Source organism: Larkinella insperata (genome assembly GCF_026248825.1).
In the GTDB taxonomy this organism is placed as follows: Bacteria; Bacteroidota; Bacteroidia; order Cytophagales; family Spirosomataceae; genus Larkinella; species Larkinella insperata.
In genome coordinates, this window is the sequence record NZ_CP110973.1 from 2,353,358 (window position 1) to 2,411,028 (window position 57,671).

Genomic DNA, 57,671 nt, shown 5'->3' on the forward strand with positions numbered 1-57,671 from the left:
TTCAGGAAGCCCTGATGAAACGGCAGGCTGGCCCGCAGGATGGTGGCCAGGACGGGCGGATTCTTGATCAGGGGCGTAGGAGCCACACCCAGGGGTGTTTTTACCTGCACCATCTGAAACGACATCGACTTGGATATCTCGTACGCCATGAGTTCGCCCAGACGTTCCAGATTGCGCCGGAAGCGCATCGGATCTTTCTGAATGGTAACATCACGGAGTTCGGCAATAAACTGGTCGGCAATAGAGGGGCGATCGGCAAAAACAAACATAGAGGCTTTTTCAGCCTAATTTAAAGCGAATGTGTCGGATAATCCAAACGCTTTCCCTAATTTGTGCATGAATACAGAACAACGTTAGGCAGAAGCGCCGTCCCGGCGATGGTCAAAGTAAAGATTCCTATGGGGAATATGTTTACGAGTAGGGTCACTTTCGCTTTGGTTTTGCTGACGTCCGGACTGACGTGGGCCCAAAGTCAGAAGATACCTTTAAACAGCGATTATTATCACCTGATTGATCGACTGGAAATCAAGCAAGGCCGGTGGGCGACTGGTTTCCATAGTTCGGTAAAACCCTACAGCCGTCAGGGGGTAGTTCAGTTAACCGACAGCATCCTGAGCGATCCCTTCGTTCGTCTGTCACCCGTTGACCGCTTTACTGTTCGGTACCTGCGCGACGATAGCTGGGAATGGGTCCCTAAAGTTTACGCGGATACGGTACCGTTGCTGCAACTGCGCGCATCGGAACTGCACGCCGGTCAGAAACAGCCGGGCGATAGCCAACGGTCGTGGGGGCCATTCTACAAGAAAAAAAGCGATTTATACAGTTACGAAAACCCGGATTTTGATATTCACGTCAATCCAGCGGTCGATTTCAGGTATGGCGCCGAGTTCAATACGGGCGATCTGGGCAAATCCTTCAATCCATACGTCAACTCGCGGGGGATCGAAATCCGCGGAAGCATCCGCAAACGACTAAGCTTTTACACCTTTTTGTCGGATAATCAGGTTTTATACCCCCGGTATATCTGGGATTACGGTACGCAGTATTCCGGCGAGTCGGAAATGGGATTTGCGCCGTTCGAAGGGTTTGTCAAGCGAATTCCGACCGGAGACGCTCCGTTGGGTGGGGCTGATTTTCTGGCCGCGCGAGGTTACATCACCTTCAACGCGTTAAAAATTATCAACATCCAGTTCGGGCACGACCGCAATTTTTTCGGAAACGGCTACCGGTCCCTGTTGTTATCGGATAACAGCTCGCCGTATCTGTTCCTGAAAATCAGTACTCGGATGGGCCGTTTCCTGTATACCAATTTGCTGACGGAGCTTCAGAACAACCAGCGGGCTTTCAGCACAACGGTTCCTATCGCGCAGAAGTACACGGCCATTCACCACTTGAGCGTTAACATTGGCAAACACGTCAACGTAGGCTTGTTTGAAGCGGAGGTTTTTAGCCGCAGCCAACTGGAGCTGAACTATTTCAATCCCATCATCTTCTACCGCTTCGTTGAGTCGTACCGGGGCAGCGTCGACAATGCGCTGATCGGGCTGGATTTTAAGGCGAACTTCGCCGGTCATTTCATGGCGTATGGGCAACTGATGCTCGATGAATTTAAAATCAGTGAATTACGGGCTGGAAAAGGCTCCTGGGTTAACAAGTTTGCCTTTCAGGCCGGTCTGAAATACATCGACGCGTTTGGTGTTCCCAACCTGGACCTGCAGGCCGAAATGAACCAGGCGCGCCCCTACACGTATTCGCACCGTTCGGGGCAAACCAATTACGTGAACTACAACCAGCCGCTGGCGCACCCGCTCGGCGCCAACTTTAGAGAAGGGCTGGCCATTATCCGGTATCAGCCCCTCAACCGCTGGAACCTCACCGGAACCTTTGGACTGATGATGTACGGGGCCGATCCGCTGGGTGAAAATTACAACTACGGCGGCAACCTGCTGAAAAGTTACGAAAGCCGTTACAACTGGCCGGGAAAAGAACCAGATACGGGCCACTACATCGGTCAGGGCCGAAAAACCCTGGTTTCTTACGGAGATATCCGGTTGTCTTTTATGCTGAAACACAATCTGTTTGTTGATTTGCAGCAAATCGTTCGTAGCAGTGATAGCCAAGCCGAGCGGCTGAAATACAACACCTCCTCCACTTCTTTTGCCTTGCGCTGGAATCTGCCGTACCGTACCTTGGTTCTCTGATTCCAGTAAAATGTTCCGGCGGAACACCCGCTAACCCCAATCATGCTTAATCAACTTATTCATCAGGAATTGACCGAGGCTCGCTCGGTTCTCGATACATTTTTGAGTGATTCGAACCAGCTTTCCGCCATCGAACAAGCTGCTCGTTTAATGGCCGAAGCGTTGCAGAATGGCCGTAAAATCATCTCCTGCGGCAACGGGGGGTCACATTGCGATGCCATGCACTTTGCCGAAGAGCTGTCGGGCCGCTACCGCAATGACCGGCGGGCCATGGCGGCCATTGCCATTTCGGACCCCAGCCATCTTTCCTGCGTCGGCAACGACTACGGGTATGAGTTTGTCTTTTCGCGGTTTCTGGAAGGGTTGGGCAACGACGGCGATGTGCTGCTTGGCATCAGCACCAGCGGAAACTCCGGCAACATCATCCGGGCCGTTGAAGCCGCCCGTCAACGCGGCATGAAGGTCGTTTTGCTGACGGGCAAAGACGGTGGCCAGCTCGCCGGAACCGCCGATGTCGAAATCCGGGTGTCTCATTTCGGGTATGCCGACCGCATTCAGGAAGTGCACATCAAAGTTATCCACCTGTTTATTCTGCTTATCGAAAAGCTGGTGATCGAGTAGACTGGTAGCGAAGAGATTCAAACCTTTTCGGCTTTTGTTTGTCCTATATAAGTAGGTAACAAGCAATTAGCATGAAAAAAATCGGAATCATCGTTGCGTCGGTACTGGGCGTTTTGCTCCTGGCAGCCTGGCTCGTGCCGATGCTTTTTCGGAATAAACTAGTAACCCGACTGCAGCAGGAGATCAACAACCGGGTCAACGCGCGGGTCGTCTTTCGTCCCGAAAAAGTCGATATATCGCTGCTTCGTCACTTCCCGAATCTGACCCTACAGACAGATTCACTGAGTATTGTCGGACAAAAACCTTTTTCGGGCGACACGCTGCTGAGCACCCGTTCGTTTGAGGCATCCGTCAATTTACTAAGCGTCTTGTCGGGCGATAAAGTAAAATTAAAAGGCGTTCACCTCGATCAGCCGCGCGTCCTCGTGAAAATTCTGCGCGACGGGCGGACCAATTACGACATTTACAAAGCCGTCGAAAGCGATGAGCCCGAGGTTGCCGATACGAGCCAGACGGCTTTTACGCTCGACATTGACGAATGGTCCATCAAAAATGGGCTGATTCGCTACGAAGACCAGAGTTTGCCGATGACGGTCCGGCTGGAAGCGGTCAATCACACCGGCAGCGGGAGCCTGTCAGCCGACATAGCAGACTTGGTGCTCAATACCCGGGCCGAACGCCTGACGCTCGCGTATGATGGGGTAGAATATCTGACCGATAAGAAACTGGATGCCGACATGCGGCTCCGGGCCGAATTCGACAAAGCCGTTTACACGTTTGCCGAAAACCGGATGAGACTGAACGAACTGCCGATTGAACTGAATGGCTCGGTTGCTACCGGTTCGGACGCGTCGGCCGATACGTCCATGCGCTTCGATTTGACTTACCGCTCCCCGGAAAGTGATTTCAAAAACCTGCTGTCGCTGGTGCCGGGGATGTATTCCAAGCGGTTTGAAGAGATTGACGCGGACGGGACCGTTCGGTTCGACGGGAATGTAAAGGGGCTTTACAACGGGCGCCAGTTGCCGGCTTTTCTGCTGAATCTGGTGGTGAGCGATGGGCGGTTTCAATACGCAAACCTGCCCTCGGCGGTCGAGCGGATCGCTTTAGACCTGACGGTTAAAAATGCGACCGACCAGTTGAAAAACACGGTTATCAACCTCAAAAAGCTGAGCGCAGACCTGGGAAACAATCCAATCCGCGGGCGGGTACTGGTGCAGGGGCTGGAGCGTTCGGCAGTTGATGCCGCTATTTCGGCTAAACTGAATCTGGAGCAGTTGACGCAGTTGTTCCCGATCGACAGCCTGACACTCCGGGGACTGGCCGATCTGAGCATCAAAGCGAAAGGGGTTTACGATAAAGCGGGCAAGCAGTTTCCGGTGGTCAACGGGGCGCTGAACTTGCAGAATGGGTATGCGAAATCGCTCAAATTCCCGGAGCCGGTTGAAGGGATAAATGCCGTGGCTACGCTTTCCAATCAGACCGGCCAGCTGGCTGACACCCGCGTCGATGTTGGTAATGTGCAGTTGAAACTGGCGGGCGACCCGTTCCAGGTCAAAGGATGGGTGCAGAATTTTGATGACTATACTTACGAAATCGCGGCCAACGGGCGGCTGAACCTGACCAGCCTGACCCGCATCTTTCCGCTTGAAGGCACCCGGCTGGCCGGTTTGATCGATGCGAATATCCAAACAAAAGGGCGGGTTTCCGACGCGAAGGCAAAGCGGTATGATCGGCTTACGGCCCGTGGTACGCTGGCAATCCGGAATCTGGACTACAAAGGTGATGCCTTACCGCAGGGGCTGACGCTGAATACCGCCCAACTCAATCTGTCGCCCGGCAAACTGAACGTTCAGCAAGCACAGGGAACACTCGGCACAACGACTTTTTCCGCCGACGGTTTTCTAGGAAATTACATGCCGTTTTTCCTGGACGAAAATCAGCCTCTGGAAGGCACCCTGAACGTTCGCGCCAACCGCCTGAACGTCAATGAGTGGATGACTGACGAGCCGCAGTCTGCAGCCAAAACCGCCGAACCGTCGGTAGTTCAGATTCCGAAAAACATCCGTTTTACGCTGAATGCCAATGTGACACAGGCCGTTTACGACAAAATGCCGCTGAACAACATCCAGGGACAAGTGCTGGTTGCGGATGGTACCGTGCGGATGAAACAGCTAACTTTTACGTCGCTGGGCGGGCGTTTTGTTACTAACGGTACTTACGATCCGACGAATTTGTCTAAACCACGGTTTGGGTTTGACGTGGACATTGCCAACGCCGACGTTGCGCAGGCTTACCGCCATTTGACACTGGCGCGGGTAGTTTTTCCGCTGGCGCAGTACATGATCGGGCGGTTTTCAAGCAAGTTTGCGGTTGACGGGCAACTGGAGCCGGATATGATGCCCGACCTGAACAGCCTGACCGGGAATGCCCTGGTGAAAGTGGTGCAGGCGACGCTGAAAAATAACCCGATCGTGGAGCGCATTGTCGAAAAGACGAAGCTGGCCAGTTTCCGGAACGCGACGTTTAAGGACCTGATGATGAAAGCGGAAGTGAAGAACGGTTTTGTGTCGATAAAACCGTTTGACGTAAAGATTGGCGAAAATATCCTCACCGTAGCGGGTTCCAATTCGCTGGAGGGCGATCTGCGGTATACGCTGAAACTGGACGTACCAACCGGTGAAGCGGGCAGCCGGTTTGCGAGCGCGTTTACGTCGCTGACGGGCCAGTCGCTGGGCAATGTAGAACGGGCGAAAATCGACTTTGCCCTCGGCGGCAGTTATAACAAACCGCAGCTCCGTTTTCTGGCTAGTCAAACCACGGGGCAGGTGAAGGAGACCCTGGTCAAGCGCGCCAAAGAAGAAGCAAAGGAACAGGGCTGGAAATGGCTGCAAAAGTTTGCCAAACCGACGCGCGATTCCACCAAAGGAGGCATTTAAGGCCGAATTATTTCTGAGCGATGACCATTGCCCGGCCCGGAATGGAAAGATAGGTTTTTACTTTCAGCGGTTTCAGCCCGGCTTCGCGTTGCCATTGCTGAATTTCGCGAACGGTGTAATTGCCCGCCGTACTGGTCAGTCCGTAAAACAAGTCCATGCTGCTGCCGACCAGGTTGGTGCCGACGCCGTCGGACTTTCCGCCCACCTCGGGCCGGATGAACTCGTTGATAATGTAGACGCCCCCGGGTTTCAGGGCCTGGGCGACTTTTTGGGCTACAGCGCGGTTTTGCTCGTCCGAAAAATGGTGGGCCAGACTCGACATCAGCACAATATCGTACGTCGATTCGCCAAAATCATCCGTCAGGGCGTTGCCCGGCTGGTGCCGCACGCGGTCGCCCATTCCGGCCTGGGCCAGCAACGGAGCGGCCTTTTCGATTGCGGGAGGCAGGTCCAGAATAACCGCCTGCAGATTTGGCAACCGCCGACACAGCGCCACCGAATGTTGCCCGTGGGCTCCGCCAATGTCGAGCATGTGGGTGGCCTGTTTCGGAACCCGCGCTTTCCGGCCAAATTCCTTGGCTTCCGTACCGGTGGCTGCCAGCATCGCGTTCTGGTAATGCAGCCATTGTTCAGAGGTCAGGTGGTCGTGGTACTGAATTCCTTCACCGGTTTGCAGATAATTGCCCAGTTGTTCGAGCCATGGCCAGACTACCCGGTTGTTGAACCGCATCATGCCAAATACCGACTCCTGATCGTCCTGAAGCACCCACCGCCGACTCGTGCGCGTCAACGTATACGCATTTTCCTGATACCGTAAGTAGCCCAGAACCACCAGAAGGCTCAGCAGTTCCTGCAAGGCTTTGGGGTGCAACTGGCATTCGGCGGCAATGGCATCGACGGTTTGCCGCCCTCGGTGAATGGCTTCAAAAACACCTTTGTCGGCCGCTTCGAGTACGGCTTTTCCAATAATGGGAAAGAGTTGGGCGTGTAGGAGGGGAAGGGGAACCAGATTGATTTTAAGGGCAATCCATTCGAGGAGGTTTTCTGGCGTGACGGTCAGGCGCATCCGTATAAAAATTAATACGTACTGATTTTAGGTTATCTTCGTTCTTATTTATACAACCGGATTTGAACGTGTATAGCTGAAATACGCTGTATTTATTTTTATGAAATGAGTAAAGTGCAGGAGTTTATTGCCTCCAGAATACTGAACGAGTATTGCCTTGGTCTGCTGAAACCCGACGAAATTGCGGAAGTAGAGCGCATGGCCCGTTTGCATCCCGAAGTGGAGCAAGCCATTGATCACCTGCGCCGGGCGTTGTCACCGCTTGAACAGCAGCGAGCCGAACCGGATGAAAAACTGAGAAACCGTATTCTGGATGCTTTGGATGAATTGGGCGAACCACCCATTTTGGGTCTGAATAACCTGCCGCTCATTCATCCGTACTCCGATTCCGACCAGTGGCAGCGAACCGTTGCTTCCATCCAGCCCAGCCGGGAGTTCAACAACCTGTATGTCCACGCGCTAAAAGCGCAAGATGGCGTTGATCAATGCATTGTTTGGGTGAAACAGAACGTAAAACCCGAAGCCCACCACAACGAACGCGAAAGCTTTTTGATTCTGGAAGGTGAATGCGAATGCCGGATCGGGCCGGAAACCGTTCGGCTTTCGGCGGGCGATTACGTGGAAATTCCCTTGCATGTAGAACATACCGTAGAGGTGCTGTCGGCCAAACCGGTAAAGGCAATTCTCCAACGGGTCAAATTATAGGCCAGCACCGTTATTCCAGCGCAATTTTGGCCCGAATAACCGGGTGTTCACTCTGGCCGACGCGCGACAGCGGGGCGTTGCGTCGCCAGGTGCCGCCGTTGATGCGCTCCCAATACGTAACCGGTCGCAGCTCCCGATTGAATGCCAGATACTGCCCAAAACACTCCCGTTCGTTGTTCTGCCCATCCGGCATCTTGAACGAGGTGGCAAACTTGTAGCGGTCTTCGTCGGTCGGGAGCCATTCCATCGCAACGAACAGGCCCTCTTTCGGAAACCTGATCTGGAAGCGCGACAGATCAACTTCGCACCAGGTATTCCCCCGCCGGGCGGCCGTTACCACACTTTGGGGCAACAGGTCTGCACCGGGTTCCCCCTCGGCATTGGCGTAAATCCGGACGCGGAACGGAGCGGTTGGTACGCCCCCGCGCGCTATTAGGTACGAAACACGCTGCAGATAGCCCCGGATTCCTTCGGCGTTCCGTACGTAAAGTGCAAATTCGATGTTACGGCCCGAGCAGTTGCCCCAGACAATCGGTGCCCGTTTGCGGGTGGCCCCCACCGTCGCTAGACGCGGTTTTTGGCCTCGAACGATCACTTCCGTCAGAACGTTGGATTTTGGACGCAGCCGAAAAACCGTTGAGTCGGTCACGCTGGCCAGCGGTAGGAGCAAACTTTCAAAGCCAACGCAGCTAATGAGCAAACTGTCGACGGGAGACGGGATTCGCACGGTAAAGCGTCCCTGCGCATCAGCATACATGCCAAAACGGTGCTGGGGCTCGCTGATCAACGCATAAGGAACTGGCTGTTCCGTTTCCTGGGTCAGCACCCGTCCTTTGATAGTCGTTTGAGCAAACACGTATGAGGTGCCAAATAAACTGATAAAGAAAAAGAGAAACGGATTGCGCGCAAGAGTATACATGGAAAACCGTCAACAATTAGGTAGTTTTGTAAGTCGGGATTGTAAGCCGGGGCGCTGTTGGTGCGTCAGGCCGGAACCCGAACGCATATCAATTCTTCCCCAACTATGGATGTAAAGCACATACCGCTCGAAAAAATTCACGAACAACTCGGGGCAAAAATGGTACCTTTTGCCGGATTCCTGATGCCGGTGCGGTATTCGTCCGATATTGAAGAACATCAGACCGTTCGCAACGGCGTCGGTATCTTCGATGTGTCGCACATGGGCGAATTTATTCTAAAAGGCGAGAAAGCCATCGATTTAATTCAAAAAGTGTCGGCCAACGATGCTTCGTTGCTCTACGACGGCAAGGTGCAATACAGTTACTTACCCAACGACCAGGGCGGGGTGGTGGATGATCTGCTGATTTATCAGATCAGCCCGATTGAATTCATGCTGGTGGTCAATGCGTCAAACATCGAAAAAGACTGGAACTGGATTGAGAGCCAGAACGAGTTTGGCAGCGGGGTCGAAATGGTAAATATCTCCGACGGCACCTGTCTGTTCGCCGTGCAGGGACCGCTGGCGGTTCAGGCGCTGCAACCACTGACCAACGCCAAGCTGGATTCCATGTCGTATTACACCTTCGAAAAAACGGATTTTGCGGGCTTCCCGAACGTCATCGTTTCGGCGACGGGGTACACGGGCGCGGGCGGTTTTGAAATCTACGTCGCTAGCGAGCAGGCCGAAGCCGTATGGAATGCCATCGTGAAAGCCGGAGAACCGTACGGCATCAAACCCATCGGTTTGGGTGCCCGGGATACGCTGCGGCTGGAAATGGGTTACTGTCTATACGGTAATGACATCGACGACACGGTTTCGCCCCTGGAGGCCGGTCTGGGCTGGGTGACCAAGTTTACCAAGCCGTTTATCAATTCCGAAAATCTGCAAAATCAGAAAAACCAGGGCTTCAAGCGGAAACTGGTTGGTTTCGAACTCGTTGACCGGGGTATTCCCCGCAGCCATTATGAACTCTGCGATGCCGACGGAAACCGCATTGGTGAAGTAACCTCGGGTACGCAGTCGCCCACGCTGGGGAAAGGCATCGGTATGGGATACGTACCGACGGAATACAGCAAACCGGGTTCAACCATCTTTGTAAAAGTCCGCGATCGGCTTCTGAAAGCGGAAATAGTAAAATTACCGTTTGTAAAAAAATAAATTTGAAGGCATTACGGCTGTGCCGACACGCACTGACTTTTCCGCGTCCGCCCCAGCCGCGTTCCCGTCATTAATCCTAGCATGAAAACCATAGACGTCTGTCTGACCCCTGATTTACTTCACCTCCATGCCGATTCACTCGAAAATTCCATTGTCATTGTCGCCGACGTTTTCCGGGCGACTTCGTGCATGGTAACGGCTTTCGCCCACGGGGTCAACAGCATAATTCCGGTGGCTACGGTCGAGGAATGCAGCCAGTTGCAAAGCCGGGGGTATCTGGCCGCAGCCGAACGGAACGCCAAAATGATTGAGGGGTTCGACCTGGATAACTCGCCGTTCAGCTACATGGACGAGCGGCTGATTGGCGCCAACATTGCCATGACGACCACAAACGGAACCTACGCCATCACGCGCTCGCGGAATGCCGTAAAAGTGCTGGTCGGCTCTTTCCTGAATCTGGAAGCGATTGTGCGGTACTTGCAGGGCGAACGCTACGACGTGATGATTTTGTGTGCGGGCTGGAAAGGCCGGGTCAACCTGGAGGATACGCTCTTTGCGGGGGCCCTGATCGAGCGGCTTAAGGATGAATACATGGTTCCGGAAGACAGCGGTTTGATGGCCTGGCGGCTTTACGCACAGGGTAAGAACGATCTGCCGGGCTTTCTGGCCAATTCTTCCCACGTTCGGCGGCTTCACCGGCTCAGCATCCATAAAGACATTATTTACTGCCTGCAGCACGATCTGTACGATGTGATTCCGGTGCTGCGCGGGAGCACGCTGGTTAGTATGGAAGTGTAAACTCCACTTCTTTACTCCATCTGAACGGCGGTCGGTATAGTGGGAGATACGCGCTGGGGTAACGCATAATAAAAGGTAGTTCCCCGGCCCGGGCTGCTTTCTGCCCAGATCCGCCCGTTCAGTTTGGTGATAAAATCTCTACAGATGGTCAGAGCGACACCGGCGCTCCGATCAATGCCACTATGATCGGAAACCGTAAAGGCAAATAATTTATCAATTTGTTCCTGGGTCATCCCGATTCCTTTGTCTGCCACCGACACAATTACGTCCTGATTCGAATAATCGGCGTCAACGGTGATTGAACCGCCTGCCGGCGAAAATTTGATGGCGTTGTGAATCAGGTTTCTGTTGATAAACTGAATCACTTCCCGGTCTGTCGTGATCGCTACATCTTCATCAATCCGGTTTACGAGCGATATGTTTTTATCCTGCATCAGCGTGTGATGCAATGAAGCGGCTTCTTCGATGGCTGAATGAACGACTACGTTCTCGGGCGTCGCTACGAAGCCCGAGTACTGTTTTTTGACCCACTGCAGAATGTTGTCGAACGTTCGTAAAACCGTCTCAATTTCCATTTGCAGTGAACTATAAAACGTTTCGAGCTCTTCTTTCGTAAAAACGTATTCATCTTTTAGCAGGCTTATCATGCTCAATGTCGAGTTGAGCGGTGACCTGAAGTCGTGGGCCAACATGGAAACCAGCTTTGCTTTAAACTCATCCGACTGCGTCAGTAATTTGTTTTGCTCGGTTATTTTTTCGTTGAGCTGATGCTGCAAACGGGCCTGTTGCCGCAGCTTTTTGTAAAGAACAAAAATGAAAATAATGACCCCGATTGCAAGCAGGGAAAAGCCGACCAGCAGCCCAATGGTTCGGCGGTTATTCTTGGCCTGGAGTTCCAGTTGTTCTACTTGCTGTTGCGTGTTATGGTAAGCGATGTAATCACCAATAAAGCCGTTGTTACTATTTTTTTCTTCCTCCAGTGCCTGCACCAGCCTTTCGTTGGTAAGCGCCTGGTTTTTTTCGTCTCCTTTTAATTGATAACAGTTGCGCAGTGATTTTAAAACCTCGGCTTTAAACGTAATGAAGCCGCTTCGGTCCGCTAATTCGTAACTTTTATGGTAGCAGGCAATTGCGCTATCAATCTGATTCTGTTTCAGAAAATACTGCGCGTAATAATCCAGTCCCACAATTTCATGGTATTCCCATTGGTGTCGTCGGGCAATTTGCAGGGATCCTAGAATCAATTCCCGCGCCTGTGCGAGTTGGCCGGTTTGCGTCAGCTTCTCACTCTTTAGTTGTTTAATAAAAAGCAGGGCGCGTTCGTCTTTGAACTGAAGCGCTATTTTCTCCGCCTGGTTGAGGTAAAATGCGGACGAATCGGGTTCGGATTTGGGGCGCAGGAAGCTATAATTTGCGTATAGCATGCACTTAATGGAATCTGAGTAAAGCGCTGATGCCCGAATCAGAGCCCTCCGGGAAAATTTTACGGAATTGAGCGTGTCACCCAACACTTCATAAACGACAGCAGAGTTCATCAACATCTGGACGGTCCCGACGGTATCGGAAACGCTTTTGTATTCGAGCATGGCCTCCGTGTACAATTCCAGTGCCTGGCTGTAAACGCCTTTCAGAAAAAGTGCCGTTGCGATATTGCACACCGCATCGGCTTTCCCTTTCGCATAATGTTGCCGGTCGGCGATGGCTTTGGCGCGGATGCCGTATAAAAGACAGCTATCAGCGCTTTTCATATGCATCATGAAGCCAATCAGGTTGAACTTATCCAGATAGGTCGTACTATCTGTGGTTGTAGCAAGCTCTCTTTGTAACTTCCGGATTTCGGAAACCTGTCCCTTTGCCGGACAGACGAGCAGAAAAATGATACTTAAGAAAGAATAAACAAATAACCGTACAGCTTTAAAATCTGTCATTCTTTATAAAAAGTACGTGGCGTATAACTTAGGCAGATGATCAGTAAAGCAACATTTATAATCCAGCGAAAGTAACCTTTTTTATACTAATTAAATAGTCTCATAATTGTTTGCCGAATAAACTACACCGGATAAAAATAATAAAGCCGGAAGGCGCTCTAACAAGTCCTTTCCGGCTCAATATCGGTATTTATGCTGACTGCTTAGGCTTGCATCGCAACGTGCTGTTCCGTTTGCAAATAATCAACGACTTCCTGAAACGTAGTTAGTTTTGAATAATCCTCGTCGGGAATCCGAATGCCGAATTCCTGCTCCAGTTGCATAATCAGATCAACCGTGTCCAGGCTATCCAGACCCAGGTCGCGCGTAAAGTGAACGGTAGGGTGGATGGCCGATTCTTTAATGCCAAAGTTTTTGAGAATGTTGGTTACGCGATCTTTCATAGTCGTAGCTGTTTGCAGGTTGTCGAAATAACGCAGACGAGCATCTGCTGGTGTGTGAGAGCGGCTGTTTGTCATAACTAGCCCCGACTAGAGAACCGTCTGTCCACTTTTTTAGTTTTCCAGACCGTAAACTTTTCGTTTAAGGTTACAACAAATTTTCACCCAGTAATCTTTTATACTCTAACTGATTCAGTATTAGTTGATATTGGTAATTTAAACGGGCCAGTTCAGCTTCTTCAACGCCCGTTTCGGCACTCTGCAATTCAACGGGTGTAATGACCCCGGATTGCAGCCGGACCTGGGCAATCTCCAACGCCTTGCGGGCTTGCAAAACCTGCGTTTCCAGGTTCTGGAGTCGTTGCTGATTGCTCCGGATATCGGCATTCAGTTGCGCCAGATTTTGCCGCAACTGGGCATTGGCATTCTCAACGGCGTACCGGCTGGCATCCAGATTCAACCGGGCTGCCTGGTTTTGCAGGGTATACCGTCTGCCGGAATAAATCGGTACGGTGAGGTTGACTCCGGCGGCAACGTTAAACTTGAGCGCAGCGATATCTGGCAGGTAACCGTTGCGATAACCCGCCGAACCGCTAAAGCTCAGGTTGGGCCGGCCGCTGCGGCTGTAGGCCAACACGTCGGTTTGAGCCGCCCGGACCCGGTCTTGGGCTAACTGAATTTCTTTGTTACTTGACTGAGCCGTTTGCAGGCTTCCTTCGGTTGTGAATGGCTGCACGGGTGCATCGAATTGAGCGGCAGCGGGACTGATGGCCGGATTTGGATTACCGGTCAGGTACGTCAATAACGCCCGTTGACGCTCCAGATTGTTCTGCAAGTCAATTTTTCGATTCTGCGCGGCCTTCAGCCGTACTTGCTGGGTCAGCAAATCGTACTGGAGCGCTTCCCCATTCTGCAACCGGTTAGCGAAAATCTGGATATTTCGTTGAGCTACCTGAATGACAGAATCCTGCACAACAAGGCTTTTTTGCAGAAATCCGATGCCGTAATAGGCGGCTGCCACCTGATAGCCGAGATTCTGCTGCGTTAACTCCAGATTTCGCTTCAAGATCTGGGTATTGTCCAGCGCCTGCCGAATGCTGGCGTCGGTACGCCCAAAATCATAGAGCGTCTGCCCAACGCCGACGTTGGCGTTGAAATTATGGTTGGGTTGAAACTGGATGGTTGTTTCGTTTCCGTTGACGGGCAGCGTCGCTTTTGCCACCGGGGTAAGGTATTGGTAGCTTCCGTTGCCGGTGATGTTGGGCTGGTAAGCCGCCCGGGCAATATCAATCTGCACTTCCCCCGCCCGGAGTTGTTGGGTTTGCTCTTTTAGGCGCGGGAAATTGGTATTGGCTTCGTTAATCAAGCTTCGTAAATCTTCCGGAACCGACTGCGCCCTGGCAACGGTCGTTATTAAAGCAATACTTATGAATAAACTTAAATGTTTCATTTTCTAAAGTTATTGTGGATAAGCACTATCCTTCTTTTGCGGGGTTTGCGTTGGCGGGTTAATGGGCCGCATCCGCTGCAGCTTTGGCGGCTGCCGGGTCCATTTTCTTATTCTTCATAAAGAAGAGCAGCGGTAAGGTCACGATAAAAAAGAGCCCCGCCAGCCGGAACGTATCCAGGTACGAAATCATCAGCGCCTGTTTGGAAATGATGCCATCCAGGCTTTTGTACGCCCCCGTAACGGCATCCATCGCGTTCATGCCACGAGCAGCCAGTCCCTGGGCCAGCGCGTTCAGTCGGTCGGTGGTTAGCGGATCACCGGCCTGCAGGTTCGACACCAGATCGCTGCGGTGGACGGCGGTGCGCTGGGCAATGTACGTGTTTGTGATGGCGACCCCGAAAGCGCCCCCCAGCTGCCGCACCATGTTCGTAAACGCAATGCCGGTTGGCAATTCCTGGGGTTTAAGCGTTGAAATGGACTGGTTGATCAGCGGGGCGTTGATCATGGCCATACCCGCTCCGCGAACCAGCAGCGCCCAGGTAAAATCGCTCTCGCCCGCATCGGCGTTCAGGTTCGACATCATGAAACAGAACAGGATGAACGACAAATACCCAAGAATGGCAAAAATGCGTGGAGAAACCCCGTTCGCCAGCGATCGGCCGACAATCGGGAACATGAGCAGCGAGATGGCCCCGCCCGGAATCAGGAGATTGCCCGTCTTGGTGGCCGTGTAACCCACAATCCGTTGGGCAAACAGCGGAAACAGCAGAATAGACGTGAACAAACCGTACCCGATGATGAAGACGAGAATGGACCCTACGGCCAGATTTTGATTTTTCACCACCCGCAAATCCATAACCGGGCTGTCGGTTTTCAGCTCCCACCACAAAAACAGCGGAATGCTGATGGCGGCTACGATGGTCAAATACAGAATCGCGCGATCGTCGAACCAGTCGTCGGCTTCACCCCGTTCCAGGACGTACTGCAAACTCCCGATGCCCACCGCCAGCAACAGAATGCCAAGCTGGTCAATTTTGATCCGGCTGCGGTCGATGTTGAATTCGTAGGGTTGTTTTTCAACAAACGTCATGCACAGAAACATGGCCAGAATACCGATCGGGACGTTGATGAAAAACATCCAGCTCCAGTGGTAATTGTCGATGATATACCCGCCGAGTGTGGGGCCGATTGTCGGTCCTAGCACAATGCCCATCCCGAAAACCGCCGAGGCAATGGCCCGCTGGTTGGGCGGAAACGCATCGTACATGATGCCTTGCGAGGTCGATAGCAAGGCTCCTCCGCCGATGCCCTGCAAAAACCGGAAGGCTACCAGCGTCCATAAGTCATCAGCGATTCCGCAGAAATATGATGCGATGGTAAAGAGAATGATGGAACCGATGTAATACGTTTTCCGGCCGAAATATTGCTGCAAAAAGCCGGTCATCGGAATAATAATGACGTTAGCAATGGCATAAGCCGTCACAACCCACGAAATATCTTCGATGGTGACGCCCAGGTTGCCCGCCATCTGCGTCAGACCGACGTTTACAATCGAGGTATCAATCAATTCCAGGATGGCTGCCGAAACCGTCGTGATGACGACAATCCACCGTCTAAATCCCGTTGCTGCCATATATTACTGAACCTTCACGGCGATGTCTGTACTCAAGCCGGCCCGAAGCAGCCCTTTGTATTTGGCCGGATTTTCGATTTCAATTTTTACCGGTACGCGCTGCGTTACCTTGACGAAGTTGCCCGATGCGTTATCGGCGGGCAGGAGGGCAAATTTGGCACCCGTTGCTTCCGAAAGCGAAACTACCTTGCCTTTCACGTCCAGATCGGGGTAGGCGTCAATTTTTACATCCACCGGCTGCCCAACGCGCATGTGCTCCAGTTGCGTCTCCTTGAAATTGGCGACTACCCAGAACGTCGAGTCATTTACGATGGTGAACAGGTTCTGGCCGGGTTGCACATACTGACCAACGACCACGTTTTTCTTCCCGATTTTACCGGAAATGGGAGCGGTGATTTTGGCGTATCCCAGCCGGAGTTTGGCGTTGTCGATGGCTGCCTGCTTTACTTTCAGCAGCGCCTGCGCTTTCAGAATATTGGCCTGCGCCCGCGCAATGGCGGCCTGGGCCACGTTTTCCGACGTTTTGGCCAGACCAATTTGTTGAACGCTGGCTTCGTACTGCCGGGTTTGCACTTCGGCGTCGTTGCGTGAATCCTCCAGCTGTTTCTGCGTTAATGACTGGCCTTTATAAAGATTTTCGTCGCGCTTGAGGTCGTTGTTTGCCTTTGAAACCCGGACAGCCTGCACGTTGGCGTTCGACTGGGTTACTTTTAGGTTCTGCTGCACATTGCGCAGACTGGCCTGTGCATTTTGCAGATCGGCTTTGGCGGTTTGAATGTCGGCCAGCGTTTGCTGGTAATCCGCTTCGGCCTGTTGAAGTGCTACTTCGTATTCCTGCGGATCGATTGCAATCAAAGATTCCCCGCGTTTTACGGTCGTGTAATCTTCGATAGATACCTGTTGCACGTACCCGGCTACCCGCGCCAGAACCGGGGCCGTGTTGCCTTCAATCTGGGCGTTGTCCGTCGTTTCATAGTGTTGATTGTATCGGTACGACTGAAACCCGTAAAACGCAGCCGCCACAACGATGACCAGCACGATCAAACGCGGGAGGTACTTTTTAACGGATGTGGTTTGTTCTGTTGCCATTTTTATGCAGGTGATTCTTTCTTTGGTAAACTTGGTTGACTAATTTTGAGCAAAAATAAAGGCTCTAAATCGAATAGTCAACCTGGTTTACTAATCTTCTAAGGGCTTTAATTGAATTTTAATAGCAGGGACTCTGAGCAAGGAATCGCCGGTTCGAAACGTGAAATAGAACGGATTTGAGAAAAAATTGTAACTTAGATGTTTCGTAAATACTTGTATTTTCTATGAATACCGAGTCTGTAGCAGTCGAGAAACCATTTGATTTTCAGTTGTTTTATCAGGAGCGGGAGCGGGCGCTGGGCCGGGTGATGTCCAAAATGAAGCGATTTATGGGACGTTACGTGGAGCAACGGCTGGCTGAACTGGGATTTCTGGATTTCAAAGCAAGCTATATAGGCTTCCTGGCCAACCTGGAAGCGGACGGAATTACCAACAACGAGTTGGCCAGGCGGGCGGGGGTTACCAAGCAGGCCATGAGCAAAATCGTGAAGCTGCTGGAAGACGACGGGTATATCTATACCGTAAAAAGCGAGCGCGACTCCCGTTCGAGCCAGATTTTTATCAATGAACGCGGCAAGCAGTTGCTGGCGGCTGTTTTTACGTGCATGGAGGAGCTGAAAGCTAAATTTAGTACTATGGTCGGTCGCGAACGGGTTGAACAGATGCTGGACACCATGGTCCTGCTGGTGCGTGAAATCGAGAAAGATACCGGGGTGATTCCGTTGCAGGGGTTCCCCTGCGCGCCTAACTTTTCGCACTGAATTTGCGCCCCAATCGAATCGGTTGGGGCTTTTTTTTGGTTATCTGAAAAAACCACAGCACGATGAGCTTTACGTCCGTCAACCCCTATACTCAGAAAAAAATCAAGTCGTATACGGCTTTGAGCAATCAGGCGCTTGATCAGAAAATCAAACTGGCCGACCGGGCTTTCAACGATTGGTCGGAGTTATCGCTGGAGAAACGCATGGCGTACTTTCAAAAAGTTGCCGCCTACCTCCGCCGTGAGAAGCAGCGTTACGCCGAGCTGATGACCGCAGAAATGGGTAAAACGCTCAAAGAAGCGATGGCCGAAATCGAAAAGTGCGCGGTTGGCTGCGATTATTACCTGGAAAAAGCTCCGCAGTTTCTGGCGGATCTGACAATCGAGACCGAGGCCAAAAAGAGCTTTGTGGCGTACCAACCGCTCGGGATCGTTTTGGCCGTGATGCCCTGGAATTTTCCGTTCTGGCAGGTATTCCGGTTTGCCATACCGTCGCTGCTGGCCGGTAATGTGGGTTTGCTGAAACATGCCGCCAATGTCAGTGGTTGTTCGCTGGCCATTGAAGAGATTTTTCGGGCCTGTGATTTTCCGGCCGGGGCGTTCCAGTCGTTGCTCATTGAGTCGAAAACCGTGGAATCCGTACTGAAAGATTCGCGCGTAAAAGCCGTAACGCTGACCGGCAGCGAAAAAGCCGGGGCTTCGGTGGCGTCAATTGCCGGGAGTCAGATCAAAAAGTCGGTGCTGGAACTGGGCGGGAGCGATGCCCTGATTGTGCTGGCCGACGCTGATCTGGAAAAAGCCGCCGAGGTAGCGGCCCATTCACGGATGCAGAACGCGGGGCAAAGCTGCATTGCGGCTAAACGGTTTATCGTGGAAAAATCGGTCAAGAAAGAATTTACGGACCGGGTTCTGCACCACATTCAGGTGATTCAGCAGGGCGATCCGATGAGCGAGGCAACCACGATGGGTCCGGTGGCGCGGCTCGATCTGGCCGAAACTATTGATAAACAATGCACGGAAACCGTGCAGCAGGGTGCACGAATCCTGCACGGTGGTAGCCGGCAGGGCTGCAACGTTCAGCCGATTCTGCTCGACAAGGTTAAGCCCGGCATGACGGCTTTTGATGAAGAAACTTTTGGTCCGCTGGCCGTCATTGTTGAAGCCAAAGACGAACGCGATGCCGTAAAGCTCGCCAATCAGTCCAATTACGGGCTCGGCTCGGCGCTCTGGACGCAGGATCTGGAGCGGGCCGACCGGTTGGCGCGGCAAATTCAGGCCGGATCGGTGTTTGTCAATTCGCTGATGCGCTCCGATCCGCGCGTACCGTTCGGGGGCGTCAAGCTGTCGGGTTTCGGCCGGGAACTGTCGGACGTTGGCCTGAAAGAGTTCTTAAACATCAAGACCGTCTGGATGGAATAACAACCCGCAGGTTTCGGCTCGTGTCAGTTAGCTAAGCGCACCGGAGGCTGGCAAATACGGGCCGAAGCCTGCCCATTTGACCAGTCTGCCCTAAACGGCGACTTCCACGACTGTGCCGTGGTTGGAGTAAATCCGGAAGTGACCGCCCAGCTCTTCGGCCCGCTTTTTCATGTTTTGTAAACCGTAGTGGTTATCGAGCGAATCGCCCGGCGCCCAGGACAAACCGTTGCCGTTGTCGCTGACACTGAGCTGAAAGGAGCCGTCTTCTCTGGCATTGAGCAACACCGTTACTTCCGTGGCCTGAGCGTGCTTGACAACGTTGTGCAGGGCTTCCTGCATAATCCGGAACATGTTCAGGGCCTGAACGGACGTGAGCGGCTGATTGAGCTGCCCTTCTGTCTGGATGGTAATTTGCAGCGCTTCCATCTGCTGGAAATACCGGCTGATGTAGTGGTTTATCCGCTCTTCAAATTCCTCCAGGGTAAAGCTTTCCTGATGAATGGCCCAGATGGTGTCGCGCAGCATTTGAATGGCCTCCCGCGTGTAATCAACAACGGACCGGAGTTGCAACGACAGTTGACGGGCGTTGGTTGCGTTCTGTTTGTCGGCCTGCCGACCAATTTGCTGCAAACTGTTGACGATGAACGACAATTGCGCCCCTACGTTGTCGTGGAGGTCACGGGCGATGCGTTCTTTTTCCTGCAACGATTCGTTTTTGAGTTGCAAACTTTCCACGTGCGCTTCGTACGTCAGGCGCTGTTGCTGCGTGCGCTCATCGTTAAGCTGTTCATTGTGGTCGCGAATGAGTTTGTAGCGGTAAGCCAAGCCAAAGGTCAGAATCATGACTTCAAACAGGGCTGCCAACGCCAGGTTCTCGTAGCTCTCCAAAAAGGTGTAGGTCGGTAGAAGTCTGAAATTGCAGAGGATAACCAGAAAGTTGAGCAGGTAAAACGGACTAACCGCTACCAGATACAGCCAGGCTTCCTGAACGCGATACCGCCGAATTAAATTGACCACGATAAAAGTCCAGATGAGCGGCATAGGCAGCCAGTAGAAAATGATGAACAGCCGCATCAGAATCAACTCAACGGCGGGCGGAACGTACAACACCCATTCGGCCAGGAGCGAGGTCAGACAGAAAAGACCACCGACCAGCGCCACCGTTGCCACGCGGTGCCACAGCCGGCTGGGCGTATGTTGCAGCGATAGGAATGACCGGACAAACAGCAACTGAAAGAAAAAGAGCAGGAGCGGAAAGACGAAATAAACGTTTCGGTTTGGCATCCAGAACTGGCTGTCGAAAAAGAAATGATAGAGAAAACCGTCGTTGATGAAAAAGTAGCCACCCAGTCCCAGTATACAGAGGATGTATTTTGCGTAAATAAGGTCCAGGGTGGTCAGGTAAAAGAAGAAGCTAATGACGATCACAAAAACAAACACCGCAAACACCCCGCCCCAGAAAGCGTAGTCCTTCAGAATATACGTGTTGAGCGTGCTTTGCGGGCGAATGGTAACTGGAACGACCTGTACCCCCCGGCTTTTGAAGGCCCGAACGTAACAGGTTACCTCCTGACCCGCGTTCAGGCTAAACGGAAACCAGAAATTTCGGTGGTATACCCATTTCCGCGGAACGGGCGTCTTCCAGCCGTAAAGGGGGGAGGTGTAAAGAACTCGCTGTCCGTCGGTAATGAATAGCTGTAGTTCATCGAAGGCCCAAAAATCGGTTTCGTAAAAGAGCGCCTGAAGCTGTTTCGACGGGTTTCGCAGCCGGAAACGCAGCCAGACCGGATAGGCGTGCTGGTTGCCGCTCGTGTAGCCAAAGTTAGGAATGGGTGATGTGTTTGGCTGAAACTTTCCGTCCGACCTCAGCACGTCTCTGATCGTTAGGACATGGCTTGAGTCCTGAACAAACCAGATGTCATGGTCGATCACAACGGATTTGGCGTTCAGCGGAATGGGTATAGCCGGTTGATCGGCCCAGGCAAATGCCGGAGACAGCAGCCACAAAAAGACGATCAACCGGCAAAAAGAAGCCATACCACAGGAAGGTTCGGCTTCAAAGATAGCGAAAAAAAGAGGTTGGCTGCGAGGGACTTAGCCGTTTTTAATTACAAAACGACCTCGCCATAGAGGTCAAATTCGTGGGCTTCCGTAATCCGTACGTTGGCAAAGTCGCCCAGACGAACGTACTGGCTGGCCGGCACCAGAACTTCGTTGTCCACTTCGGGCGAATCGAACTCCGTGCGACCGATAAAAAAGCCGCCCTCTTTGCGGTCGAACAGCACTTTGTAAGTCTTACCGAGTTTTTCCTGATTCAGTTCTGAAGAGATTCCCTGCTGCAGTTCCATGATGGCATCGGCGCGTTCCTGCTTGATATCGGTCGGAATGTCGTCGGGCATGGTGTAAGAATGCGTGTTGTCCTCGTGCGAATAGGTGAAGGCTCCCAACCGGTCGAAGCGCATCCGTTCAACAAAGTCGTAGGTTTCGTCGAACATCGATTCCGTTTCGCCGGGGTGGCCGACGATCAGGGTAGTCCGAAGGGCAATATCGGGTACTTTCTCGCGGATGCTGTAAATCAGCGCTTCGGTTTTCTCGCGCGTAATGCCCCGGCGCATGAGTTTGAGCAGTTCGGTAGAGCCGGTTTGCAGCGGCATGTCGAGGTACTTACAGACGTTCGACCGCTCGCGCATCACATCCAGTACATCCATCGGAAAACCCGACGGGTAGGCATACTGCAACCGAATCCAGTCGATGCCTGCTACGTCGGCCAACCGGTTGATCAGATCGGCCAGGGTGCGTTTCCGTTCAAGATCCAGACCATAGTAGGTTAAGTCCTGGGCAATCAAAATCAGTTCTTTGGTGCCACGCCGGGCCAGTGAGTGAGCCTCTTTCACCAGTTCTTCGGCCGGGCGCGAGACGTGGTGACCGCGCATAAGCGGAATGGCGCAGAAGGAACAGGGCCGGTCGCATCCCTCGGCAATTTTCAGGTACGCGTAATGGGCGGGAGTAGTCAGAAGCCGTTCGCCCACCAGTTCGTGTTTGTAATCGGCTTTCAGCGTTTTGAGCAGCCGCGGCAGTTCGTTGGTGCCGAACCAGGCGTCAACGGTGGGAATTTCCACTTCCAGCTCGTCTTTATAGCGGTGCGACAGACAACCCGTCACATACACTTTATCGACCACACCCGCGTCTTTGGCGTCAACGTACCGCAGGATGGTGTTGATCGATTCCTCCTTTGCGTTATCAATGAAACCGCAGGTATTAATCACCACAATATTAGCATCGTCTTTCTTCGATTCGTGCGAAACGTTGTAGCCGTTGCCTTTCAACTGGGTGTAAAGTACTTCCGAGTCGACCAGGTTCTTGGAGCAACCCAGCGTGACGATATTAATTTTATTCGAGCGTAAGCCTTTTGTTTTCAAAACAGACTAAGATTAAAAACGGATCACCCTGATTTACAGGATTGCCTTTACAGCGGATGACGGACGGTATGCCCGACAAAATTAAATAATATAGCGTAAGCGGTAACCGTCTTAGCAGAACACCGCTACTTTTTACAAAGTTCGGAAAAGTACAATTCAGGAGAAAGTTATGGGGCAATTATCCACGGAATTTTATGCGGAACGCAACGGGTTGGAACGGTTTTGAAGTAATCGGTGATCGAATAATCCAGGTAGCTTTTGTTGTGGTTCAGATAAATCCGGCGACCGTCTTTCAAGATAAAACAAAAATAATGGTATCCACCGACCATTTTGCTGGATTCAGGACCCGGCGCGTGAATTTCGACTGCTTCCACGTCGGATGCCGTAATGCGAACAAGGCCGTCGGCAGCAGCGATCTCAAGACTTTTGTCCGCTGGATCCAACGTGATGGTTCTTGCCTTCGTAATGAGCCAGTACTGCCACTCCAGTTTGAAAAGCAGCGCAATAAACCACAACGAATAAAAGGCTACTGCCACGCCCGACCAAACGATGCCCCAATGCCAGTAAGCCGTTGCAAAGCGCTCAGCAATGAAGAACATGCAATAGAGCAGCAAGAGATTGAAGAAAATGAGAACGAGTAAGGAGAGAAAGGCAAAGCGGCTGAAGTACTCCCCTTTGCTGACCTGATAGGTAACCCGAACTACTAACGGCGACTCATTGCCCATCGATTTGGCCGTATACCGGATTAGCCGGTAGATTACCCAGCCGAAGGGAAACACAACGGCAGCCATGATCAGTAGGGCGTTCAGCACGTTCATAGACGGTCAATATACCGCCTGATACGTAATTTCAAACGTGATCGATGACTGGCGGTTTTTCTCGACCGTTACCGGAAAAATATGGTTCTGCGTGTCAAACAGGTTCGCGTATAAACCTTTTTGTTCCTGCACGAAAATGGAATACGTGCCCGGTGCCAGATCAACGCAGAACTTGCCATCTTTATCCGACTGGACTTTTTTAATGAGCCGGGTGTTGACTCTGGTGTAAAAACCGTCGTCGGTAGTTTGCGTCTGATCAATTTTGGTCAATTCATACACCAGCACTTCCCGCACAACCGGCTGGCCTTTCGGCTGCGACCGTCCGGGGCCGGGCATGTGGTTGCCGGATTTAAAGACAACCGTGCCGCAAATACCCTGCGCCTGCTTCTGCCCCTGGCTAGGCTTGCAGGCAACTGAAAGCGCCGTTACCAGCAGCCAGGTTGCCAGCGATAAAAGCCGTTGATGGATGTGTATGTTTTTCATGAGGCTCGTCAAGCGGATCAGCTTGGTGCGGAAACCGAATCAGGCTTTCTTAAAAAACGAATCCACAAACTCCATCTTGCTGAAAGTCTGTAAATCTTCGATTTTTTCACCGACGCCAATGTATTTCACCGGTATCTTGAACTGATCCGAAATACCGATCACCACCCCGCCTTTGGCCGTGCCGTCCAGCTTCGTGATGGCCAGCGCCGTTACATCCGTCGCTTTGGTAAATTCCGTCGCCTGAATAAAGGCGTTCTGCCCCGTCGACCCGTCGAGGACCAGCAATACTTCGTGGGGGGCTTCGGTCAGGAATTTCTGCACCACCCGCTTGATCTTCGATAATTCGTTCATCAGGTTGACTTTCGTGTGCAGACGGCCCGCCGTATCGATAATAACCACGTCGGCGTTCATATCGACGGCTTTTTTTACGGCATCGAAGGCCACCGCCGAGGGGTCGGTATTCATACCATGATCGATTACCGGCACGCCAACCCGTTCTCCCCAGAGTTTCAGTTGGGAAACCGCGGCCGCCCGGAAGGTATCGCCCGCCCCCAACACCACTTTATAACCCCGTTTGTGATACTGAGCCGCCAGTTTCCCGATCGTGGTTGTTTTCCCGACGCCGTTGACGCCCACGACCATGATAACGTACGGTTTTTTGCCAGCAGGCAACGAAAAATCATCGTTAACATCGACGGATCTGTTTTCGGCCAGCAGCGCAGCAATTTCTTCCCGTAAAATCCGATCCAGCTCGCTGGTACTGACGTATTTATCCCGGGCCACGCGCGCTTCGATGCGCCGGATAATTTTAACGGTGGTTTCAACGCCCACGTCGGACGTCACCAAAACTTCTTCCAGTTCGTCGAGTACCTGATCGTCGACGGTCGATTTACCAACAACGGCGCGGTTGAGTTTCGAGAAAAAACTATCTTTGGACTTTTCCAGCCCTTTATCAAGTGATTCTTTTTTTTCCTTCGAGAAAAAATCAAACAGGCCCATTTCGTAGACGTTCTAACGTTTGATGGTAGTGTATAAGAACCAATGGCTTAGTTAGTATTGGCTCCTTCGGATGTTTTTAGCAACAAAAATAAAAACAAAAAAGTCCCACCGACGATCGAAGGGACTTACAATGTGTCATAAAACCGGAAGACTAGCCTTTCAGAGCAGCCTGTACTTCTTCCAGTGGGACCATTTCTTCTCTAAAGGTGTAAGCACCGGTTTTCGGTGATTTTACGGCTTTGATAATCTTTGCGAAGTTCTTACCGCCACCTTCCTTCTTCAGGGTTGCAACAACTTTCTTTGCCATCTTTGATAGGCGGGAACAGTCCCGCGTTTACAATTATTTAATTTCTTTGTGTACGGTTACGCGTTTCAGGTTCGGATTGTACTTTTTCAGTTCGATCCGGCTCGGCGTATTCTTCCGATTTTTGGTGGTAATGTAGCGCGAAGTGCCCGGAACGTTCGTGTCCTTCTGCTCCGTACACTCCAAAATCACCTGAATTCTATTGCCTTTCTTAGCCATTGCTGTAAATATTTTCTCAAACAGGAACGCAAAGGTAAGAAAAAGTCGTAATAAGAAAAACGGTTCGTTGTGAATAATTTCGAAAAACTGCTTAATTCCTAGCGGTTTAAAGGCAATTTTGATTTTTGGGCATCCACTGCCGACCTTTGATGAGCAATGACTCCACAAACCATCCAATACGAATACCAGCCCGGACTGTTTCAGGCGTCCGAGCCGAATAAATATACAACCGACGACCTTGAGTCCGGTCAGATGATTCTGAACATGGGGCCGCAGCACCCCTCGACGCACGGTGTTCTCCGCATGGAAATCGTTACCGACGGGGAAATCATCGTGGATGTGGTGCCGCACCTGGGCTACCTGCACCGCTGCTTTGAGAAACACGCCGAGTCGCTGCCGTACAACCAGACGTTGCCGTTTGTTGATCGGCTGGATTACCTGGCCGCCATGAACAGCGAACACGTTTTCTGCATGGGCGTTGAGCGAATGCTGGGCATTGAAGGTGAACTGCTGAACCGTCCCGACGGGCGACGGATTGAATACATCCGGGTGCTGGTTTCCGAACTCAACCGGCTGGCGTCCCACTTTGTAGCGATTGGCACCTACGCGCTGGACATTGGCGCCTATACGCCGTTCCTGTGGATGATGCGCGACCGCGAACACCTGCAACGGCTGCTGGAATGGGTCAGCGGGGCGCGAATGCTCTATAATTATATCTGGATTGGCGGCCTGTTCTACGATCTGCCGGTGGGATTTGAAGAGCGGTGTCAGGAGTTTCTGAAATACCTGAAACCGAAGTTGCTGGAAATGCAGCAGCTAGTGGCCGAGAACAAGATTTTTGTTAAGCGAACGGCGGGCGTGGGCGTTTTGCCGCTGCCGGTAGCCATCAATTATGGCTGCTCCGGGCCGGTCTTGCGGGCGTCGGGTCTGCGGTATGACCTGCGCCGGGTTGATGGTTATTCCGTTTATCCCGAACTGGAGTTTGACATTCCAATCGGGGAAGGAGCCGTTGGCAAACTGGGCGATTGCTGGGACCGGAACTACGTGCGGGTGATGGAGTGCTGGGAATCGGTCAGAATTGCCGAGCAGTGTCTGACGCAACTGACGGGCGATCTGAAGCGCACCCGGGACTTTGATCCGCAGGCTCTGGTGCCGAAGAAAATCCGCCCGAAAGCGCAGGAGTTTTACATTCGGGGCGAAATTTCGAAGGGGGAATTAGGCTTCTTTTTCCGGGCCGACGGCCGGTCGGATGTGCCCTTCCGCTGCCGGGCGCGCTCGTGTTCGTACCACAATTTGTCCGTCATCAGCGAAATTTCCAAAGGTGCCATGATTGCGGACCTGGTGGCTATTATCGGGTCCATTGACGTGGTAATGGGAGAGGTCGACCGTTAAGCCAGGACGAGTATTTCCTTTGTGTTACGACCCAAACCGTCGTAGTCCAGGCCGTAGCCAACGACAAACTGGTTTTCGATTTCAAAACCGACGTATTTAATCGCTACCTCGACTTTCAAGGCCTCCGGTTTGAACAGCATGGTTGCAATTTCCAGTGAGCTGGGCTGTTGCTGCCTCAACTGCCGCGATACTTCCTGGATGGTCAAACCCGTGTCGATAATATCCTCGATCAGAATGATATCCTGACCGGTGAGCGACTCACTCAAGCCGAGTAATTCCCGGACAATGCCCGTCGAAGCCGTTTGCTGGTAGGAGCTGACCCGAATGAAGGTAACCCGGCACGGAATGGTCAGATGAGTCATCAGCTCGGCCGCAAAGATGAACGCGCCGTTCAGCACCACAACGAGCATGGGCTCTCTGTCCTGGTAGTCGTGGTTGATTTGGTCGGCAAGCTGAACAATGCGGTTTTTCAGCTTGTTTTGATCGATGAAGGGAACAAAGTTTTTGTCTTTGATGGTCAGCATACGGTGCCAGTTGACGCAAAACTCAAAGGTACGGCATCCGGCGGGTTCTAAAAACTTTTCGTTGCGTAAACTGGAAATTCAAAAACTTCGTTGATAGGAGACGATACTAGTATCCTGTAAAAATGAAAAAAAACATTCTTGTTTTAATAGGCTTTTTGTTGACTCTGACGGCGCGCGCCCAGGTTTATTCACTAGCCGAATTTGACAAAAAATACGATATGTTGCTGAAGCACCCCGGCGTTCAGATTGAGTCGGCGGAAGCGATCAATAACTTATATAATTACAAATTTTACGAAGCGGACAAAGAGTTTCGGTGGTTGAAGCTGCGGTATCCCGACCATCCGATGCCCTACTTCCTGATGGCGCTGGCGGAATGGTGGAAAATCGTGCCGAATACCGAAAACACTGATTTCGACGACAGGTGTCACGCGTATTTGGACACAACCATCACCAAGGCCGAAAAGCTGTACGATAGCAAAGACAACAAAGTCGAACCCTCGTTTTTTCTGGCGGCTGGCTACGGTTTTAAAGGTCGGCTTTACTCCGAACGGAAAAAATGGGCCAAAGCAACCTGGGCGGGCAAAAATGCCCTTAAATACTTTGAGAAGTGTAAAGGCAACGGTGATCTGACGCCGGAACTGCTGTTTGGCGATGGGTTGTACAATTATTATGCGCAGTGGATTCCGAAAAACTATCCGGCGCTCAAGCCCATTTTGATGTTTTTTCCGAAAGGCAACAAAGCGGAAGGAATCCGGCAACTGGAGTTGACGGCCAACAACGCGTTTTACACCCGCACGGAAGCCCGGTATTTCCTGCTTCAGATTTACAGCATGGAAAACCAGTACGACAAAGCGTATGATCTGGCGAAATACATGTGGCAGCAGTATCCGGACAACCCGTACTTTGAGCGTTATTACGCCCGGACGGCCTTTGTGCGGGGCTACAACAACGAAGCCATCGCGGCCGCTAACAGCATCCTGAGCAAGATTGAGCGCGGGATGGACGGTTACGAAGGCGTCGGTGGGCGAACTGCGGCTTACATAGTGGCCTATGCCAACCACCACTACACCCGCGATATGGCGAAAGCCAAGCAGTATTACCAGAAAACCATCGATTTTGCCAAGCAGACGAATTCCTTCGATGCGGCCTATTATTGGGCGTCAGTGTTGAACCTGGGAAAAATTGCAGCGGCTGAGAAGAACTACGATCAGGCGCAAACTTACTACAAGGAAGTGATTGACAAGGCCGACCGCAAATCCAGCCAGCACAAAGAAGCCAAAGATGGGCTGGATAACCTGAAGAAATTACGCCGGGAGGAACGGAGGAAAGCGCGAAGAGGGTAACTGACTAATGAGTCAGGGATGATGAACGATGAGTTGTATTATCCCATCATCGTTCATCATCCCTGACTCATTATTTTTTCAGGGAATGGGCAGTACTTTGCTTTCCTTGAAAGTTGAGAGAATCACCATCGTCTGGGTGCTGGCTACTTCTTCAATTTCGTTGATTTTTTCCAGCATCAGAACCTGATACGAAGCAATATCTTTGGCAATAACTTTCAACAGAAAATCGCCGGAACCGGTGATGTGATGGCACTCAATAATCTCCGGAATGTTTTTTACGGCGTTGACAAATGACTCCGTTACCTGCTTTTTGTGCCCAACCAGCGACACCTGTACGAACGTTGTAACACCCAGGCCAACCCGATCCCGGTTTAGTTGGGCGTGATAGCTTTGAATGATTCCCGAAGTCTCTAATTTTTTTACGCGCTCCAGTGTCGGAGCAGGCGATAAGCCAATTTCTTTCGATAATTGGGCGTTGGTGATTTTAGCGTTCGTCTGTAAAATTTCTAATACCTTCCGATCAATCTGATCGAGCTTGATTCCTGACATGATAGTGTTAACTTAAAAACTTCATCCAACCAATAGAAGATCGCGCAAAACTAAACATTATCCTTACATTTTTATAAAAAAATATGGATTTTTTACTAAAAAGTAAAATAATGATTGGTTCTGCAAGCCAATTCTGCGCTCAAAATTACTGTAAACAATAGTTATACCAAACACTGTTCAACATCAATATTTTCCGTTCCTAATTTTTTTCCAAATAAAATTTTGTAACCATGTCGTTTATATGGGCTGGATCTGCGTAGCAAAAGATCGTTCTCCTTCTTAAAATACAAAAAGATATATCTCGAGTCCGAACGGGGGTGATTGGAGAAATACAATAAACCTTGGATTGACGCAGTTGAAAGGTGACAAGGTTCTTGTGTATCTTTGACTATTCTTACTTGGTGATCAACAATTTGTGCATGCGCGGTCTGGATCGGCTTTCTGGTATCATCTTACTCTTTTTCGCAATGACGGGCATTGTCTGTGCCCAAACTCCCCCCAAACGCGAATTTCGGGCGGTCTGGATTGCGACGGTGGATAACATTGATTGGCCGAGCGTGCGGGGGTTATCGTCCGACAATCAGCGGGCGGAGTTTGTCAGTCTGCTCGACCAGCACCAGCGGGCGGGTATCAACGCCGTCATCGTACAGATACGGGCGGCTGCCGATGCGTTCTACGCCAAAGGGGCAGAACCCTGGTCGTTCTGGCTGACCGGGCAGCAGGGCCGCGCGCCGGAACCCTTCTACGATCCGCTGGAATTTATGATCAAGGAAGCCCACGACCGCGGCATGGAATTTCACGCCTGGTTTAACCTCGACCGCGCCACCTTCAGTAAACTGTCCAGCGTTACACCGGACCACATCAGCAACCGGCGACCGGAGTGGATGTTGCACTACGGCGGCCGCAAACTCTTTAATCTGGGGCTACCCGAAGTGCGCAGTTACGTGACCGGAATCGTGACCAATATCATCCGGAATTACGATGTCGACGGTATTCACTTTGACGATTACTTTTACCCGTACGGGATTGCCGGGCAAGTGGTCAGGGATGAGGTAACATTCAAGACCTACGGCAACGGCATGAACCGCGATAACTGGCGCCGGGAAAACGTCAATCAGCTCATCCGTCAGCTGCACGACTCGATACAGACCATTAAACCGTATGTGAAGTTTGGCGTCAGTCCGTTTGGCGTCTGGAAAAACCGTACTCAGGATCCGGAAGGATCGGAAACAACAGGCGGTCTGACTTCTTATTTTGATCTCTACGCCGACACGCGCAAGTGGATTCGTGAAGGCTGGATTGATTACATCGCCCCGCAGGTTTATTTCAGTACGGATTTTGTGAAAGTGCCGTATCGTCTGCTGGTCGACTGGTGGGTTAAAAACGGTTTTAGCCGTCATCTTTACATTGGGCAGGGTGCGTTTCGAGTCAACCGGTCCACCCCCCGCGACCGGGCCTGGGATGACCCGAACGAAATATCCACCCAACTGAAGTACAACCGTCAGTTCAGTCAGGTTCACGGCAGTATTTTTTTTAGCTCCAAATCACTTACCAACAACCTCAACGGTGTTCGGGATACGCTGTTGACGAACTTTTACCGGTATCCGGCCCTCATACCGCCCATGACCTGGAAAGACCCGGAACCACCACTTTCCCCGAAAGATTTAAAGGCCAACCCAACGCCGGAAGGTGTGGAGCTGTTCTGGCAGGAACCTGCCCCCGCGCCGGACGGCGATAAAGCCCATTATTATGTAATATATCGTTTCGACCGGAAAGACAAGATGGTGCTGGAAGACCCGACCCACATTGTCGCCATCTGTGTGGGGGAGCATACGACCCGATTCATCGACCGCACCGCCGAACCGGACAAGCGGTACGTGTATGCCATTACGTCATTTGACCGGCTGCACAACGAAAGTGCGCCGATTCAGGTCAACGTTCGGGTGCCGGAGCAGTGAAAAAGAGCTGAGAGGTTAGACTAAAGACAGTAGACTTGATCCTACAAGTCCCTGGTCTCTAATCGAACCTCTCAGCTGTTTTATTCTTTTATACGGTTTTCAGAAAAGCCAGTCCTTTTACGGCGATGTCTTCTCCCGAAGATTCGATGTCGCGCCAGATGGCAGCGGCTTTGGCAATGGCTTTTACATCCGGCGTAAAGGACTCGATTACCAACTGGCCTTTAAAGTCAATGTCTTTCAGTGCCTGACCGATGGAGTCCCAGTTAATGTGGTCATTGCCGGGAATACCGCGGTCGCAACCGCAGGTGTGCAGCAACTCCAGCCGTGATCCAGCCTTGCGAATGGCGTCGGCCTGGGATTTCTGCTCGATGTTCATGTGGAACGTGTCGAGGTGCAGCCGAACAGCATCGTTGCCTACCAGATCCGCCAGTTCAATGGCCTGATCAACGGTGTTGATGAAGTCGGTTTCGAAGCGGTTCAATGGCTCAAGGGCTATTTTTAAGCCTTTGCCCGCTGCGTAGTCGGCCAGTTCTTTCAAATTCTTGACAACGGCTTTCTGTTGTTCGGCGTAAACCTCTTTGGGGGTCGCTTCGGCGCGTCCAACGCTCGAATACAGCGGGCCAACCAGCATTTCGGCTCCAATTATCTCCATCACATCCAGCACACCTTTCAAATACGTCATGGCATTTTGCTGCTGCTCCTCGTCGCCCCGGAAATCGCGGTCGAGGCTCATGGCCGCGCAAACCGTCCTGCAGCCCAGCTTGGCATCGGCCAGCGCTTGTTTAACAACTTGCGGGTCAATGTTTGCGGGATCTTCCAGCCCGATTTCTACGGTGTCGAAACCCCATTCAGCAAATTTTGAAAACCACTTCACACTTTCGTTGGTGAAGGGTGACGTAAACAAAAACGTGTTAATCCCGATGGTGTACATGCGTGTAGATGTGTTAAGTCCGGTCTTTGCTGCGGCAGTTCAATGGCAATTTATCGCCCGCAGTCTATTCTTTTCGAGGAAACAAAGAAACGGAACGTTACTTTATACTGCCAACAAAAGACATTTATGACGTCTTCTTGCCAAATTTCAGGCACTAAACCGTTGGGTAACTTCGGCCATCACCTCGTCTATGGGCCGGGCCGTCGGGAAAAAAGAAACAGTTTTGAGGAGAATTCCTTCCACCACCGCATCAGGGCAGGAGGCTCCGCAGGTCAGCAAAACTGTCACCGGCTCGTGGTTGGGAAGAAAGTGTTCCGTGACAACTTCCTGCTTGGCATGAATATCAAAGTGCCGAACCAACTCCCTTGACAGAATCTTCTGCTCGGTTTCAATAAAATACGTCGGTAGCTGCTGCTGGCACAGCTCGACCAGGTGCAGCGTGTTGGAACTGTTGTAACCACCGGCTACGAGGGCAAAATCAGCGGGGTTTTTCAGCAGGGCGTAGGTCGAATCCTGGTTGTCGTTGGTTGCGTAGCAGAGGGTATCGCGGGTATTGGCAAAGCGCGTTTCTACCTCTTCCGGCATCAGGTGATGATGCCGGATCATGACGGTTTTCAGATAATCGGCAATCTGCTGCGTATCCGACGCAAGCATGGTCGTCTGGTTCACAACGCCAATGCGCTGCAAATCGCGCTCAGGATCGAACCCTTCCGAAAACTGACCTTTAAATTCGGTATAAAACGCTTCTTTCGCCGACTCGCCGGTTAGGTAGGTAGCCAGGCGTTGCGCCTGAGCCATATCTTTCACGACCACGGTCGGGGCCGACTCCTTGCTGTGTGAAAACGTAGCGCGGGTTTCTTCGTGCGACGGTTTTCCGTGCACCACCACGGTATAATCTTTCTGACCAATTTGGGTGGCTTTGTTCCAAACCTTTTCCACAAAAGGACAGGTCGTGTCGTATTGCTCAACGTTTAAGCCAATTTGAGCCAGCTTCTGCTGAATTTCAATGGTTGTTCCGAAAGCCGGAATAACTACAACGTCATCGGATTTTAAATTGTCCCACGGAACAATCTGCTTACCTGACGTTTCCATCAGAAAACGAACACCGCGTTCCTGCAAATCCCGGTTTACGTCCGGATTGTGAATCATTTCACTCAGAAGGAAGATGCGTTTGTCGGGATTCTCGGAGATGGCTTTGTAGGCAATTTCGATGGCGTTTTCTACCCCGTAACAAAACCCAAAGTGCCGGGCGACCAGAAACCGGACCGGGCCGAAATCAAGCAGGGTGGGCGTAAAATCCCGTTTGAGTTTATCACGCTTCCGGCGAAGTTCTTTCAACGGACTGATGATGTGGCTGCGGTAATAATCCGGAATGTTGAAGGATTTCATTGGGCAAAATTAAACGAACTCCTTAGTAGAACAATGGATGAAAGGGCTTCGTTCGGCAAAATGCCGCGGTGGTTTAGGAGAGGGTGGTCAGCCGGCCCAGAATATCATCCAGATACTCCCGGCTGTTGCTCAGGCGCGGCACTTTATGCTGTCCTCCGAGCTTGCCCCGGGTTTTCATCCATTCGTAAAAGGTGCCCCGCGGAACGGGGTGGACAATGGGTGCCTGCAACACCATGTCGTTATACCGCTTGGCGTCGTAGTCGGAATTGACCTGCCGGAGCGTTTGATCGAGCGTAGTGCAGAAGGTGGCGAAATTATCCGGTTCGCTGGAAAACTCGATAATCCATTCGTGGCAACCGTTGGTTCCGCTACCCATATAAACCGGTCCGGCGGTATAGTCGCTGACGGTGGCGCCGGTTGCTTCACAAGCCCGCGTAATGGCTGTTTCGGCGTTTTCGATGATTACTTCCTCGCCAAACGCATTGATAAAATGCTTGGTTCGCCCGCTGACTCTCAGCCGGAAGGGGTAGCGGGAAGTAAAGCGAACGGTATCGCCGATCCGGTACCGCCACAGGCCACCGTTGGTTGAAATAATGAGGGCGTAATTTTTATTTAGCTCTACTTCCTCGATGGTCAGCGCCTTGGGGAAGGGCTTGTCGGCATCTTCGATGGGCACAAATTCATAGAAAATGCCGTAATCCAGCATCAACAGCATTTCGCCAACCCGTTTCAGGTCGTCCTGAATGGCGAAGAACCCCTCGGATGCATTGTAGATTTCGAGGTAGTTGATGCCAGCCGACGGAAATACTTCGTTGGCAAACAATTCGCGGTACGGCTGAAACGCCACCGCGCCGTGAATGAAGACTTCGAAATTCGGCCAGACCTCCAGAATGCTCTGTTTCCCCGTTAACGCCAGGACTTTTTCCAGCAACACCAGCGCCCAGGTTGGCACGCCCAGGATGCTCGTCACATTTTCGCGGGACGTAACCTCGGCCATCCGGTCAATCTTGGCTTCCCACTTGTCCATGAGCGCTACATCGATGGGTGGAGTCCGGATGTATTGCGCCCAGGAAGGCAGGTTTTTCATGACGACGGCGGATACATCGCCCGCAAAACCGTGCGGGCTATACGGGTTTTCGTGCAGACTACCGCCGATCGACAATCCCTTTCCTTCGAACGCTTTGCTCTCCGGGCGGTTGGCGATGTAAAGCGCCATCATATCTTTTCCGCCTTTGAAATGGCTTTCGTCCAGTGACTCCTGCGAGATGGGGATAAACTTGCTGCGGGCGTTGGTGGTGCCCGATGATTTGGAAAACCAGTGAATCCGAGAGGGCCAGAGCAGTTTCTGCTCACCCTTCATGGTGCGTTCAATGTAGGGAAACAAATCCTCGTAAGACGAAACCGGCACGCGCTCCTGAAAGTCCCGCACACTGCGAATCGAGTCGTACTGGTGCTGCCGCCCCCAGTGGGTATGCCGCCCTTTGCTGATCAGTTGTTGAAAAACGCCCTGCTGCATTTCACCGGGGCGCGCCATCATCGCTTCGATGCGAGGCACACGCCGTTGCAGCAGCCATTTCAGTGTCGTATTCAGCAGGGTCATACGAGGAGAGCTAAATCTAGGTCAAACTTACTAAAAATGTTGTATTTAGAAGAAGCTTTATCTCATAACCTGAAGGAGAACGATATTGTTCGTTGAGATTATTTTCCGTAATAATGGAAAAAAAGACCGTCCTGGTGCTTTTTATTCCTAAAATTGGGATAAAAGCGAGAATAAATTTTCTTTGTGAAAGCCAACAAATCCACGGCTGCTGATATGAAAATAGTAATAGCTCTACTTTGCTGTCTCATTTCGATTGGATTAACAGTTTCATTAGATCGGCAGTGGGGGACGGTTCCGGCTTTTGGGCGGTTGCTCAGCCCATTTGAGGGTTTCTGGCAAAACGCGGAAATTGAGGATGCAGGTTCGGAGCAAACGCTATCGATCGAAGGCACGCGGGATCAGGTAACGGTGCTGTTCGACGACCTGCACGTCCCTCACATCTTCGCCCGGAATGATTACGATGCCTATTTTGCCCAAGGCTATGTGACGGCCCGGGACCGGCTCTGGCAGATGGAATTTCAGACTCACGCAGCCGCCGGACGCATTTCAGAGGTCATTGGCGAACGGGCTCTCGAGCTGGATCGCAACAAAAGGCGGCTGGGCATGGCGTACGGTGCCGAACAATCACTGACCGGTATGCTAGCTGATCCCGCCACCCGATCGGCGCTGGAAGCCTACACGGCGGGAATCAACGCTTACATCGCCCAACTGAAACCAGCTCGGCATCCCATCGAATACAAACTGCTGGGCTACGCCCCCGAGCCGTGGACGCCCTTAAAATGCGCCTTTCTGCTTAAGCAAATGACGCAAACGCTGGCGGCCGGCGCCGACGATCTGCTGATGACCAACGTACGTCGGAAGTTAGGGCCAGCGCTTACGGCCAATTTATTTCCCGATTATCCTTTCAAAGAAGACCCCATCATCCCGGTCGGTACGCGCTGGGATTTTACGCCGGTCAAAATACCGTCGGCACCGGTCGATTCCGAAACCGATAGCAGTATGGCCTGGAACTGGCAGCGGCACGATCCGGCCATTGGCAGCAACAACTGGGCCGTAGGTCCGCAGAAGTCGGCGACCGGTTACCCTATTCTTGCAAACGACCCCCACTTAACGCTTAGCCTGCCCTCCATCTGGTACCAGATTCAGTTGGTTACGCCTACCTTAAACGTTTACGGTGTTTCGCTGCCGGGCGCGCCGGGCGTCATTATCGGTTTCAATAAAGAAGTGGCCTGGGGCGTTACCAACGTGGGAGCCGACGTGCTTGATTTTTACAAAATTCGGTTTCGGGATAACCGGCGTCAGGAATACTGGCACGATGGTAAATGGAAGCCCGTCCGTCGGCGTATCGAACGCATCAAAGTGAAAGGAAAGCCCGATGTGGTGGATACAGTATTGTATACCCACCACGGTCCGGTGGCGTATCTGCTGGAGGAAAAACCTTTTACGACCAACATTCCAACGGGGTACGCCATACGCTGGATTGCCCATGAAGTAGACAATGGCTTGAAAACGTTTTACCTGCTGAACCGGGCCAAGACGTACGATGACTACGTAACGGCTTTGTCTTTTTACACGGCCCCGGCGCAAAATTTTGTCTTTGCCAACGCTGCCAAAGACATTGCCATTTCACCAAACGGGCGGTTTCCACTTAAATGGCGCGGCCAGGGTAAGTTTTTATTGGATGGCACCAGGGCGGCCAACGACTGGCAGGGCTGGATTCCGGCTGCGCAGAATCCCCGCGTCAAAAATCCGCCGAGAGGATTCGTCAGTTCGGCCAATCAGTTTTCCACGGATCCTACGTATCCTTACTATATAAACTGGGAATTCGAGACGCCCGATCGGGGAATGCGCATCAACCAGCGGCTGGCGGCCATGCAGCGGGTAACCGTCGATAGCCTGCGTCAGTTGCAGAACGATGTCTACAACCACCAGGCGTCTACTTTTCTGCCCGTTTTGTTGCCCCGCATTCGCGAAAAGGATTTATCGGGAAGTCAGAAGCAGGCGCTCAGAACCGTCCGGCAGTGGAACTACCAGCAGGATACGGCTTCGGTTGCGGGCACCATCTTTATGGAATGGCTGGAGCACCTGGATCGCGTTATCTGGGCCGATGATCTTCCGGACGAACCCGGCCAGCCGATGCGCTTCCCGAACGCCGTCCGGACCCTGCAATTACTCTCCGAAGAGCCTGATGCGCGTTGGTTTGATAACGTTTTGACGACCAACCGCAAAGAAACGATTCAGGATGCTGTCACGAGCAGCTTTCAAAGCACAATCGATTCACTGGCCAAGCAGTACGGCCCGCTGGGGAAAAGCTGGGCCTGGGCCGACCATAAACAAACCGGAGTCCGGCACCTGATCCCCGGGCTGGATGCATTCAGTGCCCTAAATGTTCAGATTGGCGGAGGGCCCCGCATCGTGAATGCCGCCGGACGCCGGGCCGGGCCGTCGTGGAGGATGGTGGTGCAAACCGGTCCGCAACCGCGTGCTTACGGGGTGTTTCCCGGTGGTCAATCGGGAAATCCGGGCAGTCCTTATTACCTGAACATGCTTGAAACCTGGCGGAAGGGAGAGCTGTATGAGCTGCTCTATCTTCAATCAGCAGCTCAGAAACACCCGCGTATTCATTCCACGCTTACCCTGACTCGTTAACCCATGCATCCATTCTTATTGATCGCACTCTTAAGCGCTGTTACACAGTTGTTTCTGCCGTGGTGGAGTATTGCCGTTGTTGCTTTTGGCGTGTGCTTCTGGCGCAGCCCGACGGGCTGGCGGGCATTTGGCAACGGTTTTCTGGGAATTGCCGTCGTCTGGCTGCTTTATGCGCTGGGTATTCATTTTCAAACCGGCGGTATTTTGACGGCCCGCATGGCTGATCTTCTCCTGAAAACAAAGTCGTCGGTTCCGCTGCTTTTACTGACGCCTTTGCTGGGCGGCCTGGTTGGTGGATTCGCCGGTTTGGCGGGGCAGCAGGTGAGAGCGGTGGTTGGGGCAAGCCGTTAATCCTCTTCGGAAAGCGGGTTTGAATTGCGACGTAACCAGTAAATTGTACCTTTGTAGAATCATTAAACTATTAATTAACTGTTTCTTGTGAAAAACGCATCTCTTGTTTTGAACGCTGTGCTGGCGGTAGCTGTAGCGGTCTTGTATTATTTGCACTTCTCGGAAAAACAAACCGCTGAACCCGTAGCGGCCAGTACAACCAAATCAACCCCTGCCCGCAAGACGGTTTATGTGAACGTTGATTCCTTATTAACCAATTACGAATATTTTAAAGACACCCGGAAAGTTCTCGAAAGCAAACGCTTTCAACTGGATAATGAATTGAATAACAAAGGCCGGTCTCTGCAAAATGAAGTAGCCTTTTTTCAGCAACGGGCTCAGACCATGACCATGGAGCAGGGGCGGGCTACCGAAGCGGCTCTGCAAAAGAAACAGCAGGACCTGATGGCCTACCGCGACCGTGTTGTGCAGCAACTAGCGGAAGAAGAGCAAAAGAAAAACGAGGAACTGTATAATCAGATTCATGACTACCTGAAGAAAGTGAACAGACAGAATCAGTATGATTTTGTGATGGGTTATTCAAAAGGGGGCGGGATTTTGTTTGCGGATAGCACGCTTGACGCAACGAAAACGATTATCGCCGGTTTGAACAAAGAATATCAGCAAAAGCAGCAGCCTAAGAAGTAAACGGTTGTATGTGGCTTTACAGGATTCATCTTTTTCATAGGATGAATCCTGTTTTTTTGCAGACTATCCAAGCGCGGCACAGAATTTGTTTTAGATAAATTGTTTGTAAAAGCAAAAATATAGAATAGTTGGCGTGTTCTTAAAGTATGGGGCTAGCTATTGAAATACAGAATCACTGTACGAAGAATGCAGTGCTAAAAATATCCTGGAGAATGTCGGTGTGTACAGAAAAGTCATGAGGCTGTGATTCGGCTGTGCTCTCTACAGTTGTAGGATAAAAACACCGACTTCACCAGGAGAGTCAGAAATGGCTATATCCACCCGTTCGATACCCCGAAGGACACTTCGGGGTATTTTTGTTTACAATTCGATACTTTTGACGTGAATATTTGTAGCGAAACCGTGTTATAGGTTGCCAGTGTTGTATATTATAGGCTGGAGAAACGACCTAAAAACCGTCTTGTTGAGGAAACGCATTGATTGATTATGGCAGATAAAACACTTGCAAAGCAGATTGAGATTCGGAACCGACGAGCCTCTTTTGAATATTTTTTTCTGGAAACTTTCGTGGCCGGCATCATGCTGACGGGCACAGAAATTAAATCGGTACGGCAGGGAAAAGTGAACCTGGGTGATGCCTACTGTCTTTTTTTTAACGAAGAATTGTATGTGCGGCAAATGCACATTTCTCAGTATACGGAAGGAACGTACAACAATCACGAGCCCCTGCGGGATCGCAAACTGTTGCTGCAGAAGCGGGAGCTCAAGCGCCTGGTCAATAAACTGACCGATCAGGGATTGACCATTATTCCCACTAAGCTCTTCATCAACGATCGGGGGTTTGCCAAGCTAGAAATTGCTCTGGCGAAAGGGAAGAAGCTGTACGATAAACGCGATTCTATTAAGGAACGAGACGTTTCCCGCGAGATGAGCCGCGAACAATATTAGCCTGAAAGGTTGATCCTTTCAGGATCTGCCAATTTTAAAAAAATGTGAATTATTCATTGAACATCTGTTATTTATAATGATATTTCGTTAACTTGCTTATAGGAAAGAAAGGAGTCTGATACATTGTTTATGGGTAGGAAAGTCCTAGTACTGAATCAAGATTATAGCGCACTAGGCATCTGTTCTGTACCAAAAGCGTTCTTGTTAGTCTACCTGAACAAAGCAGAACTGGTTGCTCAATCTGAAGTTTTCGTCCTGCGCACAGTAGACGATGAATACCCGTCGCCCACCGTCATCCGGCTCCACCGTTACATCCACCTGCCCTACAAGGGAGTCATGCTCAATCGGCAGAATATTTTCAAGCGTGATGGAAACCGTTGTCAGTACTGCGGGAAGCACGACGATTTAACACTGGATCATGTTCTGCCTAAATCGCGGGGGGGGAAAACCAACTGGGATAACCTCATCACGGCCTGTAAACGCTGCAATTCGCAGAAAGGTGATCTGACGCCGGAAGAAGCCGGAATGAAATTGTACCAAAAACCGTTCAAACCCTCTTTTCTGGTTTTTCTGCGCGACTTTTCCGGGTCGGTGGAAGAAACCTGGATGCCGTTCCTGGTGAAACGCGAGAAACTGTACTGACATATCTCCTCCTGGGCGCCTGCCCGCACAAAAAAACACTTTTTTTGTGCTACGGATTTATTTTCAAAAAATCTTACTATTTTTGCACCTCTATTTTCGGAGCACTGTCTCCCTATATCAACTAAAAATCAGCCAGGAAGGCCCGGGGGCTGATGTATCATGGGCCACAACTAAACTTTTATGAGCAAAACGCAAACACTGCCTGATTTTGATTGGGATAAGGCAGACAACCGGGGTTTTGGCAGCGGCTACTCAGCGGCAGAACGCGACCGCCTGGCCGAGCTGTACGATAACACCCTGGCGCAAGTAAACGAGAAAGAAGTAGTGACCGGAACCGTAGTCGGCATTACCGACCGGGAAGTTATCTTAAACATTGGTTTCAAATCGGATGGATTGGTTCCGGCATCGGAATTCCGCGATCTGCCCGACTTGAAGATTGGTGATGAAGTTGAAGTTTACGTAGAGAATCAGGAAGACCCTAACGGTCAACTGGTGTTGTCGCGCAAGAAAGCCAAAGTTATTACGGCTTGGCAGAAAATTCAGCGCGCCCTGGACGAAGATCTGGTTATTGAAGGTTTCGTGAAACGCCGGACCAAAGGTGGTCTGATTGTCGATATTTATAGCATTGAAGCTTTCTTGCCCGGTTCGCAGATCGACGTGAAGCCGATCCGTGATTTCGATATTTTTGTCGGCAAGAAAATGGAAGTGAAAGTGGTGAAAATCAATTACGCAAATGATAACGTAGTTGTTTCACACAAAGTCCTGATCGAAAAAGATCTGGAAGCACAACGTCAGCAAATCCTGAACAACCTGCAAAAAGGTCAGGTGCTGGAAGGTGTGATCAAAAACATGACCAACTTCGGGGTTTTCATCGACCTTGGTGGTGTCGACGGTCTGTTGCACATTACGGATATTTCGTGGGGCCGTATCAGCCACCCATCCGAACTGCTGCACCTCGATCAGAAAGTCAACGTTGTGGTTCTGGACTTCGACGAAGACAAAAAACGGATTTCACTGGGTATGAAGCAACTGCAGGCACACCCATGGGATTCGCTGGAAGGAGACATTCAGGTTGGTTCGAAAGTGAAAGGCCGCATTGTCAATGTAGCTGATTACGGTGCCTTCCTGGAAATCATGCCGGGCGTTGAAGGTCTGATCCACGTGTCAGAAATGTCGTGGTCGCAGCATCTGCGCAACCCGCAGGACTTCCTGAAAGTGGGTGATGAAGTGGAAGCCGTTGTGCTGACGCTGGATCGCAACGATCGCAAGATGTCCTTGGGTATCAAACAACTGACGGCTGACCCCTGGTCACGTCCGGAACTGGTTGAAAAATACGCCGTCGGTACGAAACACAAAGGTGTTGTGCGGAACCTGACCAACTTTGGTTTGTTCCTCGAACTGGAAGAAGGCATCGACGGTCTGGTACACGTATCGGATTTGTCATGGACGAAAAAGATCAAACATCCATCTGACTTTATCAAAGTTGGCGATGAACTGGAAGTAATTGTTCTGGAACTGGATGTTGAAAACCGTCGTCTGGCGCTCGGCCACAAGCAACTGGAAGAGAACCCATGGGATACGTTCGAAAGCGTATTCGTACCGGGCTCCGTACACCGTTGCACCATCCTGGCGAAAAACGACAAGCTGGCTACGCTAGAATTGCCATACGGAATCGAAGGCTTCGCAGCTTTGAAAAGCCTGCAGAAGGAAGACGGTTCCTGGGCTGAAGTAGGCGAAACGCTGGAGTTCAAAGTAACTGAGTTCTCGAAAGAAGAAAAACGCATCATGCTGTCACACTCAAAAACGTGGCAGGAGAAAGGCGAAGATCGGAAGCCCGAGAAAAAAGCAGCTACGGCGAAAGCTCCGACGTCCAACAAAGAGCCTGAGCGTGCTACACTTGGAGATCTGGATGCACTAGCAGCCTTGAAAGAACAGCTGGAAGGCCGTTCAAAAGGTGAATAAGTCGTTAAAAAGTTAGATTGCCGACAAATTTTGTAGTAAGTTTGCGGCATGATACGAGTCGAGGAGTTGGGAAATAGGTCCTTGTCAGAATCGGTTAAGTAAGGTTTTTCAAGTGCCGGTTTCTCAACTCCAAAACGAAATGGTCCTGTGGCCGAGTGGCTAGGCAGAGGTCTGCAAAACCTTTTACAGCGGTTCGAACCCGCTCGGGACCTCCTCGGATGTGTTGGCTAAATACATCAATACAGTAAAAAACAAAAAGCCATCTGACCTGTTAGTCAGATGGCTTTTTGTTTGTATTAAAAGGTGGTTTTATTGGCTAAAAAAGGGCCGAAAAGTTAGTTACTTAGACAAAGTATAAATAAAAAAGTGCTCCAAAATATCAAACCGCAAGTGTTTGATTAAAACCGTTCCTGTACTACTTTTGTGCGTTAATGGAAAATAATTAGTAGGTATGCATACTGATTTTGGTGATTTCTCATTGCTTAAAATGTACTCGCGAAGTGTAATAAATAGGGTAGTAATTGTACTAATCGTCCTATTAGGAAGCTATCGCTCGCAGGCGCAAGACGCGGCAAAAGGTAAGGAGTTGTTCTCGACTTTGTGCCAGCAATGCCACGCGGTTACCGATGAAAAAGTAATCGGTCCGGGCTTAAAGGGTATCAATCAGCGCCGGGATGAGGCATGGCTTATCAAGTGGATTAAAAACCCGCAGGCGATGATCTCCAGCGGTGATCCTTACGCAACTGCCCTCTATGCGAAGTTTCAGCCGGTGGTGATGCAGAGTTTCCCGGATTTGTCAGATGATGATATCAAGAACATCCTGGCACACGTCGAAGAGGCTAGTGCTCCTGCCAAGGGAGGAGATGCCGCTGCTGGCGGAACAAACACAGCTACTACGGCTCCAGCCGCTGCCAGCGAAAGCCCATCCGGTTTGTTTACGGTCGTGTTGGTTGCTTTGTTGGTGGTTATGCTGCTGGTATTGGGTGTTTTGTTGGTACTGGTAACGATTCTGTCAAAAGCGGTCGCTCCGGCACCGGGAACTGAGCCAACCGAACAAACCAAATCGTTTTACCAACGTCTGAAAGCCGTTACGGGTAACAGCGCATTACGGTCGATTGTTTTGTGGCTCTTTGTTTTTGTTGTGGTTAAACAGACCTTCGACGGACTGTATAGTGTTGGCGTTTCACAGGGGTATGCTCCGAAGCAGCCTATCGCTTTCTCTCACAAATTACATGCCGGTCAATATCAGATCAACTGTAACTATTGCCACACGGCTGTTTACAAAGGAAAGTTGGCAACCATTCCTTCGGCAAACATCTGCATGAACTGCCACGGTGAAATCAAACGAGAGTCACCAGAGATCCAAAAGATCTATAAAGCTATTGAGACCGATACGCCAATCGAGTGGGTGCGGGTTCACAACCTGCCTGATCTGGCGTACTTCAACCACGCTCAACATACGAATGTAGGCCAGGTTCAGTGCCAGACCTGCCACGGCGAAGTTGAAAAAATGGAAGTAATGGAACAGCGGTCGTCACTGACGATGGGTTGGTGTATTGACTGCCACCGTAAAACGGAAGTTGCTACAAAAGACAATGCTTACTACGATAAATTAGTTGCCCTCCATAAAAAGGGAAGTAAGGAGCCGTTACGTGTGGCTAACATTGGTGGTCTCGAATGTTCAAAATGCCATTATTAATCACACATCGAATCCTACTTAACAGTTAACGAACTACAAGGACTGTATGGAAAGTACAAATAAACGGTATTGGAGGGGGCTAGAAGAACTACGTAACGACGAATCTTTTGTAAAAAACGCGTACAAAGAGTTCTCAGAACCAACCGATGCCAAATCTGCCGAGTCAGGCAGTATTGTCGACGGTATTGGAAGTGATCGTCGGGATTTCTTAAAAGTCTTGGGCTTTGGTATGGCTGCTGTTTCACTGGCAGCCTGCGAAACGCCAGTTCACAAGGCGATACCATATATTAATAAACCGGAAACTACTTTTCCGGGCATTGCCGATTACTACGCATCCACTTTCAGCGAGGGTGGAGATTATGTGCCGGTCCTGGTGAAAACCCGTGAAGGTCGGCCCATCAAAATTGAAGGAAACACTTCTTCCCGTATTACCAAAGGCGGAACATCTGCCCGGGTACAGGCTTCTGTGTTGTCGCTTTATGATAACGACAAACTGAAAGGCCCAAAGAAAGGCGAAGCTGACGCAGAATGGGCAACGGTTGACCAGGAAATTGTCGGGCTATTGCAACGGGGTGGTGCTATCCGCATTATCTCATCGACTCTGATGAGCCCTTCAACCAAAGGAGTTATTGCCGCTTTTGCTGCCAAATATCCAGGTGTTACGCACATTCAGTACGATGCTAATTCCGTCTCTGCATTAGCTCAGGCGAATCAGTTATCGTTTGGTCAGGCCGTTATTCCTTCATACGATTTCAGCAAGGCCAAAACGATCGTTAGCGTTGGTGCGGATTTTCTGGGAAGCTGGATTGCTCCCTTAGAGTACACCGACCAGTACGTTTCGACCCGTAAGGTTGGTGCAAACGGCGGAAACAAAAAAGACATGTCGCGGCACTACCAGTTTGAGACGGGTTTGTCGATGACAGGTTCCAACGCCGATTACCGGACGCCTATCAAACCATCGCAGGAAGGTTTGGTTGTGGCGGCTTTGTACAATAAAGTAGCGGCTAAGTTGGGAGGAACGCCGGTGAGCACGGCCTCTATTGATGTTCCTTACCTGGACAAAGCCGCAAACGAATTGGCAGCATCCCGTGGTGCCGCACTCGTTGTGGCTGGATCAAACGACGCTAACGTTCAGGTTCTGGTTAATGCCTTGAACAATCTGTTGGGTAGCTACGGTACAACCATCGATCTGAGCCGCCCGGTCAATTATCGTCAGGGAAATGATGCCGCTATGAACGGTTTCATCAACGACGTGAAAGCTGGTCGGGTTCAGGGCGTAATTTTCTACGCTGCCAACCCCGTTTATGATCACCCACGCGGAGCGGAATTGAAGGAAGCGCTTTCACGGGTTGGATTGTCGGTTTCGTTTGCCGACCGTGCGGATGAAACGGCTTCCCTTTGTAAATATATCTGTCCGGGCTCTCATTACTTGGAGTCTTGGGACGATGCTTCTCCCAAAGCTGGTTTCTATAGCCTGACGCAACCGACGATCAATACGATCTTTAAAACCCGTCAGCCGCAAGTTTCGCTGTTGAAGTGGGCAGGTTTAAACCCGAACTACGAAGCTTTCATTAAGAGCTACTGGCGCACAACTATTTATCCTCAGGCTGGGGGCGGAAAATCTTTCGAGCAATTCTGGATTCAGTCATTGCACGATGGAGTGCTTGAACTTACGTCTGCACCTGCGGGCTCTGCAGGAACGTTTAATGCCGGAGCCGTTACAACGGCAGCCGCTGGGGTGGCTCAACGCTACAAACCCAATGCCACCGGTTTTGAGTTGGCACTTTACGAAAAAGTAGGTATCGGTACGGGCTCTCTAGCCAACAATCCGTGGTTACAAGAGTTACCCGATCCGGTATCGAAAGCTTGCTGGGACAATTACGCTTGTCTGTCGCAAAAAACCGCTACCGAACTTGGTGTTAATCAGCATGACCTGGTAACAGTTGAAGTTGCTGGAAAACCCGCAATCGAACTGCCGGTATTAATTCAACCCGGTCAGGCCGATGGAACGGTTTCAATTGCGATTGGATACGGTCGTGAGAAAGCCGGTAAGTCAGCCGATGGCGTTGGTAAAAACGTTTATCCGCTGGCTACGGTTGCAGGTAACTCTGTTCTGTTCACGGCTGCTGACGTGAAAATTAATAAGGCTGGTGGTTCCCGTACAATCGCTCAGACGCAAACTCATGACACCGTTATGGGCCGTCGTTCGGTTATTCAGGAAACAATCCTGTCGGCTTATAAGAAAGACTCTAAAGCGGGTCGATTCTTCGCGAAAGTTGAAACGTCTGAAGGTCCGGTTTCTGCTACTGACATTACGCTTTGGAACGGCTACGAAAAGCCGAACCATTCGTGGGGAATGGTTATTGACCTGAACTCTTGTACGGGCTGTGCTGCCTGTGTGATCGGTTGTCAGGCTGAAAATAACATTCCGGTGGTTGGCCGTCAGGAAGTAATCAACCGTCGTGAAATGCACTGGATTCGGATCGACCGCTATTACAGCAGCGATGCCGAGCCAGAGGATCGCAAAGGGCTTGAAGTAGCCTCAGCCAATCCAGAGGTTGTGTTCCAGCCGATGCTTTGCCAGCATTGTACGAATGCACCTTGTGAAACGGTATGCCCAGTACTTGCTACGACGCACAGCACAGAAGGCTTGAACCAAATGACGTACAACCGTTGTGTGGGAACGCGTTACTGCGCTAACAACTGCCCGTACAAAGTTCGGCGCTTCAACTGGTTCAAGTATTTTGACAACGATAACTTCGATTATCACTTCAACAACGACCTTGGGAAGATGGTCATCAACCCAGATGTAACTGTTCGTTCGCGTGGTGTTATTGAAAAATGCTCATTCTGCGTACAACGGATCCAAGAAGGTAAACTGACGGCTAAAAAGGAACGCAGAAGACCCAAACCGGATGAGATTCAGGTTGCTTGTGCGCAGGCTTGTCCGACGGGTGGAATCATCTTTGGAGACATGAATGATCCGGAAAGCACGATCTCAAAAATACTGAAGGAAGAGCACGACGCCCGGGCATTCCAAGTATTGGAAGAAATCAACGTTAGACCGCAGATTTCATACCTGACGAAAATCCGGAACAAAGATGAAGTCGCCAAACCAGCCGCTGCTGCAGCGGAACACGCTGAATAATTTCTAGTTTGTAACTAATTAGCATTCAAAATTAACTACCATGCACGTTACATCACCCGTGAGAACCCCACTGGTAACCGGGGGTAAGACATATGCCGACGTGACAGAAGACATCTGCAAGCAGGTCGAAGGGAAACCTACCCGCGCCTGGACTATTGCCTTTGTCATTTCGTTTATCGTCCTGATTTATGGTACCTGTTGCGTTTTCTGGACCTGGTGGGAAGGGCTGGGCGTCTGGGGTTTGAACAAAACCATTGGTTGGGCCTGGGACATCACCAACTTCGTATGGTGGGTAGGTATCGGTCACGCCGGTACGCTGATCTCCGCCATTCTGCTGCTGTTCCGGATGAAATACCGTACATCCATTAACCGGGCAGCTGAAGCCATGACCATCTTCGCCGTACTTTGTGCAGCCAGCTTTATTCTGATGCACATGGGTCGTCCCTGGCTGGCACACTGGGCACTACCGTTGCCAAATACCTTCGGTTCGTTGTGGGTTAACTTCAACTCTCCGCTGGTTTGGGACGTATTTGCCATCAGTACTTATTTTACTGTGTCACTGGTGTTCTGGTACATGGGTTTAGTACCTGACTTGGCAACCATCCGCGACCGGGCAACGAGCAAAGTATCACGCTACATTTACGGAGCCTTCTCATTAGGCTGGAACGGTGGAGCAAAAACCTGGGCACGTTACGAATACATCAGCTTGATTCTGGCTGGTATTTCTACTCCACTCGTACTTTCCGTACACACGATTGTATCATTTGACTTTGCAACCTCGGTAATTCCGGGCTGGCACACGACTATCTTCCCGCCTTACTTCGTTGCGGGTGCAATCTTCTCCGGATTTGCGATGGTGCAGAACCTGATGCTGATCACACGGGTGGTATTCAAGCTGGAAGACTACATTACGTTCGAGCACATCGAGTCGATGAATAAGATCATCACGCTCACGGGTTCGATTGTTGGTGTTGCCTATATTACTGAGTTCTTTATTGCTTGGTATTCCGGTGTTGATTACGAGCGGTATGCCTTCATCAACCGGGCATTTGGTCCCTACTGGTGGGCATACTGGGCGATGATGACCTGCAACGTAATCTCTCCGCAGCTATTCTGGTCACGGCGGATTCGCCGGAGCATTACCTGGACATTTGTCCTGTCGGTTGTTGTAAACATTGGCATGTGGTTCGAACGGTTTGTGATTATCGTGACTTCCTTGCACCGTGATTATCTGCCTTCAAGCTGGGCAATGTTCTCTCCGACGATGTTTGATATTGGTGACTATATCTTCTCTTTTGGTTTGTTCTTCACACTGTTCCTGTTGTTTGCCAAATTCTTGCCGGTAATCAATATGTTTGAAGTGAAGGCGATCATTCGTTCGGCGTCTGAACGACTGCCAGCATCTGTATCGGGTGTGGCAAAAGGAGAAAATGTGACGAGTCCGACATTCAACAAAGACGTCGAGTAATTCTGAAATTGGTTAATTACTCGAAAGAACCGGTTTAAATTTCACTATAAGCATGTCTCAACATAACGATAGCGCTAAATTTCTAGTCGGCGTTTACGATGATGATGAAGTCGTCCTGAAAGCTGTTACGGAAGTTAAAAGCGCAGGGGTGCGGATTCACGAAGTATACACCCCATTCCCGATCCACGGGCTTGATGTGGCATTGGGCCATCCCCGGACTCGTATTGGTATTGCCGCGTTCCTATTTGGTTTGACAGGTTTTCTTTGCATGGTTGCACTAACCTATTACACGATGGGTTACGACTGGCCAATGATCATTGGTGGTAAGGATCACTATGCATACCCGGCATATATCCCTGTTATGTTCGAGTTCACAGTGTTGTTCACAGCTTTGGGTATGGTGGGTACATTTCTAATATCCAATGGCTTGGGACCCACGACGAAGCCCTTGATGTTCGATCTTCGCAGTACGGATAACAAGTTTGTGATGGCAATTGACCTGAGCAAAAACAAGCAGTCAGAGACAGAGATTGCAACGGTTTTGCGGGCTTCTGGCGCTGCTGAAGTAAATGTAAAACAATTTTAATCCGACTGACGACACATGAAGTTTATGCGACTGAACCGCTCTCTTCTGGTGATGGCAGCCGCCATGCTAACCATAACCGCCTGTAAGCGGGGGCACGACAATCCGGGTACGCAATATGCTCCGAACATGTACGAGCCCGTTGGTTACGAGCCATACAAGCAAGAGGAAGGGTTCAAAACACCTTATACTGATAAAGGGACAAAAGGTACGGCTTTATGGTTACCCGTAAAAGGAACCGTATCCCGTCGTAATTACCATACAAGCTTTGGGGAAGGCGATTCTACCGCCAAAGACTTGATGATTTACAACGTTCCGGCGGATAGCATTGAAATTTCTGAGCGAGTGCTGGTTAATCCAGTTCCGTTGACGGAAAAAACACTGGCCGAAGGGAAAGAATATTATGCACGTTTCTGCCAGCATTGCCACGGTGAAGCGGGTAAAGGCGATGGGCTGGTAGCTGCCCAATACAAAGGTGTACCTAATTATGGAGGTATGTCTGGTATGAAAGAAGGTCATATTTTTCACGTTATTACGCATGGACGTGGCCGGATGTGGCCTCATGGATCGCAGATAACGCCTGAAGATCGCTGGAAAATTGTGCATTACGTTCGTAAACTGCAAACGGGCGGATAGTAGTCTATTGAAGAATCATTATAGTTCAAAAAAAGAATGGCTCATACACATTCAATCCCGTCTGTCGACGAACAATTTGAATTTACAGCCGAAAGCAAGCGGAATCTGACCATCGGTATCATTGCCGGCGTCGTGCTGGTCGGTATTGGTGCTTTCTTGGCCGCAAAAGGCGTAGGTGGGCATGAACACGCAGAAGCCGCTCACGGCGCTGCGGCTCATGGTCACGAAGCGGCTCATGGGGCTGCTGCAGAAGGACACCACTATAAATGGACTACGCGTCTGTGGGCAAACGTTTGGTTAAACAGCGTTTATTTCACGGGGGCTGCCGTGATCGGTATGTTCTTTATTGCTTATAACTACTTGGCTCAGGCTGGGTGGTCGGCCGTGTTCAAGCGTGTGCCGGAAGCATTACCTGCCTTTTTGCCAGTTACGGGCGCCATTATGCTGATCACATTCTTTGTGGCTGGCCATGATATTTTCCACTGGACGCATGAAGGCCTCTATGAAGTCGGTGGTCCAGAGTACGATCCAATCATCGCAGGTAAGCGGGGCTTCCTGAATACGCCATTTTTCCTGATACGATTAGTCATCTATTTCGTAGCTTGGTATGCTCTGTGGCGAGTTGTTCGTAATTTCTCTCTGAAAGAGGATTTGGAAGGCGGAACCGAATACTATGAGAAAAGCATCAAATATTCAACGGCTTTCCTGGTTGTGTTCGCGGTAACTTCATCTACTTCTGCCTGGGATATTGTGATGTCAATCGATACCCACTGGTTCAGTACAATGTTCGGTTGGTACACACTGGCGAGCTGGCACGTAACGGGATTGGCCATTATTACATTAATAATAGTAAATCTGAAAGAAAAGGGCTTATTAAAAGCTGTCAACGCGAGCCACCTGCACGACTTGGGTAAGTTCATGTTTGCTTTCAGTATTTTCTGGGCTTACGTATGGTTTGCTCAATTTATGTTGATCTATTACGCTAACCTTCCGGAAGAAACCATCTATTACCGGGAGCGTTTTAGTGGGTTTGGTGGAATTTACAAAGCGCCGTTCTTTATTAATTTGTTACTCAACTTTTTGTTTCCTTTCTTGGTTTTAATGACAAGGGACGCTAAGCGCACGCCAATTATTTTGAAGATCGCTTGTTGGGGAATCATTGTAGGACACTATTTTGACTTCTATACGAATATCATGCCAGGTACGGTAGGTGAGCATGGTGGATTTGGACCGATGGAGTTTGGCATGATTCTGATTTTTGCTTGTGCCTTTATTTGGTCTATCTCGACCCAATTAACGAAGGCAAACCTGATTCCAAAAAATCACCCGATGTTGGAAGAGTCTTTGCACCACGATATTTAGAAACCAGTACTTTTGTATTCATACTCATTTTCAGATTACTATGGTTTACGTTGTAGGACTGTTGTCGTTGGTATTTCTGGTACTGGCTATTCTGGTACTGACGCGATTGACCTCTATTTTAAAAGGCGTCAATGCGGGTGATACCACCGAAGAAATTGAACGAATCGGGGGAACGGGCAACAAGGTTAATGCATTCTTGTTTATCAGCTTCTTTGTCATAGGAGCGATAGCTGTTGCATGGTCGTTTTTACACGCTCGTCAGTATTTTCTTCCTGAAGCATCTTCTCCGCACGGGCGTCATACTGACGGCCTGTTTTGGCTGGTAATGTCAATCATTACGATTGCCTTTGTTGTAACCAACGCACTTTTGTTCTTTTTTGCTTATAAATACCAATATCGCAAAGGACATAAAGCAACGTATTACCCGGAGAACCACAAATTAGAATTGATCTGGACGGTTATTCCGGCAGTCATAATGGCTTTGTTAGTATTTACCGGTTGGCGGGCTTGGCGTGACATTACGAGTGAAGCGCCCGAAAATGCCTTGAACATTGAGATTGTTGGCCGACAGTTTAACTGGGAAATGAGATATCCGGGTGTTGATAACAACAAATTGGGTAATTACAATTATAAGTTGATCGACGCGAACAATGTGTTGGGCATTGATCTGGAAGATGAAGCTTCTTTCGATGATGTTACCACATCAACAGAGATGCATATTCCGGTGAATCGGCCAGTGTTATTGAAAATTCGTGCCCGAGACGTTCTGCATAGTGTATTCATTCCTCACATGCGCGTAAAAATGGATGCTGTACCAGGTATGCCGACCCGGTTCTGGTTTATAGCGGATAAAACGACGGATGAGATGCGGAATGAAACCGGCAATCCCGATTTCAAATACGAAATTGCCTGTACGGAGGTATGTGGTCAAGGCCACTTCTCTATGCGGACAACATTGGTTGTTGAAGATGAAGATTCCTATAACAAATGGATGGCACAACAGAAACCGTGGTTAACAAAAAACCCGGACTATCTGGCCCGTGTTCCGGAAAAGTTAAAAGCTAAAGCCGCCAAATACATACCGGCAGATACGGGAGCGGAAGCAGCATCCGATAGTACAGCGGCACCAGCTGAAGAAGGTGCTGGAGCAGCTCCTAGTGCAGCGCTGCGATAATCGATTAACTCAAGTATAAGCGACCTTATAAAATTAGATATTATGGCATCCGTTGAAACGAACGCAGCAGGCGCGGTTCATGTTGAAGAACATGATCACCACGAAGAGCTAAGTTTTATCAGGAAGTATATTTTCTCGGAGGACCACAAGGTAATTGCGAAGCAATACATGTTCTCAGGTGTGTTCTGGGCCATTATTGGTGCTTCGTTATCCATCTTATTCCGTTTACAGTTGGGTTTCCCCAATATGAACTTGGAATGGCTGCGTCCAATCCTTGGAAACTGGATCGACGATTCTGGTAAGCTAGACAAGGAGTTTTACCTTGCCTTGGTTACCATGCACGGTACCATCATGGTATTCTTTGTATTGACTGCCGGGTTGAGTGGTACTTTCAGTAACTTTTTGATTCCTCTACAAATCGGTGCCCGCGATATGGCATCTGGTTTCCTAAACATGCTGTCTTACTGGTTCTTCTTCTTATCCAGTGTGATCATGTTTGGATCGCTCTTTATTGAGACGGGACCGGCATCAGGCGGTTGGGTTATCTACCCACCATTGAGTGCCCTTCCACAAGCTATGTCCGGTTCAGGATTAGGCATGACGCTCTGGCTGATGAGTATGGCCATGTTCATTGTCTCGCAGCTATTGGGTGGTATTAACTACATTACGACGGTCATCAACTTACGGACCCGGGGAATGTCGTTTAGCAAGATGCCGCTTACTATCTGGGCTTTCCTGCTGACGGCTATTCTTGGTTTGATTTCATTTCCGGTGCTTTTGTCAGCGGCTCTTTTGCTGATCTTTGACCGGAGCATGGGAACCAGCTTCTATCTGTCTGAAATTTATATTGGTGGAGAAGCACTGCCTAACGTAGGGGGGAGTCCGATCCTGTTCCAGCACTTATTCTGGTTCTTGGGTCACCCGGAAGTTTACATCGTTCTGTTGCCTGCGTTAGGGATCACGTCTGAAATTATCGCGACGAATTCCCGCAAACCGATTTTTGGCTATCGTGCTATGATTGCTTCCATGATTGGTATTGCTTTCCTAGCCTTTATCGTATGGGCACACCATATGTTCGTAACGGGAATGAACCCCTTCTTAGGTTCAATCTTTATGTTCTTGACGCTGATTATTGCCGTGCCATCGGCGGTAAAAGCGTTCAACTACATTACGACGCTGTGGCGCGGTAACATTGTGTTTACGCCTGCAATGCTTTTCTCCATTGGTCTGGTATCCTTCTTTATCTCTGGTGGTCTGACTGGTATTATTCTTGGGAACAGTGCGCTGGATATTCAATTGCACGATACTTATTTCGTCGTAGCTCACTTCCACTTGGTAATGGGGGCTGCTTCAGCGTTTGGCTTCTTGGCGGGAGTTTATCACTGGTTCCCGAAATTCTTTGGGCGTATGATGAACAAGACATTGGGTTACATCCACTTCTGGTTTACGTTTGTTGGAATTTACCTGGTGTTCTTCCCCATGCATTACATCGGTATTGCTGGTTTCCCCCGGCGGTATTATTCGTTCACCTCGTATGAAGCCTTCAGGACCTTTGGCGATTTGAACATGTTCGTTAGTATCGCAGCCATCCTCACGTTTACGGCGCAGTTTTTATTCTTGTGGAATTTCTTCTATAGCATCTTCCGTGGTAGAAAAGCTCCTCAGAACCCCTGGCGCTCTAATACGCTGGAGTGGACAACCCCGGTTCATCCGGGTCATGGCAACTGGCCGGGTGAAATTCCGGCAGTTTATCGCTGGCCATATGATTACAGCAAACCGGGAGCAAACGACGACTTTATCCCGCAGAATGTTCCTTACTCTCAAACTCCAGAATCCAATTTGCCGCATGAGAATGCATTGATTGCTCTGGAAAAAGAGATTGAGGCACAGAATTACAATGACCAGTTCAAACAGCCTCACTAATAAACGTGAACACCTGTTCCGGCGCCTGGCGTTACTGACCGTTATCACCATCTATCTGGTTATTATTGCAGGTGGTATAGTCAGAAGTACGGGCTCCGGAATGGGATGTCCAGATTGGCCAAGATGCTTTGGACGGTGGATACCACCAACCGAAGCATCTCAGTTACCGTCCAACTACCAGCAGATCTACGGGGCAAAACTAAAAGGTGAGATTGAGTTCAATGCAGCTAAAACCTGGATTGAATATATCAACCGATTAGTAGGCGCTTTCTCCGGATTGCTGGTATTTGCCTTATTAATTACTTCAGTATCTTACCTAAAGAACGATAAACGGGTTTTTTATGGAAGCCTGTTGTCCTTTATATTGATCGGCCTGAATGGCTGGCTGGGGTCACGTGTTGTTGCAGCGGAATTAGCTCCGTACCTGGTTACACTTCACATGCTGCTAGCCATTCTAGTGGTTTTTTCTCTTCTCTATGTGATGACGGTTTCTTACACCGGTCATGCAGAAGTGGAACAAATAGCCGGGAAAAAATCACTGGTCACCGGGATTTTACTCATAACTATGGTTCTTTCGGTGATTCAGGTGTTGATTGGCACTCAGGTTCGTGAAGCGATTGATGAGGTAATACAACGAATGGGTTACAGTGAACGGCATCGATGGATTGATAGTTTAGATTATCGCTTTTACGTCCATCGCTCTTTTTCGCTGATTATATTAGCATTCCATTTAGCGGTTATCTACCAGTTAAGAAAGTTTTCAAAAGGCAAAGGCCTACTTGCTAACCTGACAAACGTTTTAGTGGTGTTGGTTGTGGTCGAAATTCTGTCGGGAGTGGTGTTAGCTTATTTCGCGGTTCCGGCCGTTGCACAACCGATTCATTTGACACTGGCCATTGTGATTTTAGGTGTTCAATTCACCACTTTGATGCTGTTAAATGCTGATCGAATAAGTAAGAATCAGGAGGCTCATTTGCCTCATTATTCAAAAGTATAGAATGCAACAAACTAAAAGCCTTGGTATCAGTTCATTTGCTCTAAAAAGCAAAGCTTATTTTGAATTACTGAAGTTTCGCTTGTCAGCCTTTGTCGCCTTGTCCGGTATGTACGGATACAGTCTGGCGGTAAGCCGAATCGATTGGTTGAAGTTAGGGTTACTATTTGTCGCTTCGCTGGCAATGACAGGAGCCGCAAATATCATCAACCAAATCATCGAAAAAGATTACGACAAGCTCATGAAGCGAACCGCTGGCCGACCGCTGCCAACGGAGCGTTTAAGCGTTCAGGAAGCCGCCGTTTTTGCATTCGGGTTGTTTGTCATTGCCTGCTATTTATTCATTGTTTTCTTTAATCTGCGGGCCTGTGCGCTGTCCGTCCTTTCTTTACTTCTGTACGGGTTTGTGTACACACCCTTAAAGCGTGTCGGACCCATTGCGGTTTTTGTGGGTGCTTTACCGGGCGCTTTTCCGCCAATGATTGGTTGGGTAGCGGCAACGAACCACTATGGTCTGGAGCCCGGTATCTTATTCGCGATCCAATTTTTCTGGCAGTTCCCGCATTTTTGGGCCATCGCCTGGGTAGCTGATACCGACTACAAAAAAGCCGGTTACAAACTTTTACCATCTGTGGGAGGCAAAGATTTAAGTACGGCACTGCAGATTATGATTTGTACTTTGTGTCTGTTACCGGTTGGCTGGCTTCCTTATGAACTAGGAATGACAGGCATAAATTCAGCCCTTGTTGCTACCGTTTGCGGAATTCTATTTTTGGCTCAGACGTTCTATTTAATGAGAAAGCGGACGGACAAAGCAGCTTTACAGATTATGTTTGGATCATTCCTGTATTTGCCAATTGTTCAGATCGCCTTCTTGTTAGACAAATTATAACAAACTATGAGCGAAACGGTTAAAATTATGTCAGTGGCAGAAGAGCCGGAAGAAACCTTGTCGATGAACCCTAAAAAGTTCATTCTCTGGCTCTTTGTTGTGAGTATTGTGATGTTGTTTGCGGCCATGACAAGTGCTTATCTTGTACGTCGGGCAGAGGGAAACTGGCTGGAGTTTGAAATACCGTCTATTTTCTGGTATAGTACGGTTGTTCTGCTCATTAGCAGTGCTTCCATGCATTGGGCTTACAGAGCGGCAAAAAAAGATGATTTGGGGGTATTGAGAACAGCAATTTCTATTACTTTTGCGTTCGGGTTGGCCTTTTTGGTCATGCAATTTGTGGGTTGGCAAGACTTGGTAGCTCAAAACGTATTTTTTGTCGGCAACCCCGCCGGATCATTCATGTACGTTTTTACGGGTCTTCATGCGTTTCACCTTGTTAGCGGTCTCATCGTAATTTTGTTTGCATTGCGGGCCGCTTTTCAGTTGAAAATCCACTCAAAAAACCTGAACCAGATTGAAATTTGTGCGACTTACTGGCATTTCCTTGATGTTCTGTGGGTCTATTTATTTGGCTTTTTACTGTATTTTAATTGATTCAATTTCTGTAAAGCATGGCTGCTACTGCAACAACCGACGCGCCAGTATTTGACAAGAAGACCTGGATGGGTGGAGTGGAACCGATGAAAGTGAGCTACGGCAAGCTGATGATGTGGTTCTTCCTGATTTCGGATACCTTCACTTTTTCGGCCTTATTGGTTACCTACGGGCTGATCCGCTTCAGTTATCCGGCTTATGATCCGGCTGTACACGGGGATTTTCATTTTTCTAACCTTTACTGGCCGATTCCAGAAAAGGTATATGAAGCCGTTCCTTTCCTACACGGTATGGAACTGCCCCTCGTCTTCGTTGGTATCATGACGTTTATCCTGATCTTCTCATCCGTGACAATGGTATTGGCTGTTGAAGCTGGTCACCGGATGGATCGGGCCGCAGTAGAAAAGTACATGCTTTGGACGATTTTGGGTGGTATAACTTTCCTCGGGAGCCAGGCTTGGGAGTGGTCACACTTTATTCACGGAACGGATGAAGGCACGGTTATTCGCGAGATTGTTAACGGACAATGGGTTGAGCGCACGATCTTCGGAGCTAACTTGGTTGAAAATCAATACGGCCCTCCGGCTTTTGCGGACCTATTTTTCTTCATCACTGGCTTTCACGGTACGCACGTATTGAGCGGAGTTGTATTGAACATTCTGATCTTTTACCGGACCTCTTTTGGATTGTATGAGCGACGGGGCCATTACGAAATGGTTGAGAAAGTAGGTCTGTACTGGCACTTTGTCGATTTGGTTTGGGTATTTGTCTTTACGTTCTTCTATCTGGTTTAACACATTCAGCAATATAAAATCATGGCAGATCATAGCTCACATCACCACGATCACGAACACGGCGTC

The 57,671-nt window shown here is 50.2% G+C and carries 50 protein-coding genes and 1 tRNA gene (2 of these 51 running past the window's edge); 31 read left to right on the forward strand and 20 right to left on the reverse strand.

Annotation, left to right across the window (positions count from 1 at the left end):
- A protein-coding gene (upp, locus tag OQ371_RS09630; protein ID WP_265993556.1) for a uracil phosphoribosyltransferase crosses the window boundary here: on the reverse strand, positions 1 to 269 show its 5' portion. The gene continues 376 nt to the left of window position 1, outside the view; 269 of the gene's 645 nt are visible here — the first part of the coding sequence; the start codon lies at positions 267 to 269; its stop codon lies beyond the left edge, outside the window.
- 138 nt (positions 270 to 407) lie between these two features.
- Here upp and OQ371_RS09635 point away from each other — a divergent pair, with 138 nt between their 5' ends.
- From OQ371_RS09635 to OQ371_RS09645, 3 genes are all read left to right on the forward strand, one after another.
- On the forward strand, positions 408 to 2,201 hold the full coding sequence (locus OQ371_RS09635; RefSeq protein ID WP_265993557.1) for a hypothetical protein: 1,794 nt from the start codon (positions 408 to 410) through the stop codon (positions 2,199 to 2,201).
- Positions 2,202 to 2,243: 42 nt separating this feature from the next.
- Positions 2,244 to 2,822, forward strand: a complete 579-nt coding sequence (lpcA, locus tag OQ371_RS09640) for a D-sedoheptulose 7-phosphate isomerase (RefSeq protein WP_265993558.1) — start codon at positions 2,244 to 2,246, stop codon at positions 2,820 to 2,822.
- A 71-nt stretch (positions 2,823 to 2,893) separates the two neighbouring features.
- Positions 2,894 to 5,761 (forward strand): AsmA family protein, encoded by a 2,868-nt coding sequence (locus OQ371_RS09645; protein WP_265993559.1) that lies wholly within the window; start codon positions 2,894 to 2,896, stop codon positions 5,759 to 5,761.
- Between the two features lie 7 nt (positions 5,762 to 5,768).
- On the opposite strand, the gene OQ371_RS09650 is transcribed toward OQ371_RS09645, so the two are convergent.
- Entirely contained in the window at positions 5,769 to 6,827 is a 1,059-nt protein-coding gene (locus OQ371_RS09650) for a class I SAM-dependent methyltransferase (protein WP_265993560.1), read from the reverse strand.
- Positions 6,828 to 6,932: 105 nt separating this feature from the next.
- Here OQ371_RS09650 and OQ371_RS09655 point away from each other — a divergent pair, with 105 nt between their 5' ends.
- The gene (locus OQ371_RS09655) at positions 6,933 to 7,532 is read left to right on the forward strand and encodes a cupin domain-containing protein (RefSeq protein WP_265993561.1); all 600 of its coding nucleotides are present in this window, start codon (positions 6,933 to 6,935) and stop codon (positions 7,530 to 7,532) included.
- Between the two features lie 10 nt (positions 7,533 to 7,542).
- Here OQ371_RS09655 and OQ371_RS09660 read toward each other — a convergent pair whose 3' ends face one another.
- On the reverse strand, positions 7,543 to 8,451 hold the full coding sequence (locus OQ371_RS09660) for a carboxypeptidase-like regulatory domain-containing protein (protein WP_265993562.1): 909 nt from the start codon (positions 8,449 to 8,451) through the stop codon (positions 7,543 to 7,545).
- A gap of 105 nt (positions 8,452 to 8,556) precedes the next feature.
- Here OQ371_RS09660 and gcvT point away from each other — a divergent pair, with 105 nt between their 5' ends.
- Entirely contained in the window at positions 8,557 to 9,651 is a 1,095-nt protein-coding gene (gcvT, locus tag OQ371_RS09665; protein WP_265993563.1) for a glycine cleavage system aminomethyltransferase GcvT, read from the forward strand.
- 81 nt (positions 9,652 to 9,732) lie between these two features.
- Positions 9,733 to 10,449 (forward strand): 2-phosphosulfolactate phosphatase, encoded by a 717-nt coding sequence (locus OQ371_RS09670; RefSeq protein WP_265993564.1) that lies wholly within the window; start codon positions 9,733 to 9,735, stop codon positions 10,447 to 10,449.
- Positions 10,450 to 10,460: 11 nt separating this feature from the next.
- Here OQ371_RS09670 and OQ371_RS09675 read toward each other — a convergent pair whose 3' ends face one another.
- The 5 genes from OQ371_RS09675 to OQ371_RS09695 all read right to left on the reverse strand — a co-directional run bounded on the left by OQ371_RS09675 (position 10,461) and on the right by OQ371_RS09695 (position 16,989).
- Positions 10,461 to 12,206, reverse strand: a complete 1,746-nt coding sequence (locus OQ371_RS09675) for a sensor histidine kinase (protein WP_265993565.1) — start codon at positions 12,204 to 12,206, stop codon at positions 10,461 to 10,463.
- Positions 12,207 to 12,580: 374 nt separating this feature from the next.
- Positions 12,581 to 12,820, reverse strand: coding sequence for an acyl carrier protein (gene acpP / locus OQ371_RS09680; protein WP_265993566.1), 240 nt, complete (start codon positions 12,818 to 12,820; stop codon positions 12,581 to 12,583).
- A gap of 145 nt (positions 12,821 to 12,965) precedes the next feature.
- A complete protein-coding gene (locus OQ371_RS09685; RefSeq protein WP_265993567.1) occupies positions 12,966 to 14,267 on the reverse strand; it encodes a TolC family protein in 1,302 nt (433 codons plus the stop codon).
- A gap of 58 nt (positions 14,268 to 14,325) precedes the next feature.
- Complete coding sequence (locus tag OQ371_RS09690) at positions 14,326 to 15,900, reverse strand: DHA2 family efflux MFS transporter permease subunit (protein WP_265993568.1); 1,575 nt, start codon at positions 15,898 to 15,900, stop codon at positions 14,326 to 14,328.
- 3 nt (positions 15,901 to 15,903) lie between these two features.
- Positions 15,904 to 16,989: an HlyD family secretion protein gene (locus OQ371_RS09695; protein ID WP_265993569.1), complete on the reverse strand. Its 1,086-nt coding sequence runs from the start codon at positions 16,987 to 16,989 to the stop codon at positions 15,904 to 15,906.
- Between the two features lie 224 nt (positions 16,990 to 17,213).
- Here OQ371_RS09695 and OQ371_RS09700 point away from each other — a divergent pair, with 224 nt between their 5' ends.
- Both OQ371_RS09700 and OQ371_RS09705 read left to right on the forward strand, forming a co-directional pair.
- Complete coding sequence (locus OQ371_RS09700; RefSeq protein ID WP_265993570.1) at positions 17,214 to 17,750, forward strand: MarR family winged helix-turn-helix transcriptional regulator; 537 nt, start codon at positions 17,214 to 17,216, stop codon at positions 17,748 to 17,750.
- Between the two features lie 62 nt (positions 17,751 to 17,812).
- On the forward strand, positions 17,813 to 19,168 hold the full coding sequence (locus OQ371_RS09705) for an NAD-dependent succinate-semialdehyde dehydrogenase (protein ID WP_265993571.1): 1,356 nt from the start codon (positions 17,813 to 17,815) through the stop codon (positions 19,166 to 19,168).
- A gap of 90 nt (positions 19,169 to 19,258) precedes the next feature.
- Here OQ371_RS09705 and OQ371_RS09710 read toward each other — a convergent pair whose 3' ends face one another.
- The 7 genes from OQ371_RS09710 to rpmG form a co-directional block, all read right to left on the reverse strand.
- Complete coding sequence (locus OQ371_RS09710; RefSeq protein ID WP_265993572.1) at positions 19,259 to 21,205, reverse strand: sensor histidine kinase; 1,947 nt, start codon at positions 21,203 to 21,205, stop codon at positions 19,259 to 19,261.
- Between the two features lie 71 nt (positions 21,206 to 21,276).
- Positions 21,277 to 22,587 (reverse strand): 30S ribosomal protein S12 methylthiotransferase RimO, encoded by a 1,311-nt coding sequence (gene rimO / locus OQ371_RS09715; protein ID WP_265993573.1) that lies wholly within the window; start codon positions 22,585 to 22,587, stop codon positions 21,277 to 21,279.
- 167 nt (positions 22,588 to 22,754) lie between these two features.
- Positions 22,755 to 23,405: a PH domain-containing protein gene (locus tag OQ371_RS09720; protein ID WP_265993574.1), complete on the reverse strand. Its 651-nt coding sequence runs from the start codon at positions 23,403 to 23,405 to the stop codon at positions 22,755 to 22,757.
- 6 nt (positions 23,406 to 23,411) lie between these two features.
- A complete protein-coding gene (locus OQ371_RS09725) occupies positions 23,412 to 23,888 on the reverse strand; it encodes a hypothetical protein (protein WP_265993575.1) in 477 nt (158 codons plus the stop codon).
- A 39-nt stretch (positions 23,889 to 23,927) separates the two neighbouring features.
- Positions 23,928 to 24,887, reverse strand: coding sequence for a signal recognition particle-docking protein FtsY (gene ftsY / locus OQ371_RS09730; protein WP_265993576.1), 960 nt, complete (start codon positions 24,885 to 24,887; stop codon positions 23,928 to 23,930).
- Positions 24,888 to 25,038: 151 nt separating this feature from the next.
- Positions 25,039 to 25,194 carry a DUF4295 domain-containing protein gene (locus OQ371_RS09735; protein WP_111626371.1) on the reverse strand — a complete coding sequence of 52 codons (156 nt, stop codon included), beginning with the start codon at positions 25,192 to 25,194 and terminating at the stop codon, positions 25,039 to 25,041.
- A gap of 33 nt (positions 25,195 to 25,227) precedes the next feature.
- Positions 25,228 to 25,410, reverse strand: coding sequence for a 50S ribosomal protein L33 (rpmG, locus tag OQ371_RS09740; protein WP_038121932.1), 183 nt, complete (start codon positions 25,408 to 25,410; stop codon positions 25,228 to 25,230).
- Between the two features lie 156 nt (positions 25,411 to 25,566).
- Between rpmG and OQ371_RS09745 the strand changes: the two genes are divergently transcribed.
- Positions 25,567 to 26,802 carry an NADH-quinone oxidoreductase subunit D gene (locus tag OQ371_RS09745; protein ID WP_265993577.1) on the forward strand — a complete coding sequence of 412 codons (1,236 nt, stop codon included), beginning with the start codon at positions 25,567 to 25,569 and terminating at the stop codon, positions 26,800 to 26,802.
- Here the strand turns inward: OQ371_RS09745 and hpt are convergent.
- A complete protein-coding gene (gene hpt / locus OQ371_RS09750) occupies positions 26,799 to 27,326 on the reverse strand; it encodes a hypoxanthine phosphoribosyltransferase (protein ID WP_265993578.1) in 528 nt (175 codons plus the stop codon). The two genes, OQ371_RS09745 and hpt, sit on opposite strands and share 4 nt — an antisense overlap.
- Positions 27,327 to 27,448: 122 nt before the next feature.
- On the opposite strand from hpt, the gene OQ371_RS09755 reads away from it, so the two are divergent.
- Positions 27,449 to 28,669, forward strand: a complete 1,221-nt coding sequence (locus OQ371_RS09755) for a tetratricopeptide repeat protein (RefSeq protein WP_265993579.1) — start codon at positions 27,449 to 27,451, stop codon at positions 28,667 to 28,669.
- A 78-nt stretch (positions 28,670 to 28,747) separates the two neighbouring features.
- Here the strand turns inward: OQ371_RS09755 and OQ371_RS09760 are convergent, their stop codons facing one another.
- Positions 28,748 to 29,218, reverse strand: a complete 471-nt coding sequence (locus OQ371_RS09760; protein WP_134031615.1) for an Lrp/AsnC family transcriptional regulator — start codon at positions 29,216 to 29,218, stop codon at positions 28,748 to 28,750.
- Positions 29,219 to 29,637: 419 nt separating this feature from the next.
- Here OQ371_RS09760 and OQ371_RS09765 point away from each other — a divergent pair, with 419 nt between their 5' ends.
- The gene (locus OQ371_RS09765; protein ID WP_265993580.1) at positions 29,638 to 31,176 is read left to right on the forward strand and encodes a glycoside hydrolase family 10-like protein; all 1,539 of its coding nucleotides are present in this window, start codon (positions 29,638 to 29,640) and stop codon (positions 31,174 to 31,176) included.
- 88 nt (positions 31,177 to 31,264) lie between these two features.
- Here the strand turns inward: OQ371_RS09765 and OQ371_RS09770 are convergent, their stop codons facing one another.
- The 3 genes from OQ371_RS09770 to OQ371_RS09780 form a co-directional block, all read right to left on the reverse strand.
- Positions 31,265 to 32,107: a sugar phosphate isomerase/epimerase family protein gene (locus OQ371_RS09770; protein WP_265993581.1), complete on the reverse strand. Its 843-nt coding sequence runs from the start codon at positions 32,105 to 32,107 to the stop codon at positions 31,265 to 31,267.
- Between the two features lie 147 nt (positions 32,108 to 32,254).
- Entirely contained in the window at positions 32,255 to 33,496 is a 1,242-nt protein-coding gene (locus tag OQ371_RS09775; protein WP_265993582.1) for a 4-hydroxy-3-methylbut-2-enyl diphosphate reductase, read from the reverse strand.
- A gap of 73 nt (positions 33,497 to 33,569) precedes the next feature.
- The gene (locus tag OQ371_RS09780; protein WP_265993583.1) at positions 33,570 to 35,096 is read right to left on the reverse strand and encodes a GH3 auxin-responsive promoter family protein; all 1,527 of its coding nucleotides are present in this window, start codon (positions 35,094 to 35,096) and stop codon (positions 33,570 to 33,572) included.
- Positions 35,097 to 35,309: 213 nt separating this feature from the next.
- Here OQ371_RS09780 and OQ371_RS09785 point away from each other — a divergent pair, with 213 nt between their 5' ends.
- The 20 genes from OQ371_RS09785 to OQ371_RS09880 all read left to right on the forward strand — a co-directional run.
- Positions 35,310 to 37,745, forward strand: a complete 2,436-nt coding sequence (locus OQ371_RS09785; RefSeq protein ID WP_265993584.1) for a penicillin acylase family protein — start codon at positions 35,310 to 35,312, stop codon at positions 37,743 to 37,745.
- Between the two features lie 3 nt (positions 37,746 to 37,748).
- A complete protein-coding gene (locus OQ371_RS09790) occupies positions 37,749 to 38,096 on the forward strand; it encodes a hypothetical protein (protein ID WP_265993585.1) in 348 nt (115 codons plus the stop codon).
- 87 nt (positions 38,097 to 38,183) lie between these two features.
- The gene (locus tag OQ371_RS09795) at positions 38,184 to 38,783 is read left to right on the forward strand and encodes an OmpH/Skp family outer membrane protein (RefSeq protein WP_265993586.1); all 600 of its coding nucleotides are present in this window, start codon (positions 38,184 to 38,186) and stop codon (positions 38,781 to 38,783) included.
- 486 nt (positions 38,784 to 39,269) lie between these two features.
- Entirely contained in the window at positions 39,270 to 39,731 is a 462-nt protein-coding gene (gene smpB, locus OQ371_RS09800; RefSeq protein ID WP_265993587.1) for an SsrA-binding protein SmpB, read from the forward strand.
- Positions 39,732 to 39,860: 129 nt separating this feature from the next.
- Positions 39,861 to 40,373 (forward strand): HNH endonuclease, encoded by a 513-nt coding sequence (locus OQ371_RS09805; protein ID WP_265993588.1) that lies wholly within the window; start codon positions 39,861 to 39,863, stop codon positions 40,371 to 40,373.
- A 180-nt stretch (positions 40,374 to 40,553) separates the two neighbouring features.
- Complete coding sequence (rpsA, locus tag OQ371_RS09810) at positions 40,554 to 42,335, forward strand: 30S ribosomal protein S1 (protein WP_265993589.1); 1,782 nt, start codon at positions 40,554 to 40,556, stop codon at positions 42,333 to 42,335.
- A gap of 141 nt (positions 42,336 to 42,476) precedes the next feature.
- Positions 42,477 to 42,547: transfer RNA gene (locus tag OQ371_RS09815), tRNA-Cys, on the forward strand.
- Between the two features lie 239 nt (positions 42,548 to 42,786).
- Complete coding sequence (locus OQ371_RS09820; protein WP_265993590.1) at positions 42,787 to 44,034, forward strand: c-type cytochrome; 1,248 nt, start codon at positions 42,787 to 42,789, stop codon at positions 44,032 to 44,034.
- Between the two features lie 46 nt (positions 44,035 to 44,080).
- Positions 44,081 to 47,182 (forward strand): TAT-variant-translocated molybdopterin oxidoreductase, encoded by a 3,102-nt coding sequence (locus tag OQ371_RS09825; protein ID WP_265993591.1) that lies wholly within the window; start codon positions 44,081 to 44,083, stop codon positions 47,180 to 47,182.
- 40 nt (positions 47,183 to 47,222) lie between these two features.
- Entirely contained in the window at positions 47,223 to 48,650 is a 1,428-nt protein-coding gene (gene nrfD / locus OQ371_RS09830) for an NrfD/PsrC family molybdoenzyme membrane anchor subunit (protein WP_265993592.1), read from the forward strand.
- Positions 48,651 to 48,702: 52 nt separating this feature from the next.
- Complete coding sequence (locus OQ371_RS09835) at positions 48,703 to 49,236, forward strand: DUF3341 domain-containing protein (RefSeq protein ID WP_265993593.1); 534 nt, start codon at positions 48,703 to 48,705, stop codon at positions 49,234 to 49,236.
- 15 nt (positions 49,237 to 49,251) lie between these two features.
- The gene (locus OQ371_RS09840; RefSeq protein WP_265993594.1) at positions 49,252 to 49,869 is read left to right on the forward strand and encodes a c-type cytochrome; all 618 of its coding nucleotides are present in this window, start codon (positions 49,252 to 49,254) and stop codon (positions 49,867 to 49,869) included.
- Between the two features lie 36 nt (positions 49,870 to 49,905).
- Positions 49,906 to 51,231 carry a quinol:cytochrome C oxidoreductase gene (locus OQ371_RS09845; RefSeq protein WP_265993595.1) on the forward strand — a complete coding sequence of 442 codons (1,326 nt, stop codon included), beginning with the start codon at positions 49,906 to 49,908 and terminating at the stop codon, positions 51,229 to 51,231.
- 40 nt (positions 51,232 to 51,271) lie between these two features.
- Entirely contained in the window at positions 51,272 to 52,405 is a 1,134-nt protein-coding gene (gene coxB, locus OQ371_RS09850; RefSeq protein WP_265993596.1) for a cytochrome c oxidase subunit II, read from the forward strand.
- Positions 52,406 to 52,447: 42 nt separating this feature from the next.
- The gene (locus OQ371_RS09855; protein WP_265993597.1) at positions 52,448 to 54,328 is read left to right on the forward strand and encodes a cytochrome c oxidase subunit I; all 1,881 of its coding nucleotides are present in this window, start codon (positions 52,448 to 52,450) and stop codon (positions 54,326 to 54,328) included.
- On the forward strand, positions 54,303 to 55,325 hold the full coding sequence (locus tag OQ371_RS09860; protein ID WP_265993598.1) for a COX15/CtaA family protein: 1,023 nt from the start codon (positions 54,303 to 54,305) through the stop codon (positions 55,323 to 55,325). Before OQ371_RS09855 ends, OQ371_RS09860 begins: the two co-directional genes overlap by 26 nt.
- A 1-nt stretch (position 55,326) precedes the next feature.
- Positions 55,327 to 56,214, forward strand: coding sequence for a heme o synthase (gene cyoE, locus OQ371_RS09865; RefSeq protein ID WP_265993599.1), 888 nt, complete (start codon positions 55,327 to 55,329; stop codon positions 56,212 to 56,214).
- Between the two features lie 6 nt (positions 56,215 to 56,220).
- Positions 56,221 to 56,811: a cytochrome c oxidase subunit 3 gene (locus OQ371_RS09870; RefSeq protein WP_265993600.1), complete on the forward strand. Its 591-nt coding sequence runs from the start codon at positions 56,221 to 56,223 to the stop codon at positions 56,809 to 56,811.
- A 17-nt stretch (positions 56,812 to 56,828) separates the two neighbouring features.
- Positions 56,829 to 57,605 (forward strand): cytochrome c oxidase subunit 3, encoded by a 777-nt coding sequence (locus tag OQ371_RS09875; protein ID WP_265993601.1) that lies wholly within the window; start codon positions 56,829 to 56,831, stop codon positions 57,603 to 57,605.
- 21 nt (positions 57,606 to 57,626) lie between these two features.
- Positions 57,627 to 57,671, forward strand: the start of a protein-coding gene (locus OQ371_RS09880; protein WP_265993602.1) for a cytochrome C oxidase subunit IV family protein. It continues 285 nt past the right edge of the window; 45 of the gene's 330 nt are visible here — the first part of the coding sequence; it begins with the start codon at positions 57,627 to 57,629; the stop codon falls past the right edge of the window.

What these genes read in the sequence shown, in the direction of transcription:
- OQ371_RS09635 (WP_265993557.1), top strand. Translation starts at nt 408, where the DNA reads ATGTTTACGAGTAGGGTCACTTTCGCTTTGGTTTTGCTGACGTCCGGA.
- lpcA (WP_265993558.1), top strand. Translation starts at nt 2,244, where the DNA reads ATGCTTAATCAACTTATTCATCAGGAATTGACCGAGGCTCGCTCGGTT.
- OQ371_RS09645 (WP_265993559.1), top strand. Translation starts at nt 2,894, where the DNA reads ATGAAAAAAATCGGAATCATCGTTGCGTCGGTACTGGGCGTTTTGCTC.
- OQ371_RS09650 (WP_265993560.1), bottom strand. Translation starts at nt 6,827, where the DNA reads ATGCGCCTGACCGTCACGCCAGAAAACCTCCTCGAATGGATTGCCCTT.
- OQ371_RS09655 (WP_265993561.1), top strand. Translation starts at nt 6,933, where the DNA reads ATGAGTAAAGTGCAGGAGTTTATTGCCTCCAGAATACTGAACGAGTAT.
- OQ371_RS09660 (WP_265993562.1), bottom strand. Translation starts at nt 8,451, where the DNA reads ATGTATACTCTTGCGCGCAATCCGTTTCTCTTTTTCTTTATCAGTTTA.
- gcvT (WP_265993563.1), top strand. Translation starts at nt 8,557, where the DNA reads ATGGATGTAAAGCACATACCGCTCGAAAAAATTCACGAACAACTCGGG.
- OQ371_RS09670 (WP_265993564.1), top strand. Translation starts at nt 9,733, where the DNA reads ATGAAAACCATAGACGTCTGTCTGACCCCTGATTTACTTCACCTCCAT.
- OQ371_RS09675 (WP_265993565.1), bottom strand. Translation starts at nt 12,206, where the DNA reads ATGATGCATATGAAAAGCGCTGATAGCTGTCTTTTATACGGCATCCGC.
- acpP (WP_265993566.1), bottom strand. Translation starts at nt 12,820, where the DNA reads ATGAAAGATCGCGTAACCAACATTCTCAAAAACTTTGGCATTAAAGAA.
- OQ371_RS09685 (WP_265993567.1), bottom strand. Translation starts at nt 14,267, where the DNA reads ATGAAACATTTAAGTTTATTCATAAGTATTGCTTTAATAACGACCGTT.
- OQ371_RS09690 (WP_265993568.1), bottom strand. Translation starts at nt 15,900, where the DNA reads ATGGCAGCAACGGGATTTAGACGGTGGATTGTCGTCATCACGACGGTT.
- OQ371_RS09695 (WP_265993569.1), bottom strand. Translation starts at nt 16,989, where the DNA reads ATGGCAACAGAACAAACCACATCCGTTAAAAAGTACCTCCCGCGTTTG.
- OQ371_RS09700 (WP_265993570.1), top strand. Translation starts at nt 17,214, where the DNA reads ATGAATACCGAGTCTGTAGCAGTCGAGAAACCATTTGATTTTCAGTTG.
- OQ371_RS09705 (WP_265993571.1), top strand. Translation starts at nt 17,813, where the DNA reads ATGAGCTTTACGTCCGTCAACCCCTATACTCAGAAAAAAATCAAGTCG.
- OQ371_RS09710 (WP_265993572.1), bottom strand. Translation starts at nt 21,205, where the DNA reads ATGGCTTCTTTTTGCCGGTTGATCGTCTTTTTGTGGCTGCTGTCTCCG.
- OQ371_RS09720 (WP_265993574.1), bottom strand. Translation starts at nt 23,405, where the DNA reads ATGAACGTGCTGAACGCCCTACTGATCATGGCTGCCGTTGTGTTTCCC.
- OQ371_RS09725 (WP_265993575.1), bottom strand. Translation starts at nt 23,888, where the DNA reads ATGAAAAACATACACATCCATCAACGGCTTTTATCGCTGGCAACCTGG.
- ftsY (WP_265993576.1), bottom strand. Translation starts at nt 24,887, where the DNA reads ATGGGCCTGTTTGATTTTTTCTCGAAGGAAAAAAAAGAATCACTTGAT.
- OQ371_RS09735 (WP_111626371.1), bottom strand. Translation starts at nt 25,194, where the DNA reads ATGGCAAAGAAAGTTGTTGCAACCCTGAAGAAGGAAGGTGGCGGTAAG.
- rpmG (WP_038121932.1), bottom strand. Translation starts at nt 25,410, where the DNA reads ATGGCTAAGAAAGGCAATAGAATTCAGGTGATTTTGGAGTGTACGGAG.
- OQ371_RS09745 (WP_265993577.1), top strand. Translation starts at nt 25,567, where the DNA reads ATGACTCCACAAACCATCCAATACGAATACCAGCCCGGACTGTTTCAG.
- hpt (WP_265993578.1), bottom strand. Translation starts at nt 27,326, where the DNA reads ATGCTGACCATCAAAGACAAAAACTTTGTTCCCTTCATCGATCAAAAC.
- OQ371_RS09755 (WP_265993579.1), top strand. Translation starts at nt 27,449, where the DNA reads ATGAAAAAAAACATTCTTGTTTTAATAGGCTTTTTGTTGACTCTGACG.
- OQ371_RS09760 (WP_134031615.1), bottom strand. Translation starts at nt 29,218, where the DNA reads ATGTCAGGAATCAAGCTCGATCAGATTGATCGGAAGGTATTAGAAATT.
- OQ371_RS09765 (WP_265993580.1), top strand. Translation starts at nt 29,638, where the DNA reads ATGCGCGGTCTGGATCGGCTTTCTGGTATCATCTTACTCTTTTTCGCA.
- OQ371_RS09770 (WP_265993581.1), bottom strand. Translation starts at nt 32,107, where the DNA reads ATGTACACCATCGGGATTAACACGTTTTTGTTTACGTCACCCTTCACC.
- OQ371_RS09775 (WP_265993582.1), bottom strand. Translation starts at nt 33,496, where the DNA reads ATGAAATCCTTCAACATTCCGGATTATTACCGCAGCCACATCATCAGT.
- OQ371_RS09780 (WP_265993583.1), bottom strand. Translation starts at nt 35,096, where the DNA reads ATGACCCTGCTGAATACGACACTGAAATGGCTGCTGCAACGGCGTGTG.
- OQ371_RS09785 (WP_265993584.1), top strand. Translation starts at nt 35,310, where the DNA reads ATGAAAATAGTAATAGCTCTACTTTGCTGTCTCATTTCGATTGGATTA.
- OQ371_RS09790 (WP_265993585.1), top strand. Translation starts at nt 37,749, where the DNA reads ATGCATCCATTCTTATTGATCGCACTCTTAAGCGCTGTTACACAGTTG.
- smpB (WP_265993587.1), top strand. Translation starts at nt 39,270, where the DNA reads ATGGCAGATAAAACACTTGCAAAGCAGATTGAGATTCGGAACCGACGA.
- OQ371_RS09805 (WP_265993588.1), top strand. Translation starts at nt 39,861, where the DNA reads ATGGGTAGGAAAGTCCTAGTACTGAATCAAGATTATAGCGCACTAGGC.
- rpsA (WP_265993589.1), top strand. Translation starts at nt 40,554, where the DNA reads ATGAGCAAAACGCAAACACTGCCTGATTTTGATTGGGATAAGGCAGAC.
- OQ371_RS09820 (WP_265993590.1), top strand. Translation starts at nt 42,787, where the DNA reads ATGCATACTGATTTTGGTGATTTCTCATTGCTTAAAATGTACTCGCGA.
- OQ371_RS09825 (WP_265993591.1), top strand. Translation starts at nt 44,081, where the DNA reads ATGGAAAGTACAAATAAACGGTATTGGAGGGGGCTAGAAGAACTACGT.
- nrfD (WP_265993592.1), top strand. Translation starts at nt 47,223, where the DNA reads ATGCACGTTACATCACCCGTGAGAACCCCACTGGTAACCGGGGGTAAG.
- OQ371_RS09835 (WP_265993593.1), top strand. Translation starts at nt 48,703, where the DNA reads ATGTCTCAACATAACGATAGCGCTAAATTTCTAGTCGGCGTTTACGAT.
- OQ371_RS09840 (WP_265993594.1), top strand. Translation starts at nt 49,252, where the DNA reads ATGAAGTTTATGCGACTGAACCGCTCTCTTCTGGTGATGGCAGCCGCC.
- OQ371_RS09845 (WP_265993595.1), top strand. Translation starts at nt 49,906, where the DNA reads ATGGCTCATACACATTCAATCCCGTCTGTCGACGAACAATTTGAATTT.
- coxB (WP_265993596.1), top strand. Translation starts at nt 51,272, where the DNA reads ATGGTTTACGTTGTAGGACTGTTGTCGTTGGTATTTCTGGTACTGGCT.
- OQ371_RS09855 (WP_265993597.1), top strand. Translation starts at nt 52,448, where the DNA reads ATGGCATCCGTTGAAACGAACGCAGCAGGCGCGGTTCATGTTGAAGAA.
- OQ371_RS09860 (WP_265993598.1), top strand. Translation starts at nt 54,303, where the DNA reads ATGACCAGTTCAAACAGCCTCACTAATAAACGTGAACACCTGTTCCGG.
- cyoE (WP_265993599.1), top strand. Translation starts at nt 55,327, where the DNA reads ATGCAACAAACTAAAAGCCTTGGTATCAGTTCATTTGCTCTAAAAAGC.
- OQ371_RS09870 (WP_265993600.1), top strand. Translation starts at nt 56,221, where the DNA reads ATGAGCGAAACGGTTAAAATTATGTCAGTGGCAGAAGAGCCGGAAGAA.
- OQ371_RS09875 (WP_265993601.1), top strand. Translation starts at nt 56,829, where the DNA reads ATGGCTGCTACTGCAACAACCGACGCGCCAGTATTTGACAAGAAGACC.